The 56,626-nt window shown below is 65.1% G+C and carries 52 protein-coding genes (2 of these 52 only partly in view); 35 read left to right on the forward strand and 17 right to left on the reverse strand.

Features of this window, described 5'->3' with window-relative positions; translation table 11 throughout:
- Window positions 1–327, forward strand: partial view of an NAD-dependent epimerase/dehydratase family protein gene (locus ACQY78_RS00490; RefSeq protein WP_428686535.1) — the end only. Its footprint begins 894 nt before the window's first position; 327 of the gene's 1,221 nt are visible here — the last part of the coding sequence; its start codon lies off the left edge, out of view; its stop codon occupies window positions 325–327.
- A 42-nt stretch (window positions 328–369) separates the two neighbouring features.
- Window positions 370–1,299 carry an NAD-dependent epimerase/dehydratase family protein gene (locus tag ACQY78_RS00495; RefSeq protein ID WP_428681719.1) on the forward strand — a complete coding sequence of 310 codons (930 nt, stop codon included), beginning with the start codon at window positions 370–372 and terminating at the stop codon, window positions 1,297–1,299.
- Here the strand turns inward: ACQY78_RS00495 and ACQY78_RS00500 are convergent.
- The 3 genes from ACQY78_RS00500 to rfbC are packed head-to-tail and all read right to left on the reverse strand — an operon-like array spanning window position 1,293 to window position 3,782.
- Complete coding sequence (locus ACQY78_RS00500) at window positions 1,293–2,270, reverse strand: glycosyltransferase (RefSeq protein WP_428681721.1); 978 nt, start codon at window positions 2,268–2,270, stop codon at window positions 1,293–1,295. The genes ACQY78_RS00495 and ACQY78_RS00500 overlap by 7 nt on opposite strands.
- A gap of 60 nt (window positions 2,271–2,330) precedes the next feature.
- Entirely contained in the window at window positions 2,331–3,227 is an 897-nt protein-coding gene (gene rfbD / locus ACQY78_RS00505; RefSeq protein WP_428681723.1) for a dTDP-4-dehydrorhamnose reductase, read from the reverse strand.
- Between the two features lie 3 nt (window positions 3,228–3,230).
- Window positions 3,231–3,782, reverse strand: a complete 552-nt coding sequence (rfbC, locus tag ACQY78_RS00510) for a dTDP-4-dehydrorhamnose 3,5-epimerase (protein WP_428681725.1) — start codon at window positions 3,780–3,782, stop codon at window positions 3,231–3,233.
- 90 nt (window positions 3,783–3,872) lie between these two features.
- Between rfbC and rfbA the strand changes: the two genes are divergently transcribed.
- From rfbA to ACQY78_RS00570, 12 genes are all read left to right on the forward strand, one after another.
- Entirely contained in the window at window positions 3,873–4,772 is a 900-nt protein-coding gene (gene rfbA / locus ACQY78_RS00515) for a glucose-1-phosphate thymidylyltransferase RfbA (protein WP_428681727.1), read from the forward strand.
- 94 nt (window positions 4,773–4,866) lie between these two features.
- Window positions 4,867–7,848, forward strand: a complete 2,982-nt coding sequence (locus tag ACQY78_RS00520; protein ID WP_428681729.1) for a glycosyltransferase family 2 protein — start codon at window positions 4,867–4,869, stop codon at window positions 7,846–7,848.
- 59 nt (window positions 7,849–7,907) lie between these two features.
- Window positions 7,908–8,984, forward strand: a complete 1,077-nt coding sequence (locus ACQY78_RS00525; RefSeq protein ID WP_428686537.1) for a glycosyltransferase family 4 protein — start codon at window positions 7,908–7,910, stop codon at window positions 8,982–8,984.
- Window positions 8,985–9,094: 110 nt separating this feature from the next.
- Complete coding sequence (gene cysD, locus ACQY78_RS00530; protein ID WP_428686539.1) at window positions 9,095–10,000, forward strand: sulfate adenylyltransferase subunit CysD; 906 nt, start codon at window positions 9,095–9,097, stop codon at window positions 9,998–10,000.
- Window positions 10,000–11,898, forward strand: coding sequence for a sulfate adenylyltransferase subunit CysN (gene cysN / locus ACQY78_RS00535; protein ID WP_428681731.1), 1,899 nt, complete (start codon window positions 10,000–10,002; stop codon window positions 11,896–11,898). Before cysD ends, cysN begins: the two co-directional genes overlap by 1 nt.
- A 107-nt stretch (window positions 11,899–12,005) precedes the next feature.
- Complete coding sequence (locus ACQY78_RS00540; RefSeq protein WP_428681733.1) at window positions 12,006–12,479, forward strand: RrF2 family transcriptional regulator; 474 nt, start codon at window positions 12,006–12,008, stop codon at window positions 12,477–12,479.
- 131 nt (window positions 12,480–12,610) lie between these two features.
- A complete protein-coding gene (locus tag ACQY78_RS00545; RefSeq protein WP_428686541.1) occupies window positions 12,611–13,654 on the forward strand; it encodes a sulfate ABC transporter substrate-binding protein in 1,044 nt (347 codons plus the stop codon).
- Window positions 13,651–14,511, forward strand: a complete 861-nt coding sequence (gene cysT, locus ACQY78_RS00550) for a sulfate ABC transporter permease subunit CysT (protein WP_428681735.1) — start codon at window positions 13,651–13,653, stop codon at window positions 14,509–14,511. The genes ACQY78_RS00545 and cysT overlap by 4 nt, the downstream gene beginning before the upstream one ends.
- Complete coding sequence (cysW, locus tag ACQY78_RS00555; protein ID WP_428681737.1) at window positions 14,504–15,346, forward strand: sulfate ABC transporter permease subunit CysW; 843 nt, start codon at window positions 14,504–14,506, stop codon at window positions 15,344–15,346. The genes cysT and cysW overlap by 8 nt, the downstream gene beginning before the upstream one ends.
- Before the next feature lies 1 nt (window position 15,347).
- Window positions 15,348–16,427 carry a sulfate/molybdate ABC transporter ATP-binding protein gene (locus ACQY78_RS00560; RefSeq protein WP_428681739.1) on the forward strand — a complete coding sequence of 360 codons (1,080 nt, stop codon included), beginning with the start codon at window positions 15,348–15,350 and terminating at the stop codon, window positions 16,425–16,427.
- A 73-nt stretch (window positions 16,428–16,500) separates the two neighbouring features.
- A complete protein-coding gene (locus ACQY78_RS00565; protein WP_428681741.1) occupies window positions 16,501–17,871 on the forward strand; it encodes an FAD/NAD(P)-binding protein in 1,371 nt (456 codons plus the stop codon).
- A 26-nt stretch (window positions 17,872–17,897) separates the two neighbouring features.
- On the forward strand, window positions 17,898–18,488 hold the full coding sequence (locus tag ACQY78_RS00570; protein WP_428681743.1) for an NUDIX domain-containing protein: 591 nt from the start codon (window positions 17,898–17,900) through the stop codon (window positions 18,486–18,488).
- A gap of 13 nt (window positions 18,489–18,501) precedes the next feature.
- On the opposite strand, the gene rfbB is transcribed toward ACQY78_RS00570, so the two are convergent.
- On the reverse strand, window positions 18,502–19,560 hold the full coding sequence (gene rfbB / locus ACQY78_RS00575) for a dTDP-glucose 4,6-dehydratase (protein ID WP_428681745.1): 1,059 nt from the start codon (window positions 19,558–19,560) through the stop codon (window positions 18,502–18,504).
- A gap of 197 nt (window positions 19,561–19,757) precedes the next feature.
- Here rfbB and yghU point away from each other — a divergent pair, with 197 nt between their 5' ends.
- From yghU to ACQY78_RS00610, 7 genes are all read left to right on the forward strand, one after another.
- Complete coding sequence (yghU, locus tag ACQY78_RS00580) at window positions 19,758–20,633, forward strand: glutathione-dependent disulfide-bond oxidoreductase (protein ID WP_428681747.1); 876 nt, start codon at window positions 19,758–19,760, stop codon at window positions 20,631–20,633.
- Between the two features lie 102 nt (window positions 20,634–20,735).
- Entirely contained in the window at window positions 20,736–21,743 is a 1,008-nt protein-coding gene (locus ACQY78_RS00585; protein WP_428681749.1) for an asparaginase, read from the forward strand.
- Between the two features lie 34 nt (window positions 21,744–21,777).
- Window positions 21,778–22,680 carry a LysR family transcriptional regulator gene (locus ACQY78_RS00590; RefSeq protein WP_428681751.1) on the forward strand — a complete coding sequence of 301 codons (903 nt, stop codon included), beginning with the start codon at window positions 21,778–21,780 and terminating at the stop codon, window positions 22,678–22,680.
- A 118-nt stretch (window positions 22,681–22,798) separates the two neighbouring features.
- Window positions 22,799–23,806, forward strand: coding sequence for a Bug family tripartite tricarboxylate transporter substrate binding protein (locus tag ACQY78_RS00595; RefSeq protein ID WP_428681753.1), 1,008 nt, complete (start codon window positions 22,799–22,801; stop codon window positions 23,804–23,806).
- A 13-nt stretch (window positions 23,807–23,819) separates the two neighbouring features.
- Window positions 23,820–24,905, forward strand: a complete 1,086-nt coding sequence (locus ACQY78_RS00600) for a hypothetical protein (RefSeq protein ID WP_428681755.1) — start codon at window positions 23,820–23,822, stop codon at window positions 24,903–24,905.
- Between the two features lie 16 nt (window positions 24,906–24,921).
- Window positions 24,922–25,440, forward strand: a complete 519-nt coding sequence (locus tag ACQY78_RS00605; RefSeq protein ID WP_428681757.1) for a UGSC family (seleno)protein — start codon at window positions 24,922–24,924, stop codon at window positions 25,438–25,440.
- Between the two features lie 81 nt (window positions 25,441–25,521).
- Window positions 25,522–26,496 (forward strand): Bug family tripartite tricarboxylate transporter substrate binding protein, encoded by a 975-nt coding sequence (locus tag ACQY78_RS00610; protein WP_428681759.1) that lies wholly within the window; start codon window positions 25,522–25,524, stop codon window positions 26,494–26,496.
- A 31-nt stretch (window positions 26,497–26,527) separates the two neighbouring features.
- Here ACQY78_RS00610 and ogt read toward each other — a convergent pair whose 3' ends face one another.
- Both ogt and ACQY78_RS00620 read right to left on the reverse strand, forming a co-directional pair.
- Window positions 26,528–27,046 (reverse strand): methylated-DNA--[protein]-cysteine S-methyltransferase, encoded by a 519-nt coding sequence (gene ogt, locus ACQY78_RS00615; protein ID WP_428681761.1) that lies wholly within the window; start codon window positions 27,044–27,046, stop codon window positions 26,528–26,530.
- A complete protein-coding gene (locus tag ACQY78_RS00620; RefSeq protein ID WP_428681763.1) occupies window positions 27,039–28,088 on the reverse strand; it encodes a bifunctional transcriptional activator/DNA repair enzyme AdaA in 1,050 nt (349 codons plus the stop codon). The genes ogt and ACQY78_RS00620 overlap by 8 nt, the downstream gene beginning before the upstream one ends.
- A gap of 127 nt (window positions 28,089–28,215) precedes the next feature.
- On the opposite strand from ACQY78_RS00620, the gene ACQY78_RS00625 reads away from it, so the two are divergent.
- The 4 genes from ACQY78_RS00625 to ACQY78_RS00640 all read left to right on the forward strand — a co-directional run bounded on the left by ACQY78_RS00625 (window position 28,216) and on the right by ACQY78_RS00640 (window position 33,150).
- Complete coding sequence (locus tag ACQY78_RS00625) at window positions 28,216–29,643, forward strand: MFS transporter (protein ID WP_428681765.1); 1,428 nt, start codon at window positions 28,216–28,218, stop codon at window positions 29,641–29,643.
- A gap of 1 nt (window position 29,644) precedes the next feature.
- Window positions 29,645–31,180: a serine hydrolase gene (locus tag ACQY78_RS00630; RefSeq protein ID WP_428681767.1), complete on the forward strand. Its 1,536-nt coding sequence runs from the start codon at window positions 29,645–29,647 to the stop codon at window positions 31,178–31,180.
- 94 nt (window positions 31,181–31,274) lie between these two features.
- The gene (locus ACQY78_RS00635) at window positions 31,275–32,744 is read left to right on the forward strand and encodes a DUF2252 domain-containing protein (RefSeq protein WP_428681769.1); all 1,470 of its coding nucleotides are present in this window, start codon (window positions 31,275–31,277) and stop codon (window positions 32,742–32,744) included.
- A 79-nt stretch (window positions 32,745–32,823) separates the two neighbouring features.
- A complete protein-coding gene (locus tag ACQY78_RS00640) occupies window positions 32,824–33,150 on the forward strand; it encodes a putative quinol monooxygenase (protein ID WP_428681771.1) in 327 nt (108 codons plus the stop codon).
- A gap of 136 nt (window positions 33,151–33,286) precedes the next feature.
- Here the strand turns inward: ACQY78_RS00640 and ACQY78_RS00645 are convergent, their stop codons facing one another.
- On the reverse strand, window positions 33,287–35,329 hold the full coding sequence (locus ACQY78_RS00645; RefSeq protein WP_428681773.1) for a molybdopterin-containing oxidoreductase family protein: 2,043 nt from the start codon (window positions 35,327–35,329) through the stop codon (window positions 33,287–33,289).
- Window positions 35,330–35,393: 64 nt separating this feature from the next.
- Window positions 35,394–35,660: a 50S ribosomal protein L31 gene (rpmE, locus tag ACQY78_RS00650; protein ID WP_428681775.1), complete on the reverse strand. Its 267-nt coding sequence runs from the start codon at window positions 35,658–35,660 to the stop codon at window positions 35,394–35,396.
- Window positions 35,661–35,788: 128 nt separating this feature from the next.
- Here rpmE and cyaY point away from each other — a divergent pair, with 128 nt between their 5' ends.
- Together cyaY and ACQY78_RS00660 are read left to right on the forward strand one after the other, a co-directional pair.
- Window positions 35,789–36,094 (forward strand): iron donor protein CyaY, encoded by a 306-nt coding sequence (gene cyaY, locus ACQY78_RS00655; protein WP_428681777.1) that lies wholly within the window; start codon window positions 35,789–35,791, stop codon window positions 36,092–36,094.
- Window positions 36,091–37,845 (forward strand): ABC transporter transmembrane domain-containing protein, encoded by a 1,755-nt coding sequence (locus tag ACQY78_RS00660; protein WP_428681779.1) that lies wholly within the window; start codon window positions 36,091–36,093, stop codon window positions 37,843–37,845. Before cyaY ends, ACQY78_RS00660 begins: the two co-directional genes overlap by 4 nt.
- A gap of 208 nt (window positions 37,846–38,053) precedes the next feature.
- Here the strand turns inward: ACQY78_RS00660 and ACQY78_RS00665 are convergent, their stop codons facing one another.
- On the reverse strand, window positions 38,054–39,697 hold the full coding sequence (locus tag ACQY78_RS00665) for an AMP-binding protein (protein WP_428681781.1): 1,644 nt from the start codon (window positions 39,695–39,697) through the stop codon (window positions 38,054–38,056).
- Between the two features lie 15 nt (window positions 39,698–39,712).
- A complete protein-coding gene (locus tag ACQY78_RS00670) occupies window positions 39,713–40,957 on the reverse strand; it encodes a hypothetical protein (protein ID WP_428681783.1) in 1,245 nt (414 codons plus the stop codon).
- Window positions 40,958–41,061: 104 nt separating this feature from the next.
- Between ACQY78_RS00670 and ACQY78_RS00675 the strand changes: the two genes are divergently transcribed.
- Window positions 41,062–43,173: a molybdopterin-containing oxidoreductase family protein gene (locus ACQY78_RS00675; protein ID WP_428681785.1), complete on the forward strand. Its 2,112-nt coding sequence runs from the start codon at window positions 41,062–41,064 to the stop codon at window positions 43,171–43,173.
- Window positions 43,170–44,111 (forward strand): division plane positioning ATPase MipZ, encoded by a 942-nt coding sequence (locus ACQY78_RS00680; RefSeq protein ID WP_428681787.1) that lies wholly within the window; start codon window positions 43,170–43,172, stop codon window positions 44,109–44,111. Before ACQY78_RS00675 ends, ACQY78_RS00680 begins: the two co-directional genes overlap by 4 nt.
- Here the strand turns inward: ACQY78_RS00680 and ACQY78_RS00685 are convergent.
- The gene (locus ACQY78_RS00685; protein WP_428681789.1) at window positions 44,029–45,285 is read right to left on the reverse strand and encodes an MFS transporter; all 1,257 of its coding nucleotides are present in this window, start codon (window positions 45,283–45,285) and stop codon (window positions 44,029–44,031) included. The two genes, ACQY78_RS00680 and ACQY78_RS00685, sit on opposite strands and share 83 nt — an antisense overlap.
- A 133-nt stretch (window positions 45,286–45,418) precedes the next feature.
- On the opposite strand from ACQY78_RS00685, the gene ACQY78_RS00690 reads away from it, so the two are divergent.
- Genes ACQY78_RS00690 through ACQY78_RS00700 form a run of 3 tightly spaced genes read left to right on the forward strand, consistent with a single transcriptional unit; the run spans window position 45,419 to window position 48,544 of the window.
- Window positions 45,419–46,066, forward strand: coding sequence for a VWA domain-containing protein (locus ACQY78_RS00690; RefSeq protein WP_428681791.1), 648 nt, complete (start codon window positions 45,419–45,421; stop codon window positions 46,064–46,066).
- Window positions 46,063–47,262 (forward strand): acyl-CoA dehydrogenase family protein, encoded by a 1,200-nt coding sequence (locus tag ACQY78_RS00695; protein WP_428681793.1) that lies wholly within the window; start codon window positions 46,063–46,065, stop codon window positions 47,260–47,262. Before ACQY78_RS00690 ends, ACQY78_RS00695 begins: the two co-directional genes overlap by 4 nt.
- Window positions 47,255–48,544, forward strand: a complete 1,290-nt coding sequence (locus ACQY78_RS00700) for an alginate O-acetyltransferase AlgX-related protein (protein WP_428681795.1) — start codon at window positions 47,255–47,257, stop codon at window positions 48,542–48,544. Before ACQY78_RS00695 ends, ACQY78_RS00700 begins: the two co-directional genes overlap by 8 nt.
- Here the strand turns inward: ACQY78_RS00700 and ACQY78_RS00705 are convergent.
- Both ACQY78_RS00705 and ACQY78_RS00710 read right to left on the reverse strand, forming a co-directional pair.
- Window positions 48,541–49,293 carry an SDR family NAD(P)-dependent oxidoreductase gene (locus ACQY78_RS00705; protein ID WP_428681797.1) on the reverse strand — a complete coding sequence of 251 codons (753 nt, stop codon included), beginning with the start codon at window positions 49,291–49,293 and terminating at the stop codon, window positions 48,541–48,543. The genes ACQY78_RS00700 and ACQY78_RS00705 overlap by 4 nt on opposite strands.
- 11 nt (window positions 49,294–49,304) lie before the next feature.
- Window positions 49,305–50,564, reverse strand: coding sequence for a hypothetical protein (locus ACQY78_RS00710; RefSeq protein ID WP_428681799.1), 1,260 nt, complete (start codon window positions 50,562–50,564; stop codon window positions 49,305–49,307).
- Window positions 50,565–50,661: 97 nt separating this feature from the next.
- Between ACQY78_RS00710 and ACQY78_RS00715 the strand changes: the two genes are divergently transcribed.
- Both ACQY78_RS00715 and gmk read left to right on the forward strand, forming a co-directional pair.
- Window positions 50,662–51,546, forward strand: a complete 885-nt coding sequence (locus ACQY78_RS00715) for a YicC/YloC family endoribonuclease (protein WP_428681801.1) — start codon at window positions 50,662–50,664, stop codon at window positions 51,544–51,546.
- On the forward strand, window positions 51,536–52,186 hold the full coding sequence (gene gmk, locus ACQY78_RS00720) for a guanylate kinase (RefSeq protein ID WP_428681803.1): 651 nt from the start codon (window positions 51,536–51,538) through the stop codon (window positions 52,184–52,186). Before ACQY78_RS00715 ends, gmk begins: the two co-directional genes overlap by 11 nt.
- Here gmk and ACQY78_RS00725 read toward each other — a convergent pair.
- The 4 genes from ACQY78_RS00725 to ACQY78_RS00740 all read right to left on the reverse strand — a co-directional run bounded on the left by ACQY78_RS00725 (window position 52,161) and on the right by ACQY78_RS00740 (window position 56,197).
- A complete protein-coding gene (locus ACQY78_RS00725; RefSeq protein ID WP_428681805.1) occupies window positions 52,161–52,964 on the reverse strand; it encodes a lysophospholipid acyltransferase family protein in 804 nt (267 codons plus the stop codon). The two genes, gmk and ACQY78_RS00725, sit on opposite strands and share 26 nt — an antisense overlap.
- A 21-nt stretch (window positions 52,965–52,985) precedes the next feature.
- Entirely contained in the window at window positions 52,986–53,819 is an 834-nt protein-coding gene (gene rsmA / locus ACQY78_RS00730; protein WP_428681807.1) for a 16S rRNA (adenine(1518)-N(6)/adenine(1519)-N(6))-dimethyltransferase RsmA, read from the reverse strand.
- Between the two features lie 2 nt (window positions 53,820–53,821).
- Entirely contained in the window at window positions 53,822–54,820 is a 999-nt protein-coding gene (gene pdxA / locus ACQY78_RS00735; RefSeq protein ID WP_428686543.1) for a 4-hydroxythreonine-4-phosphate dehydrogenase PdxA, read from the reverse strand.
- Window positions 54,821–54,889: 69 nt separating this feature from the next.
- Window positions 54,890–56,197, reverse strand: a complete 1,308-nt coding sequence (locus tag ACQY78_RS00740) for a peptidylprolyl isomerase (protein ID WP_428681809.1) — start codon at window positions 56,195–56,197, stop codon at window positions 54,890–54,892.
- A 162-nt stretch (window positions 56,198–56,359) separates the two neighbouring features.
- On the opposite strand from ACQY78_RS00740, the gene ACQY78_RS00745 reads away from it, so the two are divergent.
- On the forward strand, window positions 56,360–56,626 hold the 5' end (the start) of the coding sequence (locus tag ACQY78_RS00745; RefSeq protein WP_428681811.1) for an FkbM family methyltransferase. Its footprint extends 777 nt past the window's final position; the window shows 267 of its 1,044 coding nt (coding positions 1–267); it begins with the start codon at window positions 56,360–56,362; its stop codon lies off the right edge, out of view.

Raw genomic sequence — 56,626 nt, forward strand, 5'->3', positions numbered from 1 at the left:
GTTCGTATCCTCAATCAGATGACGGAAACGCATCGGATCAGGGATCTGGCGAAGCTCGTGCAAAGCATGACGGGGAGCGAGATCGCGTACGTTGTAAATCCCCGGACGGAGCTTGAAGAGAACGACCTGCAGGTCGCTAATCCCCAGTTCAGAGCCTTGGGGGTCGCCTCCACGACCCTGGAGGTGGGCCTCCTCGAGGAAGTGAAGAATGTCGCGCAGCGTTATCGGCACCGCTGCGATTTCTCGAAGATTCCGTGCGTCTCGTACTGGTCGCGCGAGCGAGCGCAGAAAGCGCTTGCTCAGACAAACAAACTCGTCGCGGAGTAACGGAGCCATATCCATTCCTCTGAATCTCTTCGGCAAAGCGCCGTGACGACCCAAAAAATCCTCATCACGGGCGGCTGCGGGTTCGTCGGTTCGAATCTCATCCGGCGCGCCGCGGCGCTCGGGCTCTCCAGTCGTCTGACGGTTCTCGACAACGAGACGATGGGTTCACCGACTGAGTTGCCTTCGAACGTGTTTGCCTACGAACGCGGTGACGTCAGGGATCTTGCGACCATGGCTCGAATGGCGGCTGGTTGCGATGCCATTATCCACCTGGCAGGGCATACGCGGGTGCTGGAATCGATCGCGGATCCAGAGAGCGACTTCGAGATCAATGTCCGCGGGACGCTGAATGTACTTATGGCGGCACGCGACGCCGGCGTTCCTCATGTCATTCTGGCGTCGACGGGCGGCGCCCTGTTCGGGGCCGAGACGGCGCCCATTCACGAAGAGATGGTTCCCCAGCCGCTGTCGCCCTACGGCGCATCCAAGCTCGCGATGGAGGGATATGCCCACGCCTTTGCAAGCTCCTACGGATTGCGAACGACGTCGTTGCGCTTCACCAACGTTTACGGACCCTATTCTCGTCTCAAGGGCAGCGCGGTCGCCCATTTCTTCCGGCAGATATTGGCGCGGCAACCGATCACGGTTTATGGCGACGGCAGCCAGGTTCGCGACTTCGTCTATGTCGACGATCTCTGCGACGGCATTCTCCAGGCGTTGGCGGCGTCGGCGTCGGGCGTCTACCACTTGGGCTCCGGCAATCCCACGTCGATCGCGACCCTGTTGAAGAGCATGCGCGACGTGGTCGGCCCGGAATGGGCGTTTGAGGTTCGCTACGCGCCCTGGCGCACCGGGGAGGTCGTTCGGACCTACACCGCCATCGACAAGGCGGCCAAGGCTTTCGCCTATCAGCCCGGCGTTACGTTGGACATCGGACTGCCGCGGACCTGGCGGTGGTTTCTCGATCAGTAATTGTCGTTGCCCGGAAGGATTCTCTCGAAGAGGTCCAGGTAGGCCCGCCGCACGACCTCCGGAGAATGGCGCCGCCACATCTCAAGCTGAACTTCATGCACGTAGGTGTGTCGTTCTTCGGGGTCCAAGAGCCTTTCCATCGCTCTATCGAGGGCAAGTGGGCTCTCGACGGAGAAGAGCCCATGCCCCGCTGCGCGCAGGATTTCCGAGCAGGAAGGCGAATTGCTTACCAACGTGGGAACCCCGTGCATCATGGCGGCGACAAAGCGGTTGGGGCTCTTAGCAGGCTCCTCCACCGCGTGTGAAACGACGCACAGTTCTGCCATGGATAGCTCGCGTTGCAGGTTCTCGATCGACCAGGGGATGCAGAAGGAACTGTAGTCTGGATACCTATGGGAGAGGGTATCGGGAGTTGTCACGAGAACGGGACGATAGCCCCAATGTGTTCTCAAATGATCGATGATCCAGCGCGCGCTCTCGAAATTCCCACGTGTCACATGGCCGAACCAGACGAGCCGACGTGATCCAATTGCCGTCGCCGCCGTTGGGGATGCCTTGTAGTCGATGGATTCCGGAATGAAGAAGCAGGGCTTTCCGGGAAAGAGCCTTGTCAGTTCGGCTCGCAATTTCGTCGTGGGGGCGATCAGGGCGTCGGCGCGCTCTATCACCTCGAGGCAGCGGCGGCGCGCGTGAATAGCGCCTTCGTCGGTCTTGAAGATGTTGTCGGTTTCGAAGAAGCGATCGCAGACGTCATAGACGACGGTCTGGCGGCGGTTGTTGGATATGCTTTCGAACGTCTTATCGCTGCACAACTGGACGATGACGGCAATGTCGGCCGCCGGGTCATGGTTCAACTCGACGTCCCAAACGGGATCGCCGGCAAGCAGATCAACCACGTACTTGGCACGCAGGCGCGACGTCACGTATTGATCGATGGGATACCAAATCGGCGCGAAGGATACTTTGGGCACTTTCCTGACCAGCTTGTGCGCCGCTGGGGTAGGGCGCCGAGGCAACCGTCAATCGTCGGTCTACTGCTCGCTTGCATATACCTCGTCGATGGCGGCTTTGAGGCCATGTGACCAATGCGGCATCGAGATTCCGAAGGTTTGCGACAGTTTGGTTAGGTCGAGGCGCGAATTGAGCGGCCGCTGAGCTCTGACGGGATATTCGCTGGTTGCGATCGGAACGACCCGGGTCGTCTTCACCGCAGCACCTCTGGCCTGCAGCTCCCCGATGATCGCGGCCGCAAACCGGTGCCAGCTCGTGCTGTCCGATGCCGCCAGGTGAACGAGACCACTGCCACGGGCCACTACTTCCGCGATGCCGCGAGGATCGGCGAACATCTGCGCTATCGCACCTGCTATCATGGCTGCCGAAGTCGGGGCGCCAAACTGGTCGGCTACGATGCGCAGCTCCTCTCGTTCCTTTGCCAGACGCATGATGGTGCGCAAGAAATTGGTGCCGGTTGGCGCATAGACCCAGGACGTCCTGACAATGAGATGGGGGCCTCCCGCGTCGCGGATCGCCAGTTCACCGGCGAGTTTGCTGGCTCCATAGACCGACAGCGGCGACGGCGAATCAGTTTCCTTCCAAGGAGTCGTTCCACTGCCATCGAAAACGTAGTCGGTCGAAAAATGAATCAAGGGGACGCGCGTGGCCGCTGCCCAGCGCGCTAGGGCGCGTGGCGCCGCTTCGTTGACCTGAAAGGCGGTGTCTCGGTCGTCCTCAGCCTTGTCGACGGCGGTATAGGCCGCTGGATTGACGATCACGTCGGGCGCCAGTTCGTCCAGACGCGCGGCGATCCCGCCAAGCTTGGTCATGTCGATGAGCATTCGGTCGGCTGGAATCACCGTGCCGAACGCCGAGAGGCGGGGGACAAGCGCCGATCCGACCTGCCCCGAAACACCAGTTAAGAGAATTCGCAACGTTTAGCCTTCATATGCCGGGAGCCGCTGGATCTGCGAGAGCGGCAGGGCTGCGGCATCCTTCGCTGAGATCTTCGGATCCGACACTCGCCAGTCGATACCGAGATCGGGATCGCACCAGCGCACCGTTATTTCGTCCTTGGGGCTGTAGTGATTGTCGCACTTGTAGAAGAAATCCGCGGTTTCCGAGAGAACAACGAAACCGTGTGCAAAGCCTCGCGGCACGAACATCTGGCGTCCGTTCTCCTCGCTGAGTTCGACAGTCACGGACTTCCCAAAAGTCGGGCTTCCACGGCGCACGTCGACTGCAACATCAAGGACCGTGCCGCGCAGGACGCTGACGAGCTTCCCTTGCGGGTTGGGATACTGAAGGTGCAATCCACGCAGGACGCCGTGGCTTGAGCGCGAAAGATTGTCCTGAACGAAAGGGCCGGCGACACCAGCGGCGGCGTAACGTTCCGACTGGAACGTCTCGACGAAAAAACCACGCGGATCGCCATACCGCCGGGGTTCGAAAACGACCACTCCCGGAAGTGAAGTTTCGAACGTTTGCATACCCGCTTGCCCCGGAGTTAACGTAGTACTTTTTATAGAGGTTATTATGGGCTATTGGCAAGAACGTGAGGCCGGCGAGGTGGAGGCGTAATGAAGGGCATCATCTTGGCTGGCGGTTCCGGGACGCGGTTGTATCCGGTCACGAGCGTGGTTTCGAAGCAGCTGCTTCCTGTCTTCGACAAGCCCATGATCTACTATCCGCTGACGACACTCATGTTCGCCGGTATTCGCGACATCCTGATCATCTGTACGCCACCGGATGTTCCCCTGTTTCAGAAGTTGCTGGGTGACGGCAGTCAATGGGGACTCCGCTTTTCGTATGCAGCTCAGGAAACGCCTCGCGGTCTTGCCGACGCGTTTATAATCGGGCGGGACTTCGTCGGTTCGGATCGTGTTGCCCTGGTGCTGGGCGACAATATTTTCTATGGCAACGGGCTTTCAGAGGCCTTGGCGAATGCGGTTGCGCGAGAGAAGGGCGCAACGGTGTTCTCGTATGTGGTGGCCCGCCCCGACCAATATGGCGTAGTGGAACTGGATGCGAGCGGTCGTGCGATTTCGATCGAGGAAAAGCCGGTTAAGCCAAAGTCCAACTTTGCGGTCACCGGCCTGTATTTTTATGACAATCTCGTATTGGATATCGCGGCCTCTCTGAAGCCATCTCCGCGCGGGGAAATCGAGATCACTGACATCAATCGCGTGTACATGGAGCAGGCCCAACTGTTCGTCGAGATACTCGGCCGCGGTTTTGCCTGGCTGGATACCGGGACCCACGAATCGCTGACAGAGGCGAGCCAGTTCGTTCAGATCTTGGAGCAGCGCCAGGGATTGCGGGTCTCGTGCCCGGAAGAAATTGCCCTGCGACTGGGCTATATAACGCTGGATCAGTTTCATCAGCTTGCCATTAGGGCAAGTAAGAGCCGATACGGTCAGTATCTCTTGACGGTACACAAAGCATTCGAATCGGGTCGTGAACTGGTCGAAATGCGCTAAGTGCACCTTGTAAGAGGCGCCTGACATGGCTCTGGCATCGAGAAATGGCTACATTGGCATCGTTGTTGCTTAGATAGCATTGGGGCGGAGAACTATGTCTGGCACGACCAGCGGCAACCGGCGGCCCAACCCAGAGTTCTCGGAGTGGGCCTCGGCGAGTGTCGCAAACCCGAAGAACGGTTTTGTCTTCTGTCGCAACTGGTTTGTGACCAGCGTCAATCGCGGTCGGCCGATGGATATCGGCCTGGAACCATTGGACGCTCGGACCGAGGTCGGTGTTCGCATACTGCTGCGAGATCCTCCGGAGCAGGTGCGTTTGTGGCATCCGCTGCCAGATGGACTTGTCGAGGCCGGGACATCGATGGTCCGAGTGCGCTTGAGGGGGCTTGCGGGAGAGAAAGCCGTCCTGCAGCTTGACTCCATGGCATTGTTCCACGGCAGTGATAGCGAACGAAAGGTCAGCCGGCGACTCGTCGGCGCAATTCCGCTTAACGCGGCGTGGCATGAATTTTCAGTAGCCCTCAAAGCGGGCGAGGCTCCGCTCGAAGGACAACGGTATCTCTCGCTCCGGTTCTCGGGACGGGGCGTGGTCGAGATGGAGTTCTGCCGCATTCAGGAAGCGGCTGCCGCCGGACGAATGCTTTCCTCGGCCAAAGGGCTCGCGGCAAGGGTATTGTCCGGGTTTCGTCGGACAGGGCCCGAGGATGCGCACGTCGAGGGTGGCGAGCTCTTGATCGTTGAGCCACCGGTCACGTCCGGCAAGGACGAGGTTGAAGCTCTCAAGGACAACACTCAGACGGCGCCGGTTGTCGAAAGGACGGAAAATCCCAACCTCCTGGGCAACTCAAGGTTTCTTTCCTGGTCGGGGAACCGGCCGGAAAACTGGCAAGTCTCATTGCCGCGAGGCGTAACGCTGAATCGCGCCGTTCCCTCGGACGATCAGCCGTTCCAGACGGAGAGCGTACGCATCAGTTTCGACAAGCCTGCCACCGATCAGGCCGTTACTCTTTCCCAACGAGTCGCCGGATTGGAGTCCGAGCAGTTCGTCGACTTGATGATCATCGGAAAGGCCGAAAGCCGTACGGAAGTGGACATCGCCCTTACTGATTCTTCGGGTGCGGTCATTCCCGGGGCGAGGGCGTCCGTGACGCTCTGGCCATCCTGGCAGCTCCGAACGGCAGGAATCAGGATGTCAGCCAAGCTGTCCGAGGGGCCGCATGGAATCGTCCTGATGATCCGCAGCGGACAATGTCGAGCGGTGCTCCTTGGCTACGTTGCTGCATGTGTGGCGGGTCAAAAGATTCTGGCCGAGTTTCAATATCGCGAGACGCCGTCAGTTGTGAGCAACGCGCTCGTGAATGGACGGTTCGACCATTGGAGAGGCGCTCTTGTGCGACACTTCTCCAATCGCCGCAGTGAGATAAGCGACTCGTGGCAGCTGGTCGCCAAGGCGCCCAGTCCCAGCCTGGAGATTCGGCTCACGGAGATTTCTCCGCGTGGACTGCGTGACGGTCGCACTCACGCCAGCGTCCTGGGGATCGCCCTGCATGGGGAGATCGAAGGGCCGTACCTGCGCATGGAAGCGATGCTTGACCTGCTGCAGTTGCTTGCGGGTCCACCTCGGCAGCTCCGATTCTATGCCCGCCGCGCGGCCGCCTCGTCGGGCCCGCCACAGAACCGCGAGGCGCAAGTCATCCAGCAAGTCTTCATCGCCGAGCGTGCACGCATCTCGGCAGAGCGGAACGAGTATGACGTAAAGCGCCTTTTCACGATTCGCCGCAATATCCGCATCGGCAGGATTGGCGAATTGCATGTGCTACCGCTTCGCGCGGAGCAGCGCACCATTCTCGCCACTAAGGTGAGAGACGCGATCGGTGATCCGGGGTATTCCCTCTTGCTCATCTTCGAGTTTGTGGGAACGGTCGACTTCGCAATCGGCGACATTCGCCTCACAAACGATGGGGCTCCGTCAGACCTGGTCTCTCGTCCGGCACCCAACGAGCCGGCGATGGAGGACGAGAACATCACCAGCCAACTCACTCTGCTGAAGGGTGTCGATCACTGGAGATCCAGCCTGCCCTTGTTGGTTACGACCTATTGTCCGCAAGCGATGAATGTCGACCAGCCTCATTGGAGCTGGCTGCCAGATTCGAAAATGACGGTGGACATCGTGATTTGCGTTCACAATGCCGTCGATGAGACGCTGGGATGCCTCGAGTCGATCTTCCGCCACACGACGATCCCGCACACCGTAACCATCATCGATGACAGGTCCAATGATGTCACGAGGGAGCAGTTGCGTCGTTACGTTCAGGGGAAGCCTTGGATCCGCATGTTCGAGAACGAGGCAAATCTCGGGTACACTCGTTCCGCGAACATCGGGATCAGCTCCTCGACGGCGGAGTGGGTCGTACTTCTCAACAGTGACACGTTGGTTACACAAGGCTGGCTCGAGGGCATGTTTGAGGTCGTCAAGGCGCGCCCCAACGCGGCCATGATTGGTCCAGTGTCCAATGCGGCTTCCTGGCAGTCGGTCCCCAATCTGCATGACATAAAGGGGGGCTGGAGCAGCAATCCCCTGCCGGAAGGGTTTTCTCACGACGATGTCGGAAGGCTGGTTCGCGAGCTGTCGCCCCAGGAATTTCCCGAAGCGACGCTGCTGAATGGCTTCTGTACGTTGATGCGCCGGAACGTGATCGCAGAAGTGGGCTATCTCGATGAAGTCGCTTTCCCGATGGGGTATGGCGAAGAGAACGACCTTTGCCTGCGGGTCCGGAAGGCCGGGTACTCGTTGGCGCTCGCCGACCACGTCTATGTCTATCACGTCAAATCTGCGAGCTTCGGAAACATACGTCGCGCTGAACTTTCAAAGCGGGGAACAGCGCAGTTGCTGGCCAAACATCCAGACGTCGACATCAAGGCCGTCCAGCGGGAAATGGCCGAGCTTATTTCTTTGATCGAACTCCGCAAAAGGCTGCGCAAGAGATTGCATCCGGAGAATGATTGGCGGGAAGTGCAGCCGGCTGGACCTTCTGCCAAGGCTCTCGATGCCGGCGTACCTTCTCAGCTGCATTAGTCTAGTCGAAAACGTGAAAGGCGAGCCTAGTGGGCTGCAACGATGAATCGTTGAACGTGATGTTCGTGCTGCCGTCAGGCGGCGGTGGCGGCGGCTCAAACTCCGTCGCTCAGGAGGTCATGGGACTGGCCAGACTGGGTGTCGACGCGCGACTTGCCGTCAACGCGCCGAATTACGCCAAGTTCGTCACGGCCTATCCTGAACTTGAGGCGCTCAAGGTCCCAGTTCTGTCCTATGCAGATGCGGCTGAACTCGCGCCTCATATGGCGTCCTGCCGGGTCGTCGTCGCGACGACAAATCGCTCGGTTTTCGATGTGAACAACGCTCGGACGGAATTGCTGAAGGGCAGTCCTCAAGCCCCGGTGAAGTTTGCATACTATGTTCAGGACTATGAGCCTCTGTTCTATCCCGCCAACGGCGAAGCATGGCTGAAGGCTTACCAGTCCTATTCGGTTCTGAAAGACGCCATGTTGTTCGCGAAGACCAAGTGGCTCTGCGACATCGTCTATGCCAACCACGGCATTCGCGTGATGAAGGTCGCTCCTTCAATCGATCATGATGTGTACTTTCCTGACCTGAGGCGAAATAGTTCGCAACTCATGGTCGCCGCGATGCTGCGCCCTTCGACACCCCGTCGCGCACCATGGCGCACCGCGCGCGTCATGGAGGCGATCAGCAGAAACCATGCCAATGTGTCCATGCAGGTTTTCGGCGCTACGACCGAGGAACTGACGTCCGCAGGAATCGAGTTGCCCCCAGGCGTCAAGAATTGGGGTGTGCTCAGGCGGGCGGAGGTGCCGGAACTGCTAAGGGGCAGCGATCTGTTCCTCGACCTGTCGGACTATCAGGCCTTTGGGCGAACTGGCCTTGAAGGGATGGCCTGCGGATGCATTCCCGTCGTTCCGATCCTCGGCGGGACTGCCGAGTATGCGACACATGGGCGTAACGCCTTCGTGGTAGATACGCGCTCGGATCAGCAAATTCTAAGCGCGATAAATACCTTTCTGAAGATGGATTTAACAGCGCGCACGGAGATGCGGCAACAGGCGCTCGAAACGGCGGCCGACTTCACCATCACGAAGGCCGCGCTATCGGAACTGCGTATCTTCAGGCATCTCGCGTTCAGCGAAGGCTAAGGCAGCTTGGCCGTTCCCCTCCGCTGTTGTGGCGCTGAACTTATCGCGCTAGAAATTCAAAGCATACGGCAGGCGCTGGACTTACCAGCAGGAGTGATCATTTGCCCGACATCGCGGATCGGTTGACGCATCTCCAGCGGCTGGAAGCCGAGAGCATCTTTATCATGCGCGAGGTGGTCGCGGAGTGCGAAAAGCCGGTGATGCTCTATTCAATCGGCAAGGACTCTTCGGTCATGCTTCATCTCGCGATGAAGGCGTTTTATCCAGCCAAGCCGCCCTTTCCCGTTCTGCATGTGGATACGACCTGGAAGTTTCGGGAGATGATCGCCTTTCGCGAGGAGATCACGACCAAGCTCGGTCTCGATCTCATCGTGCACATCAATGCCGAGGGCGTCCGGCAGGGGATCAACCCGTTCAGTCATGGCTCGTCGATCCACACGAATATCATGAAGACGGAGGGCCTTCGCCAGGCGCTCGACCACCATGGTTTCGACGCAGCGCTCGGGGGCGCCCGCCGCGACGAGGAGAAGTCACGCGCAAAGGAGCGCATCTTCTCCTTCCGCTCGGAGCATCATCGCTGGGACCCCAAGAACCAACGCCCGGAACCCTGGAGTCTGTACAATACGCGCAAGAACAAGGGCGAAAGCATCAGGGTGTTCCCGCTGTCGAACTGGACCGAGCTCGACGTGTGGCAATACATCTATCTTGAGAAGATTCCCGTGGTGCCGCTGTATTTCGCCAAGGAGCGCCCCGTGGTCGAGCGGGACGGCATGCTGATCATGGTCGATGACGACCGCCTTCCGCTTGAGCCGGGGGAGCGCCCGCAGATGAAGAAGGTGCGGTTCCGCACGCTGGGCTGCTATCCGCTCACCGGAGCTATCGAAAGCGACGCCGACAACATGCCTGCAATTCTCGAGGAAATGCTAAGAGCGCGAAACTCCGAGCGTCAGGGTCGCATGATCGACCGTGACAGTTCGGGGTCGATGGAGAAGAAGAAGCAGGAAGGCTATTTCTAATGAACGGAGAAGCGTCCGCTCTGGACACCTACCTGCGCGCCCAGGAACAAAAGGACCTGCTGCGTTTCATAACATGCGGCAGCGTGGACGACGGCAAATCTACCCTGATCGGCAGGCTGCTCTACGAAGGCAAGATGCTGTTGGACGATCAGCTCGACAGCCTGAAGACGGAGAGTGCGCGCGTCGGAACCCAGGGCGGCGATCTCGACTTCGCCCTTCTGGTCGATGGGCTTGCGGCGGAGCGCGAGCAAGGCATCACGATCGATGTAGCCTACCGGTTCTTTGCGACGGACAAGCGGAAATTCATCGTCGCCGATACGCCCGGCCATGAACAGTATACGCGGAATATGGCGACCGGCGCCTCGACTGCGGATCTGGCCATCATCCTGGCGGATGTCCATCGCAGTAATGACCTGCTCACTCAGACGCGCCGGCATTCTTACATCTGTTCGATGCTTGGCATTCGGCAGATCGTGCTCGCGGTCAACAAGATGGACCTCGTCCAGTACGATCAGGCCGTCTTCGAGGCTTACGTTGCCAAGTACATGGCCTTCGCCAAGGAACTCGGGCCGGCGCATGTCGAGGCCATTCCGATATCGGCGCTGCGCGGAGACAATGTGGTGTCGCCGAGCAAGCACATGTCCTGGTATCGCGGGCCGGCTCTGCTTCCGTACCTCGAGACCGTCGAGTTCGGTCGCGAAGCAGCATTGCGTCCCTTGCGCATGCCCGTGCAGTGGGTCAACCGGCCCAATGCCGATTTCCGGGGATTCGCCGGCACGATCACCAGCGGAGCGGTAAAGCCATCCGATCGGATCAAAGTCCTGCCGTCCGCTCAGGAGGCATCGATCACGCGCATCGTGACGATGGATGGCGATCTCGAAACCGCCGTGCATGGCCAGGCCGTGACTTTGGTGCTGGACCGGGAAATTGATGTCAGCCGCGGGGATGTCATCTGCGCCGCTGACGCTCCTGTCGCCATTGCAGACCAGTTCGTCGCGCATCTGCTCTGGATGTCTCCGGAAGAGCTCCTGCCCGGGCGAAGCTACCTGATGAAGATGGGCACGAGCGCCGCGCAGGCGACGGTGACGTCGCTGAAGCACAAGGTCAGCATCAACACGCTGGAGCATTCCGCCGCCAAGACATTGCACCTCAATGAAATCGGATCGTGCAACCTGTCCTTGGACAAGGCGGTCGCCTTCGAACCCTATTCGGAGAGCCGTGAGGCGGGCAGCTTCATTCTGATCGACCGCATCACGAATCAGACCATTGGTATGGGGCTGATCGATTTCGCTCTCCGCCGGGCAAGCAACATTCACTGGCAGAGCCTGGAAGTGAGCCGCGCGGCGAGGTCCTCCCTCAAGAATCAGAAGGGCGCGGTCATCTGGTTCACCGGCCTTTCGGGGTCGGGCAAATCGACCATCGCGACGGCGCTCGAGAAGCGCCTCTACAGCCTCGGGCGGCATACATACGTTCTCGATGGGGACAATATCCGTCACGGCCTCAACCGGGACCTGGGATTTACCGATGCCGATCGCGTCGAGAACATCCGGCGCGTCGCGGAAGTGGCGAGGCTGATGGTCGATGCCGGACTGCTGGTGCTCGTGTCGTTCATTTCGCCGTTCCGCAGCGAACGCGACGCTGCGCGCGGCCTCATGGGCGAAGGAGAGTTCCTCGAGGTGTTCGTCGATACCCCACTGGAAGTGTGCGAGGTGCGCGATCCCAAGGGCCTCTACAAGAAGGCGCGCCGGCAGGAACTCGCGAATTTCACGGGCATCAGCTCGCCGTACGAGGCGCCGGAACATCCCGATGTGCATCTGGAAACAGCGCACCTCTCGGTGGAGGCGGCGGTCGAGGGATTGGTCCGCATCCTGGACGCGAAGGGCCTGACCCAAGGTTAGGGGGCGCCCCCAGGCCCCATTGGTTTGAACCCAAGTGGTGGCAGCTCGCCACTTGCGGCTCGATTGGACAACCCGTCTAATCGGGCGGATATGGGGTCGACCGAAGCATGATCTCGCAGAGAGCCAAATACGCGCTGCGCGCGCTCGTGGCGCTGGCGCACGCCGCGAACGATCGGACGATCATGATCTCCGAATTGTCGGCGTCCTGCTGCATTCCGAAGAAGTTCCTGGAACAGATATTGCTAGACCTCAAGCATCACGACCTGGTGCGAAGCAAGCGCGGCAAGCTCGGAGGGTATCAACTCAACAAGCAGCCGTCCGAGATCATGTTTGGTGAAGTGCTGCGGATCGTCGATGGGCCGATCGCTCTGCTGCCGTGTCTTTCGAAGATCTCCTATCGGCGCTGCTCGGATTGCTTGGACGAAGAAAGCTGTGAGATTCGGCGTGTGTTTGCTCAGGTCGCTGAATCGAGCCGGGAGATTTTGGACAATACGAGTCTTCTCGATGCGATGACGAGCGAAGATCCCGTCCTGGTGACGGAGTCGAGAAGGGGGCCGTCACGGAACCGTCTTTCGACTTGATCCTCGGCGTCCTGTGCGGTGGACACTTTCGAACAGCGAGTTGACAATCTCTACTGATCTGGTCGACAAATAACCATCGATTCTAGCTTTCCTTTGGTCCAGCCACCACACTGACTTCAGGGGACCCTATGATGAGCCTGCACCGTCGTTCGTTTCTCGTAGCAGGCGCCGCACTCGGCGCGTCGACTGGCTCCTGGTCCGCCCTCGGCCAGACATCACCAGCCGTTGTATTGACCAACGTATCCTACGATCCGACGCGCGAACTCTACCGCGCGGTGAATGATGCGTTCGCCGCTGAGTGGCAGCGCGGCGCGGGACAGAAGGTGACGATCCGGACATCGCATGGCGGATCCGGGCGGCAGGCTCGGTCGGTGATCGATGGACTGGAGGCCGACGTCGTGACCCTGGCGCTGGCCGGCGACATCGATGCCATCGCCCGCGAATCGAAGCGTCTGCCGGAGAACTGGCAGTCGCGTCTGCCCAACAATTCCTGCCCCTACACCTCGACGATCGTCTTTCTCATGCGCAAGGGCAATCCCAAGGGCATCAAAGAGTGGTTGGACCTCGCGAAGCCGGGCGTTTCGGTCATCACACCCAACCCCAAGACTTCGGGCGGCGCGCGCTGGAACTACCTCGCGGCATGGGCCGACGAGCTCGAACGGACGAAGGGCGATCAGGCTGCCGCCCGCAAGCTCGTCGAAGCCATCTTCAGGAACGTGCCGGTGCTCGACTCCGGCGCGCGGGGCTCGACGACGACGTTTGCCCAGCGTGCGGTCGGAGACGTGCTGATCTCGTGGGAGAACGAAGCCTTCCTCGTTCTGCAGGAGTTCGGCGCCGACAAGTTCGACATCGTCGTGCCGTCACTGTCGATCCTGGCGGAGCCGCCGGTCGCCCTCGTCGATTTCGTGGTCGAAAAGCGGGGCACGCGCAAAGCGGCGGAGGCCTACCTCGACTTCCTCTATTCGCCCGCCGGCCAGAAGATCATCGCCAGGAATTTCTACAGGCCCTTCAAGCCGCAGGATGCGGATCCCGCCGATCTGGCGCGGTTCCCCAAGATCAAGCTGGTCACGATCGATCAGGTCTTCGGCGGATGGAAGAAGGCGCAGGCCGAGCATTTTGCCGACGGCGGCATCTTCGATCAGATCTACAAGCCCTCGGGCAAGGCCGGTCGGTGACGGTCGCTCCCGTGACGGGGCAGAGATTCACCTTCCTGAGACCGAGCGCCTTGCCTGGCTTCGGTCTCACGCTGGGGTTCGCCACCACCTATCTATCGTTGATCGTGTTGCTGCCGCTGCTGGTGCTGATATGGCGGGCAAGTGGCCTTGGTCTTGACGGCATATGGCGCGTGGCGACGACCCCGCGCGTCATGGCGGCGCTGGAGGTCAGTTTTGTCACCTCGCTGCTGGCCGCGTTGCTCAATGCCGTCTTCGGTACGCTCGTCGCCTGGGTGCTTGTCCGGTATGAATTCCCGGGGCGGCGACTCCTCGATGCCGCCGTCGATCTGCCGTTTGCCCTTCCAACCGCCGTGGCAGGCATAGCCCTGGCAGCGCTCTATGCTCCCAATGGCTGGATTGGCGGGTTTTTTGCACCGTGGGGCATCAAGATCGCTTTCACTCCGTGGGGCATTTTCATCGCGCTGGTGTTCATCGGCTTGCCTTTCGTCGTCCGCACGGTGCAGCCGGTCCTGCAGGATTTCGAACGTGAGATCGAGGAGGCGTCCGCAACGCTGGGCGCAACGCGGGTGCAGACCGTCTTCCGTGTGATCCTGCCGGCTCTCCTGCCGGCCCTGGTAACCGGGGTGGCCCTTGCGTTCGCTCGCTCCGTTGGAGAGTACGGTTCTGTGATTTTCATCGCCGGCAACATTCCGTTCGTCTCGGAGATTGCGCCTTTGCTCATCGTGACCCGTCTCGAGGAGTTCGACTATGCCGGAGCGTCGGCGATTGCCGTCGTGATGCTGGCGATTTCGTTCGTCGCGCTGCTGATCATCAACTCGGTTCAGGCGTTGAGCCGCCGGAGATACGACGGTGCGTGAGACGGCGCTCAACGAAAGCCGGCCGCTGCAGTGGCTGCTGATCGGCGCGGCCGTGGCGTTCCTGGCCGTGTTCCTGGTCCTGCCGCTGGCGGCCGTCTTCGTCGAGGCATTCCGCAAGGGCATCGAGCCGCTGCTGGCCTCGTACACAGATGAAGACACCGTTGCCGCGGTTTATCTCACGCTCCTTGTCGCGGCCATCACGGTGCCGTTGAACCTAGTGTTCGGTGTCGCCGCTGCCTGGGCCATCGCCAAGTTCGAATTTCGCGGCAAGAGCCTCCTGATCAGTTTGATCGACCTGCCTTTCTCCGTGTCGCCCGTCGTCTCGGGATTGACCTTCGTCCTGCTGTTCGGCGCGAAAGGTGTCTTCGGTCCGCTGCTCGACGCCTGGGACATCAAGATCATCTTCGCCGTCCCGGGAATCGTGCTGGCGACGATCTTCGTCACCTTTCCCTTCATCGCCCGCGAGCTCATTCCCCTGATGCAGGAGCAGGGTACGGCGGAAGAGGAAGCCGCTCTCACGCTCGGCGCCTCGGGCTTTCAGACGTTCATGACCGTGACCCTGCCCAATGTCCGGTGGGCGCTGCTGTACGGCGTCCTCCTCTGTAACGCGCGCGCCATGGGCGAATTTGGCGCCGTCTCGGTCGTGTCGGGCCACATTCGAGGACTCACGAACACAATGCCGCTCCAGGTCGAAATCCTTTACAACGAGTACAATTTCGTCGGCGCGTTCGCAGTCGCGGCCCTTCTGGCCGCACTGGCTCTCGTCACCCTTGCTGCGAAGTCGCTTCTGGAATGGCGACACGCGGAAAGCCTCTCGACTGCGCGACGTCACTGACATGGCGAACAATACGGTCGATCTCGGCAAGGGCGTGCCGATTGCCATCACGGCGGAGGGGCTGTCTAAGTCGTTCCCGGGCGTTGCTGCCGTCAACGGCATCGACCTGCAGGTGAAACCGGGAGAGCTCATGGCACTTCTCGGCCCTTCGGGATCTGGCAAGACGACTTTGCTGCGTTTGTTTGCCGGACTGGAATCACCGACGGCCGGGCGCATCCTGTTCGGCGACGAGGATGCGACACATGTGCCCGTCCGTGAGCGGCGTGTGGGTTTCATGTTCCAGCACTACGCGCTGTTCAAGCATATGAGCGTCGCCGATAACGTGGGCTACGGGCTGCGCGTTCGTCCTCGCCGGTTGCGTCCGTCGAATGCGGAGATTCGAAAGCGGGCGGAGGATCTGCTGGAGCTTGTCCAGCTTCCGGGGCTGGGTAAACGGTATCCGGCCCAGCTTTCGGGCGGCCAGCGCCAGCGCGTGGCGCTCGCGCGGGCGCTGGCCGTGGAGCCGCGCGTTCTTCTGCTCGACGAGCCGTTCGGCGCGCTTGACGCGCAGGTGCGGCGCGACCTTCGCCGCTGGTTGCGCGAACTGCACGATCGGACGGGCCACACCACCCTGTTCGTGACACACGACCAGGAAGAGGCGCTCGAGCTGGCCGACCGCGTCGCCATCCTCAATCGCGGGCGCCTCGAGCAACTCGGCATCCCGGACGACATCCTCGATCGTCCCGCCACGCCGTTCGTTGCAGGCTTCGTCGGAGACGCGGTTCGACTGCCGGTCAACGTCGAGGCGGGGTGGATATCTCTGGGAGGAGGGAAGGTGCCGGCACCTTTTCAATTTCCGGTAGGCCCCGCAGAACTGTTCATTCGTCCGTCTGATCTCACATTGGCCCATGCGACGGGGCACGGCACCTTTTCGGGCAAGGTTGTCGGCACACGACGCGTGGGCTCGACGCGGCGGGCCGAGCTGGTGCTCGATGAGAGCCTTCCCTCGGTCGAGGTGACGCTTCCCCTCGAGCACGCCGTCGCCAGGGGCGAAGAACTCCGCCTGAACCTTCTCACAATGCGACTATTTCCAACACGCTGACGGAGGAACGCCATGCCGAACTCTGCATGCAAGCGCGCACGCCAGGCTTGTGAGGTGAATGGTGACTGAAGATATGCGTCCCACATTCGGCATCGTTGGCGGAGGCTTCAGCGGTACGATGCTGGCCGTTCACCTGATCGAACAGTCTGCGGTGCCGGTGCGCATCTTTCTTTTCGATCGTGCAGCGGCGTTCGGCAGCGGCGTGGCCTATTCAACGCCGAACGACAAGCATCTGCTGAATGTCCGCGTCGGCAACATGAGCGCCTACGACTCGCGGCCCGAGCATTTCATCAAGTGGCTGGAAGCCTGCCCGCAAGCCTCCGACGCGAAGGCCCGCGGTCCCTTCGTCTCGAGGGGCCTGTACGGCCAGTATCTCCGTTCGACCTTGTCGGCTTGTCTGGCCGCGCACCCCGCATCTTCGATGATCGGTGTCGACGCAGAGGTGACCAGCCTGCAGGCGGGCGAGAAATCGGTCCAGCTGCAGACGTCGGACGGCGCACGGCATACGGTCGATCGTGTCGCGTTGTGCGTCGGAAACTTTCCTCCGGCGCTACCGGTGAAGCCCCAGGCGACGGACGGTGGGGAGGATCACTACATCGCCAACCCTTGGAGTGGCGGCCTGTCGCGTATCCAGAAGGACGACAGCGTCATCCTGGTGGGGACGGGCCTGACGATGGTCGACGTGGTTCTCGATCTGCATTCGCGGGGCCACCAGGGAAAGATCACGGCGGTCTCCCGCCGGGGCTTCATGCCGCTGCCACACCGGGATGTCGGTCCCTACCAGGCTTTCCTGACAGCGGACTCCCTGCCGAAAACCATCAAGGCGCTGATGCGCGTGGTCCGTCGCGAAGTCGAGGCCGCCTCGGCCAGCGGAGTCGATTGGCGGGCCGTCCTCGATTCGATGCGGCCGCAGACACAGGCCTTGTGGCGCGGCCTGTCCATTGCCGAGCGCCGGCGGTTCCTGCGTCATGTGCGGCCCTACTGGGAAGTGCATCGCCACCGTGTGGCGCAGCCGGTGGCCGCCGAGATCGAGGAGCTTCGAAACGCGGGGAAGCTGGTCGTGATGGCCGGCAGGCTGCAGGACGTGGAGCTCGGGGCGGAGGGCGTGTCCATGACTGTGAAGGCACGCAGGGAAAAGACGGTGCAGCGGATCCAAGGGACCTGGCTGGTGAACTGCTCCGGTCCTCAGCTCGACTACGACCGGATCAGCGATCCCCTGATACGATCGCTGTTCGATGCCGGCTTGGCGCGACCGGACGCTCTGTCTCTCGGTCTCGACCTCGGCGACGATTATCGCCTGATCAGAAGGGACGGCGTCGCATCGGACGTCCTGTTCGCGCTCGGGCCGCCTATTCGAGGCAATCTGTGGGAGACGACGGCGGTGCCCGACATCCGCAAGCAATGCGAGGCGGTTGCCCGTTATCTGACCGGCACGACTGGGTAGGGCGCCGTTTCAGGAGGGGGACTGCGATGGAGCACGTGGACGAATCCAATCCTTGGAAAGTGTTGAGCGAAGAGACCGGTTACGACTGCCGGTACTTCTCGATCCGTCATGACACGGTGACATTGTCCGATGGAGAGTCGCGCAGCTACAACAGCGTGCGGATGAAGTACTACGGAGTGTGCATCGTACCGGTCGACAGCGACGGCAGCGTGACCCTGATCGGCCAGTATCGCTATGTCCTGGATCGGTTCTCCTGGGAGATCCCGGGTGGTGGCGCGCGGGTGGATGACGATCCGCTCACGGTCGCGCGTGCGGAGCTCAAGGAAGAAACAGGCTGCACCGCCGAGCACTGGCTCAAGATCGTGGAGGGCGCCGTGTCGCCAGGGATCTCCACCGAGGCCGTGCCCGCCTTCGTCGCGTGGGGGCTGGATCGCGGAGCGCCGCAGCCCGATGCCACCGAACTGCTGTCGCGCCGCCGTGTGCCGTTCGCTGATGCGGTCGGCATGGCCCTGAATGGCGAGATTTCGAATCTGCCGGGAATTGCCGCCCTGCTGGGCATCGAAGTCCGGCGTCAGCGCGGTGACCTGCCGGCCAGTCTTCTCGATCTCCTGAAATAGACCGTCGCGTCGATCACGCCGCGGTCAGGCCGAGCCGTTCGCCGCGATACGCGCCGCTCATCACGCGTTCCCACCAGCTGCGATTGTCCAGGAACCAGCGGACCGTGTCGCGCAGGCCGCTCTCGAAATCGTGCCGCGGACGCCAGCCGAGTTCGGTCGCGATCTTCGAGGCGTCGATGGCATACCGGGCGTCGTGGCCAGGACGATCGGTCACGAACTGGATCAGCGACTCGTGCGGGCGATGGGCGGCGTCGGGCTGCAACTCGTCGAGCAGGCGGCAGATGCCGCGCACGACGTCGATGTTCCGGCGCTCGCTGTTGCCGCCGATATTGTAGGTCTCGCCCGGCCGTCCCTTGCGCAGCACGAGGGTGAGGGCCTCGGCATGATCCTCGACGTGCAGCCAGTCGCGGACGTTATCGCCCTTGCCGTAGACCGGCAGGATCTCGCCCCGCAGGGCGCGGATGGTGACCAGCGGGATCAGTTTTTCGGGGAAGTGATAGGGGCCGTAATTGTTCGAGCAGTTGGTTGCCAGGGTCGGCAGCCCGTAAGTGTGATGCCAGGCTCGAACCAGATGGTCGGAGGCGGCCTTACTGGCGGAGTAGGGCGAGTTGGGCGCGTAAGGCGTGGTCTCGGTGAAGAGACCGGTGGCGCCCAGCGAGCCGAAGACCTCGTCCGTCGAGATATGCTGGAAGCGGAAGCGGCCACGCGCGGCTTCGTCGAGTGTCCGCCAATAGGCCAGCGTGGCCTCCAACAGGGTGAAGGTGCCGTTGACATTGGTTTCGATGAAGGGCGCCGCGCCGGTGATGGAGCGATCGACGTGGCTTTCCGCAGCGAGATGCAGGATCGCGTCAGGGCGGAATTCGGTCAGGACGGCGTCGATTCCCGCGCGGTCACAGATATCGGTCTTGTAATGGCGATGCCGGTTGCTGGTCTGCACCTCGGCCAGCGATTCGAGATTGCCCGCGTAGGTCAGCTTGTCGACGTTGGCGACCGTCCAGTCGGTGTCGCGGATGATGTGACGCACGACGGCCGAGCCGATGAACCCGGCGCCGCCGGTAACAAGAATTCTCATGGGGCCATTACGAAGCGAGCAGGCTCGCCCCTCCTTGCTTCAGGGAATGCCCGAAATCCGGGAACTTATCCCTACTTACCATATGTTTTGCTTCAGTTTCTAACCCCCTCCTGCCGGCGGCATGGGGGCGAGCAGGGCGGCTCAAAGGGGGCTAGGATGGCGCCATCAACGAAGCCACATCACAGGATACTCGAAGCATGAGCGACGCATCCGACTACACACCGCCCAAGGTCTGGACCTGGAACAAGGCCAGCGGGGGGCGTTTCGCCAACATCAACCGGCCGATCGCCGGCCCGACCAGCGAGAAGGAGCTGCCCGTCGGCAAGCACCCGCTCCAGCTCTATTCGCTGGGCACGCCGAACGGCCAGAAGGTCACCATCATGCTCGAGGAGCTGCTGGCGCTCGGCCACAAGGGCGCCGAATACGACGCCTGGCTGATCAAGATCGGCGAGGGCGACCAGTTCGGCAGCGGCTTCGTCGCCGCCAACCCGAACTCCAAGATCCCGGCCCTGGTGGACCGCAGCGGACCCAACCCGGTGCGCGTGTTCGAATCGGGCGCCATCCTGCTCTATCTCGCAGAGAAGTTCGGCGCGCTCGTGCCGACGGAGAGCGCCAAGCGGGCCGAATGCCTGTCGTGGCTGTTCTGGCAGATGGGCAGCGCGCCCTATCTCGGCGGCGGCTTCGGCCATTTCTATGCCTATGCGCCGACCAAGATCGAGTATGCGATCGACCGCTTCGCGATGGAGACCAAGCGGCAGCTCGACGTGCTCGACCGGCGGCTCGCCGAGAGCAAGTACTTGGCCGGCGACGACTACACGATCGCCGACATCGCGGTCTGGCCGTGGTACGGCGGCCTCGCCAAGGGCCTGCTCTATGGCGCCGGCGAGTTCCTTGCGGTGCATGAGTACAAGAACGTCAATCGCTGGGCCGACGAGATCGGCGCGCGCTCGGCGGTCAAGCGCGGCCGCATCGTGAACCGTCTGCAGGGCGATCCTGCGGCTCAGCTCCATGAGCGCCACGACGCCAGCGACTTCGACCTGAAGACGCAGGACAAGATCGGCGCCAAGGGCTAGGCGCACCGTCGTTCGCTGCGCGCAATGTCGCCGTTCGGCGACATTGCGGCGGCATCGATCTTGCGTGGCTCCCCGGATGGACGATCAGCGCAGGAGCATCGCGTGAGCAGCACGAACCGGCCCAAGGTGGCTTTCATCGGCACCGGCGGCACCATGGCCTCGCTGGGGGTCCACCCGCTCGAGCTGCAGGATTACGGCGTCCATGAGAACCGCATGCATGCCAGCGAGATCGTCGCCCGCTTCCCGGTGGTCGAGGAGGTCGCCGAGATCATTGCGGTCGATTTCCGCAACGTGCCGAGCCCGGAAATCTACTTCGCCGAATGGCAGGAACTCGCGGCGCTATGTCATCGCGTCGTGGCCGAGCATCCGGACCTGTCCGGTATCGTCATCGGTCACGGCACCGCGACGCTCGAGGAGACGGCCTGGGTCCTGAACCTGGTGCTCAAGCTAGACGTTCCTGTGGTGCTGATCGGTTCACAGCGGCCGGCCTCGGGTCTGTCGACCGATGCCGCGATCAATCTCGTGAACGGCGTGCGCACGGCCGCCAGCCCGCAGAGCCGCGGCCGGGGCGTGCTGGTGCTGCTGAACGACGAGATCCAGGCGGCGCGCGAGGTCACCAAGACCTCGAACTGGCGCATGCAGACCTTTCGCACGCCCGATTTCGGCGTCCTGGGGCATGCCGACGCCGATCGCATCGCCTATTACCGGCGGCCCGAGCGCCGCCACATGCCCGACACCGAATTCGACCTCGCGGGGCTCGATGCCCTCCCGAGGGTCGACATCGCCTATGCCTATGCGGGCTCCGACGGCAGCGCGATGCGGGCCTTCATCGCGGCGGGGGCGAAGGGTCTCGTCTCGGCCGGTTTCGCGCCGGGCATGCCGCCGGCGGCCGATCTCGCCGCGATGGAAGAGGCGGTGAAGCAGGGCATCGTCGTCGTGCAGTCCTCGCGGGCCGGTTCGGGCCGCATCTTCCGCGGCCAGAAGCTCGCCAAGGCCGGAATCCTGTCGGCCGACAATCTCAATCCGCAGAAGGCGCGATTGCTGCTCGCGCTGGCGCTGACCCGGACCTCGGACCCCGTGGAGATCGCGCGGATCTTCGCCACCTACTGATTGCCGCCCCCTCGCGGCCTGATACCCTGCCGCGATGGAGTTGAAGCAACTCGAGCATCTCGTCGCCGTCTGCAGTGCGGGCAGTTTCAGCGGCGCGGCCAAGCGGTTGCGAATTTCGCAGCCGACCTTGAGCAAGAGCATCGCTCGGCTCGAAAAGCATCTTGGGCTGAAGCTGTTCGACCGCGGGGGTGGCAGCGCCCGGCCGACCGTTTACGGCCACGCAGCGGCCGAGCACGCGGCGATGCTGCTGGCCGGCGTGGCGAGAATGGGTGAGCAACTGGAGGAACTCGCCCGGGGCGAGACAGGCAGCCTGCGCATCGGGGTCGGGCCGGCGACGCGCATCAAGCTGCTGCCGGAGGTCGTCCGGCAGGTCGGGAAGACCTTTCCCGAGCTGCAACTCCAGGCGCGCTACGACGATGTCCAGACGCTGATGCGCTCGCTCCGCATGGGCAGTCTCGACCTGGTCTTCTGCTATTTCGAGGCGCCCGACGAGCAGTCCGACTTTATCCGCGCAAAGATCTGCGACGACCTGCGGATCGCCGTGGTGCGACCGCACCATCCGGCCCTGCGCCAGGCGCCGCTCACGCCGGAAATTCTGCTCAGGTATCCTCTCGCCAGCGTCGGTGCCGTGCCGAGCTTTCGCAAATGGCTGGGGCCCATGAGCGCGAAGGCGGCGCGAAACATGAATGCCTTCGTCTCCGACGACTATGCCCTGGTGAAGAGCCGTCCCGTCGAGTCCGACTTTGTCGCCCTGGGCCCGCGCTTCGTTTTCGAACAGGAGCTGCGTGACGGCACGCTGGTCGAGCTGAAGCTTCGCGTGGAGATCGGCTACGAGTGCTGGATGCTCACCACCGAGGCCAAGTGGCGCCTGCCGGTGGTGAAGAAGGTCGCCGACTTCGCGCGGGCCGCCATGCGGCGCAAGACGCCCCGCCGTTAGCGACCCTGCAGGGGCCATGCCTGCAGGCTATGGCTCATTCGGAACGGGGTGGTTGTCATCCGGCCGGGATCGGGCGCCTTTACTGGCAGAACAAGAAGATGCTGCCGGTGGAGGAACCATGGCTTCGGCCGAGATGCGCCACGCGACAAAGAGGAGCCTCACGGGCCTGTGCGGAGCGTTGCTGCTGGCAGCGGCCTCCGTGGTCGGCTTCGCGGGCCAGGCGGCGGCGCAGTATCCCGACAAGCCGGTTCGCCTCGTCGTGCCGTTCACCGCGGGCGGCTCGCCCGACACGACGGCACGGCGCGTCGCGCAGCGCCTGACGCAGGAACTGAAGCAGCAGTTCGTGGTCGAGAACCGGCCCGGTGCCGCCGGCAACATCGGCGCGGAGACGGTCGCCCGTTCGGCACCCGACGGCTACACGCTGATGATCATGGCCAACAGCCACGTCATCAATCCGGCGCTCTACGCCAGGATCAACTACGACGTGGTGAAGGATTTCACGCCGATCTGCCTGCTGGTGCGCGGCGCCTCGATGATGGTGGTACCGGCCAACAGCCCGGCAAAGACGGTTAAAGAATTCGTCGACATGGCGAAGGCCAATCCCGGAAAGCTCAACTTCGGCTCGGGCGGTGCGGGCAGCCCCGCGCATCTCGCTGCGGAGGCATTCCGTCAGGCCACCGGCATCGACTATGTCCATGTGCCCTACAAGGGCGCGCCCGAGATCGTGCGCGCGCTCCTGTCCGACCAGGTGCAGGTCGGCTTCCCGACCTTCGAGACGGCCCTGGGGCAGGTGCAGCAGAAGACGCTGCGTGCGCTCGCGACGACCGGTTCGAAGCGCTCGCGACAGCTTCCCGATACGCCGACCCTGCTCGAGGCGCTGCCCGACGGGTTCAGCCTGGAAGGCTGGCTGGGCCTCGTCGCACCGGCGGGCACGCCGCCTGAAGTCACCCAAGCCATCGTGGGCGCCATGACCAATGCGTTGAAGGACCCGGCCTTCCGTGAGCAGCTCGAAAGCGGCGGCTCCGACGTCGATTTCCGCGCAGGCCCCGAGTTCGGGGCGATCCTGCCGGGCGAGCTCGTGAAATGGCGGAAGCTCGTCGAAGGCGTCGGCGCAAAGGTCGAATAGGGGAGAAGCGCACATGGCCCTCGCCGCCAAGCCACGTATCCACGAAGTCCCCGATGATCTTCTGGCTGCGATCGACTGGTGCTACGGGCAGGGATGGACCGACGGGCTTCCTGTCGTGCCACCGGTCGTCGCCCGCGTCGATGCGATGCTGGCGGCCGATGCGCGGTCGCGGGAGACGGTGATCGCCCATCATCCCGCGACCGGCCTCGACCTGTCGCTGCATGCCGCCGCGGTGAACGCCGTGATGGCGGGCTGCGTGCCTGAATACTTTCCGGTGATCGTCGCGGCCTTCGAGGCGATGAACCGGCAGGACTTCAATTTCCACGGCTCGACCGCCAGCACCGGCGGTTCGGCGCCGCTGCTGGTGGTGAGCGGGCCCTATGCCGAGGAAATCGGCATGAACGCCGATGTGAACCTCTTCGGCCCGGGCAACCGCGCCAACGGCACGATTGGCCGCGCGGTCCGGCTCATCCTGCGCAACGTGTTCCAGATGCTGCCGGGCATTTCCGACAAGTCCACGCAGGGCAATCCTGGCAAGTACAGCTTCTGCATCGCCGAGCGGTCGCGCGGCAATCCCTGGCCTCTGCTCTGCGAGGCGCAGGGCTACGAGACGGGGATGTCGAGCGTCACCTGCTTCGCCGGAGGCGGGTTCTTCAACGTCGAGAACCATGGCGGCAACACGCCGGAAGAGGTGCTGACCTCGGTGGCGGACTCGATGGCCAACTATGGCTGCATCAGCCTTGGCCAGAGCGTGGTGATCCTGGCACCTGAGCATATGAAGATCGTGGCCGATGCCGGCTGGTCGCGTGAGAAGGTGCAGGAGTTCCTGTTCGTCACGGCCAGGCGATCGGTCGCGGGCATGAAGGATGCCGGCAAGTATCGCGACCGGGAATACGACGCCCAGCACGGGGAGGGCGCGCACGCCCTGGCCATGGAGGGCTTCATGCATCGCGGCATGAGGCCGGACGACATTCTCGTGACCATGGGCGGGGGCGATGCCGGAGGCCATTCCTGCTTCATCCCGTCCTGGAGCCGAGGACGGGCCTCGATCATGCAGCACCAGGCCATCACGCCGCCGCCTGCCGGCGCTCGCCCGTAAACAGAGGGAGTTTCCGATGCAGCTCTATTCACCGATGTCCTCGACGCCCAAGCGCAAGGCCTACAGGGCACCGGCGCTCGCCAGCCTCGAGGGCTTGCGGATCGGCCTCCTGGAGAACGGCAAGCTCAACGCCGACGAGATGCTACGCGAGGTCGCCGCGCTGTTCGTGGAGCGCCACGGCTGCACCATCCGCACCGTCGCCTCCAAGAGGAACGCGAGCGCTCCCGCGCCGTCGGCGACCCTCACCCAGGTGGCGCAGGAGGTGGATTTCCTCATCACCGGCTTAGGCGATTGAGGGTCCTGTTCAACGTGCAGTCTGCACGACAGCATCAGCTTCGAACAACTCGGCAAGCGCGCCGTGGTGATCTGCACGACGCCCTTCGAGGTGACCGTGAAGAACATCGCGCGCGTCCTCGGCATTCCTGACTATCCGTTCGTGAAGGTCCAGCATCCGATCGGAAGCTGCACCCTGGCGGAACTCAAGGTTCGAGCCGAGGCGGCCTACGAACAGGCGGTGGCGATCCTCCAGGCTTGAGGATCGCCAGAGGATGGCGGGCGTTGACGGCGCTCGTCCAGGAGGAACTGGACTGGCACGAAGTGTGTATGATCTTCGGCCATGACAGCTACCTCACGACGCGCTTTCCTGACGATTGGCACCGCCGCCGGCCTGTTCGCGCCGGCTGTCCGCGCGCAGCCTGCCTATCCGTCGCAACCCATTCGTCTGGTGGTGCCCTATGCGCCGGGCGGCGGGTCCGATTTCACCGGGCGTCTGGTGGCGCAGAAGCTGCAGGAGACGGCGGGCTACAGCCTGATCGTCGACAACAGGGCCGGCGCCGCCGGCATGCTGGGCACGGAGATCGTCGCGCGCGCGCCGGCCGACGGTCATACGCTGCTCTATGCCGACGTCGCGCACGGCATCAATCCGGCGGTCTATTCCAAGGCGCGCTACGATCCGGTTAAGAGCTTCGTGCCGATCACCCTCGTCGGCGCGTCGCCGCAGGTCCTGGTCGCCAACCCGTCCTTTCCGGCGAATTCGCTGAAGGAGCTGCTCGCCCTGCCACGCGAGCAGCTGCAGAAGATCGCCGTCGGCACGCCGGGGCAGGGCAGTGGTCCGCATCTCACCTACGAGCTGCTGCGCGCGAAGGTCGGCTTCGACCTCGTCCATGTCCCGTATAAGGGCGGCGGACCGGCGCTCAACGATGCAATCAACGGCCAAATCCCGCTGGTGATGAACGCGATGGCGCCCGTGATGCCCCATCTGCAGTCAGGCAAGCTGAAGGCGCTGGCGATCGCCACGGCCCAGCGCCATCCGCGCCTGCCCGAGGTGCAGACCTATGCCGAGAGCGCGCCGGGCGTCGTCGTCTACAACTGGTACGGCTTCCTCGCCCCAGCGGGGACACCGCCCGAGGTGACGAACAAGCTGGCGGCGGACATCGCCCGTGTGCTGGTCCTGCCGGACGTGCAGGAGAAGTTCGACGCCGCCTTTCTCGATCCGATGCCGCAAGGCAGCGCCGAGATGGCGCGCTTCCTCGACGGCGAAGTGCGCCAATGGAAGACGGTGGCCGCGGAGACGGGCGTCTCGCTGGACTGACGGCGCCCGTCACCGTCGGGAAGCCGGGCGTCTACAGGGCGCCCTCGTGTTCGAGCAGCCACTTCTTGCGGGGCAGGCCACCGCCATAGCCGGTCAGCGTGCCGTTACTGCCGATCACCCGGTGGCAGGGCACCACGATGCCGATCGGATTCTGGCCGTTGGCGAGCCCGGCGGCGCGGACTGCGCGAGGCTTGTCGATCCGTGCAGCCAGCTCGGCGTAGGAGATCGTCGTGCCGCGGCGGATCTTGCGCAGCGCTTGCCACACGCTGCTCTGAAACGGCGTGCCGGTCGTCTCGATCGGAAGCGTATCGATGACCGCAATGTCGCCTTTGAAATACGAGCCCATCGCCTTGGTCAGCCCGCCCGGATCGCGCGCCGGTGAAAGCGTGTAGCGCGCCCGCCCGCAGTAGCGGTCGAGCAGGAGGCGCATGCGCGCCTCGTGGTCTGTCCAGTCGATGGCACGCAGCCGGCCCTGACCATCGGCGATGATCACCAGCTCGCCGACCGGCGTCGCGAGGCGATCGACCTTGAAGTCCAGAGGCTCAGCCATGTCGTGCCATCCGCAGATGTTGTGCGGCATAGGCGTGCCAGGGCCGCCAGGCCGGCGGCGCCGTGTCGTCGAGCGGCATCTCCCTGCTTTCACCGTCCCAGTCTCCCGGCGCGCGCAGCCCGGGTCGTCGGGCGATCAGTGGCGCAAGCTTGGGATCGCGGGCGAGATGGCTGTCGATCGTGGCGATGTCGGCGCCGAGGTCGAATACGCGCCGCACGCGTGCGACGATGGCGGGCAGGGCCTTGACCGATGGGAAGTGGATCGTGACGGCGACTGCATTGCGGTCCGCCAGGTGTGAGACGGCGACGCTGCCCTGCGCGCCGTCGGCATCGATGCGGCGATGCCAGACCCCGTCCTCGATCCATTCGGTGCCGGGTGTCGCGCGAGCCGCGAGCGCCGCCAGCATGCCGGGCCAGTCATAGGGGGGCCGATAGGCGAGCTTCAGCGTGACACCGTCACGCGCCGAGGTATCGGCACCACTCCTGCGGCGCAGCGCGCTCGGCGGCCGGTCGAACAGCTTGCGGAACGTCTCGTTGAACCGCCGGACGCTGCCGAAGCCCGATGCCAGGGCGACCTCGGCCATCGGCAGGCGCGTGTCGTGCAGGAGCTGCTTGGCGAACAGCACGCGTCTCGTTTGGGCAACCGCGAGGGGGGAGGCGCCGAGATGGCGCTGGAACAGGCGGCGCAGCTGCCGGCCGCCGACGCCCAGGCGCTCGGCCAGAGCTTCGACGCCGGTCTCGTCCTCGTCGAGCGCGCCGTCTGCGATCAGCGCGAGCGCGCGGCTCACGGTATTGGCGGTGCCGCGCCAGAAGGCGAGGTCGGGCGCGATCTCGGGGCGGCAGCGCAGGCAGGGCCGGAAGCCGGCCTCCTGGGCGGCGGCCGACGCAAAGAAACGGCAATTCTCGAACCTGGGAGTCCTGGCCGGGCAGACCGGGCGGCAATAGATGCCGGTCGAGGTCACGCCGACGAACACGCGACCGTCGAACCGGGCGTCGTGACTCTGGAAGGCGCGGTAGTAGCTGCTGCGGTCGAGCAATTCCATGGGCCCATATTTCCACGCAGGCGCGGGCGGCGCTCGCGGTTTTCGGACCCGACAGGCACCCTCATACTCACACCGCGTCTGGGGCTATCGTTTGACCGGACGCTGAGAAAATGATCAGTCGCCGGCCATGACTGCAACGGTCGGTTGGTCGGCGCTTCTGAGGCGCGAATGGCTGCCTCTTCTGGTGGCGCTGGTGGGCGGCGTCCTGCTGCACTCGATGAACGTGCTGATGCTGGCGACGGTGCTGCCGAGCATCGTCGAGGATGTCGGCGGCACGGCGATGATGAGCTGGCCGACCACGGCCTTTCTCGCGTCATCGATCGTCGCGGCGACCTGCACCGGCCATCTGACGGCGCGGCTCGGCGCGCGCACCGCCTTCTGCGCCGGCGCTCTGGTCTTCGGGATCGGTGCGCTGATCTGCGCGCTGGCGCCCTCGATGGGCGTCGTGGTCACCGGACGCTTCGTGCAGGGCTTCGGCGGCGGCGTGCTGTCGGCCATGGCCTATGTGCTGGTCGGCAATGCGTTTCCCGAGCCGATGTGGCCGAGGGTTGCGGCGCTGCTGTCCGGTGCGTGGAGCATGGCGGTGCTGGTCGGCCCCATGGTGGGCGGCGCGTTCGCAACCTGGGGAAACTGGCGCGGCGCCTTCTATGCCGTGACCGTGCTTGCGGCTTTGCTGGCGGTCGTCGCCGCACGGGCGCTGCCGCGGGCGCGGGTGGCGAAGGGCGGACCGGTGCGGGCCATACCCGGCGGGCGCGTCGTGCTGATCTGTCTGGCCATCGCGGTGATGTCGACGGCCAGCGTCGTTTCCCTGCCGCTCACCAAGGCGGGCCTCTTCCTCACGGCTGTAGCGTTGCTGGTCGGGATGATCCTGCTGGATCGTCGCTCGAAGGCGCCGCTGTTCCCGAGCGATGCCTTCTCTCTCAGTTCCATGACCGGCGTTGCGATGTGGTTCGCGTTGCTGGTGTCGATTGCCTACAGCCCTCTGTCGATCTTCGTGCCGATCTTCCTGCAGACCCTGCATGGCTTCGATCCGCTGGCCGCCGGCTACACGGTGGCGGGTGCATCGATGGGCTGGACGATTTCGTCGATTGTCGTCTCCGGCTGGTCGTTGCGGTCGGCGGGACGAATGCTGGTCGCGGGTCCGTTCGCGATGGCGGTGGGCCTGGCCGGCGTGGCGCTGCTGATGACGACTCAGCCGGTGCTGGTCCTGCCGGTCTTGATCGCCCTGGTCGGTCTCGGGATCGGCGCCTGCTGGGGGTTCGGCGTCCAACGGCTGATGGGCGGGGCGAAAGCGGGGGAGGGCGATCTGGCCGCCTCCGCGGTGGCGACGGTGCAGCAGACCGGCTTTGCGCTGGGGGCCGCCGCGGCGGGGATCGTGGCCACGTTGGCAGGGCTCTCACGCGGGCTCACGACGCCTGGCGTGGCCAGCGCAGCCTTCTGGGTGCCGGCGGCTTTCGTTCCCGTGGCCTTCGTTGCGGCCATCGTGGGCGGACGTCTGGCGCTGCTGGCCGGCCGCGCCGGTGATAAGAAGCCGGGCACTTCCAGGGGAACATGAAATGATGCGGCTGCTCGCGGCACTGATCCTGACCTGCCTCGCGCCCTTCGCGGTCCAGGCCCAGACGGTCACCAAGGAAAAACTGACGGCCGCCCTTCCCAAGCTTCGCGAGCTGGCGCGGCAGGTCGTGGCGAAGGGCGAAGTCCCCGGTCTTTCGATCGGCGTCGTCTATCGCGACGAGGTCGTCTTCCTCGAGGGCTTCGGTGTTCGCGAAGCCGGGCAAGCCGAGACAGTCGGGGCGGACACGGTCTTTCAGGTGGCCTCTGTTTCCAAGCCGCTGGCCGCTACCGTCGTGGCGGCCCTGGTCAGCGACGGCGTCGTGACATGGGACACGCGCATTCGCGATCTCGATCCGAGTTTCGCGCTCCTCGAAGCCTATCCGACGGCCGAGGTCACGATCCGCGACCTGCTCTCGCATCGCAGCGGCCTGGCGGCGAGTGCCGGCAACGATATCGAGGATCTGGGCTTCAGCCGCGAGGAGATCCTGAAGCGAATCCGCTACACGCGGCCTGGCGGCAGCTTCCGGGCAAAGTACGCGTACAGCAATTTCGGGTTCACCGCCGGCGCGATCGCCGCCACCCGGCCGACGGGCAAGGGCTGGGAGGAGCTGGCGGAAGAGAAGGTCTATCGGCCGCTCGGCATGCAATCGACCAGCTCGCGCGCCCGGGATTTCATTCTCCAGCCCAATCGGTCGTCGCTTCATGTGCGGATCGACGGCAAGTGGACGCCGCTGGTGAAGCGCAACGCCGACGCGCAGGCCCCGGCGGGCGGCGTGAGTTCGAGCGCCAAGGATATGGTCCAGTGGCTGCGGCTCGAACTCGGCAATGGCCGCTATGCTGGCCGGCCGCTGATCAAGGAAGCCGCGCTCGAACAGACGCGCCTGCCCAACATCATCCGCGGGGTCGATCCGAAGACCGGCGTGGTCGGCTTCTATGGGATGGGCTGGAACGTCGATTTCCGTGAGCGCGGCGTCGAGTGGAGCCATGCCGGGGCCTTCAGTGCCGGCGCCCGCACGCTCGTGCACCTTTTGCCGGCGGAAAAGCTCGGCATCGTGATCCTCAGCAACGCGTTCCCCACCGGCGTTCCGGAAGGGCTCGCCGCGACATTCTTGGACGACGTGTTCGCCGGGAAGTCGTCACGCGACTGGATCGCGCACTGGAACGATATTTACGATGCTCAGTTTGGTGCCGTGGCCCAGAAGACCGCGATGGCGCCCTATGCCTCGCCGCCGGTTCCGCCGGCGCCATCGATGCCGCTCGACGCCTATACCGGCTACTACAACAACGACTATGTCGGCGACGTCCGTGTCGCCGAGGCCGGCGGCGTGCTCTCAGTTGCGCTGGGACCGGCCGGCAAGCGCTTTCCCTTGAAGCATTTCAATCGCGACCTCTTCCTCTATGCACCCTTCGCGGAAAGCCCCGGCTGGATGGTCGCCGTGACTTTTCTGGTCGGTCCCGACGGAAAGGCTTCCCAGGTCACTCTGGAGAATCTCAACGAGGACGGGATGGGCACTTTGAAGAGATCGAAGGGCCGGTAAACGCAGACAGACTGAACACGGTGCCGTCGCGTTCAAATGCTTTGACCGCCGCGAAAGTGCGACGTTGAATGGCGACGGGGAGCGGGGTGGTCCAATGACAGTGGTAAAGATCAACACGAATACCGATCGCACGTTCGAGCGCATGAACATGGCGATCGACAACATGTCGTTGCTCGAAAGCTTCGTGGCGCCCCGGGCGACGGTGGCCGAGCGCCTGCAGGCGGGCAAGGCAGTACGGGCGCAGGTGCCGCGCAGCTCACATGCCAGCTTCGTAAAGGCGGCCAACCGGCCCGATCCGGTCGCCATCCTCGAGGCGCAGAATGTGGACCGGGTGCAGAAGCTGGTGCCGGTGCGCTTCGCCCGCATGCTGGCCTCGCCCTTCGCCTTCCTCCGCGGCTCGGCGGCGGTGATGGCGGCAGACCTCTCGACCACGCCCGTCACCGGCATGGCCGTCGGGGCCTGCGGCGACATGCATGTCTCGAATTTCGGCGTCTTCGCTTCGGCGGAGCGAAATCTGATCTTCGCCATCAACGACTTCGACGAAGTCCATCCCGGTCCGTGGGAATGGGACCTCAAGCGCCTCGCCGCCAGCGCCGCCGTCGCTGTGCGCTTCATGGGCGGCGACCGCGTGGCGGCGGAGGGGGCGGCGCGGTCCATCGTCCGGTCCTACCGCAAGCGCATGCGCCGCTACGCCGAGATGGGCTACCTCGAGATCTGGTACGACCGCATCGATGAGCGTGCCGTCCTGGACACGCTGTCACCGCGGGCGCGGCGCGGTGCCGAGCGGCTGATGGACAAGGCCCGGACCAAGAGCCATGTCGCCGTGCTGGAGAAGCTGACCGAGGAGGTCGGCGGCGAGCATCGCATCATCGAGGAAGTGCCGCTGATCGTGCGCGAGACGGAAACGGCGGCGGGTACGCCGACCAATGTCGCTCTCGACAACATGTTGCAGGACTATATCCAGTCCCTGCCGATCGACCGGCGCGTGCTGCTGTCACGCTATCGGATTGTCGATTCTGCGCGAAAGGTCGTGGGCGTCGGCAGTGTCGGTACCGGCTGCTGGGTCATCCTGCTGCAGGGGATCGATTCGGACGATCCGCTGTTCCTGCAGGTGAAGCAGGCGCAGACATCGGTCATCGCGCCCTATGTCGACCAGCAGCTCAGGTTCGAGAATCAGGGAAGACGGGTCGTCGTCGGGCAGCGCCTCGCGCAAGGGTCGCCCGACATCTTCCTCGGTTGGGGACAGGTCGACGGAAAGGACTTCTACGTTCGCCAGCTCGCGGACATGAAGGGCAGCCTGAAATTCAGCGAGAGCGACACGAGCAACCTCGATGGATTCGTCGAGTATTGCGGCCTGTGCGGCTGGGCGCTTGCGCTGGCCCATGCGAAGTCGGGCAATCCGGCGATGATCGCCGGCTATTGCGGCAACAGCGACACGCTCGATGAAGCGATCGGCAAGTTCGCCATGGCCTATTCCAAGCAGACGGACGAGGACTACGACGCGCTCGACAAGGCGCGCCGCACGGGGCGCATCAAGGTCGCGGCGCCGGAGATGGTGAAGTAGTCGCTTCGACCCCGGCCGAAGCGACGGGATTGCCCTGAGGTCTAGAACGCTCTCCCACCAACCGCACGGGAGAATTCACATGGTCGATCTTCATGCCCTGAAAGACGGGCTCATCGTCACGGCGTTCTGGGAGGCCAAGCCGTCCGAGGCCGATGCCGTCGCGGCAATTGTCCGCGAGTACCTGCCACAGGCTCAGCGCGAGCCCTGGGTACAGGCCTTCCAGATCCACCGCTCGATCGCGGAACCCGAGAAGTTCTTCTTCTACGAAGTGTTCCGCGACGAGGCGGGTTTCGCCTCCCACCAGGAGACGCAGCACTTCAAGGCGCTGATCGTGGGGCAGGCATTGCCGAAGCTCGCCCGGCGCGAGCGCACGCAGCACCGTTTCATCCAGGCCGAGACGGCCTGAGGAAACGGAAAGTCCCTCACTTCGCTCGGGATGACAGTGGCGTTGGAGATGCGCAGTGCGCCGATCCAGCGAATGCTGTCATCGCGGGCGGGGTAACCCCCGCCCTGGAGCGTAGCGAGGGACCTTTAGTCCTTCTTCAGGCCGCGACCGCATCCTTCCAGGGAGCAACCTCGAGCCAGGTGCTCTGGTAGGTCGCGCCTTCGCCCATGTCGGTATAGCGGTCCGAGCAGAGCATGTTGATCGTGCCCGACACGGCCTCGCCCACGGGGCGTTGGCCCGGCACGAGAAGGACGCCCGGCTGGACCTCGTCGGCAACCTTGAGGACCAGGCCGATCTCGCCGCGATCGTTGAACAGGCGCACCCGTTCACCGTCCTTGAGGCCGCGCTTGGCCGCGTCGTCGGGGTGCAGGATGCAGAACGGCTTGCCCTCGCGTTCGCGCAGGAAGCCGACACCGGAGAAGGCCGTGTGGGCCTGGAAGTAGCCCGGCGCGGTCAGCAGGCGCAGCGGCCAGCGTGCGGCTTCCTCGGCCTCGATGGGATCTGCTTCCCAATTGGGCATCGGCGGCAGGCCCTGTTTGGCCAACTGCTCGGAGAAAAACTCGAGCTTGCCCGACGGCGTCTTGAAGGGTTGGCCGTCCCAGTCGTGCTTGATGTTGAGCGGCACGCCGGCGAACAACTCGTTGCGGTCGACCTTCGAGGCCGGGCCGGTCGAGCCCTTGAAGAACTCCTCGGCGGCCTCTCGCGGCGACAGGCTGAAGATCGCGTCGGTGACGCCCATGCGCTGCGCCAGCGCCTGCGCGACATGGAAGTTCGAACGCGCCTCGCCCGCCGGCTCGACCGCCTTCTGGCCCCACTGCATCCAATAGGCGCCATAGGCCCGGTAGAGATCGTCGGTCTCGAGATAGTTGGCGGCGGGCAGCACGATGTCGGCGTAGCGGGCGGTGTCGGTCATGAACGGGTCGTGCACGACGGTGAACAGGTCCTCGCGCATCAGGCCCTTCTGCACCTTGTGGACCTCGGGGCAGGTGACGACCGGATTGTTGGCGGCCACGAACAGCGCACGGAGCGGCGGGTCCTGCATGTTGAGGAGCTCTTCGCCGATGCGCAGGTGATTGATCATGCGCGCCGTCGCGGGCCCGGAGGGCTTGCGCACCGCCGCGTAGTTGAGGTCGCACGAGGCGGCCGTCAGCAGCAGCGCGCCGCCACCCTTGACGCCGTAATGGCCGGTGACGCCCGGCAGCAGCGCCACGGTGCGCAAAGCCTGGCCGCCATGGGTGAGGCGGGTCATGCCTTCGCCGAGCCGGATCAGCGCGGCCTTGGCGTTGCCGTACATCGCCGCGAGCTTCTCGATGTCGGAGACCGGGAGGCCGGTGATCTCCGCCGTGCGCGCCGGCGTGAACTTCGGCAGCACCTCGCGTTCCACCTTGTCGAAGCCCAGCGTGTGAACGTCGATGTAGTCGAGGTTGGCGAGACTGTCGCGCACCAGGATGTGCATGACGCCGAGCGCCAGGGCGGCGTCGGTGCCGATCCGGATGGGAAGGTAGAGGTCGGCGGCCCGGGCGCTGCGCGTACGGCGCGGGTCGATCACGACGATCGGCATGCCGGTCTTCTTGCGCTGGCTCTCGGCCAGGGCCCAGAAATGCACGTTGGTGGCGGCCAAGTCGGCGCCCCAGGAGATCATCAGGTCGGAATAGATGACCGACTCTGGATCGGCACCGCCCACCGGGCCGACCGTCATTTCCCAGGCGGTCTCGCAGCACGTGTCGCAGACCGTACCGGCCTGGAGCCGCGACGTGCCGAGCGCATGGAACAGGCCGTTCACGAGGCCGCGGTTCATCAGCCCCTGATGGGCGGAGTAGGCGTAGCCCAGGATGGCGAGCGGACCGCTCTCCTTGATGATCGACTTCCAGCGGTCGGCGATCTCGTCGAGCGCCTCGTCCCAGGTGATGGGCGCGAACTGGCCCGAGCCCTTGGGCCCGGTGCGGCGCAGCGGCGTGGCGATGCGCTCGGAAGAGTTCACCAGGTCGCTGTCGCGGTTGACCTTGCCGCAGGCAAATCCGGCCGTGTACGGCTGGTCGGGGTCACCCTGGATGCGCACGACCTTACCGTTGTCGACATGTGCGATGAGCGAGCACATGTCGGGACAATCGTGAGCACAAACAACTCTAACAGATTTCACTACGCCGCCTCCCGAAGGGTATCGCGGCCGTAATGTAGCAGAAGCGCCGAAAGAAGAAGCGAGCTTACTTCTCGGTTTCGGGCTTGGCAGCTTCCTTGGGCGTGTCGGTCTTGTCGCTGCCGATCATGCCGAAGCGATTGCGGAAGCGCTGCACGCGGCCGCCGCGATCGATGCTCTGGCGCACGCCGGTCCAAGCCGGATGCGTCTTCGGATCGATGTCGAGGCGCAGGCTGGCGCCTTCCTTGCCCCAGGTCGACTTCGTCTCGAAGGACGTGCCGTCGGTCATCACCACGGTGATCGTGTGATAGTCGGGGTGAATCTTCTCTTGCATGATCTCTCTCCAGCGCTTCAGGGCCGATTCCGACCGGCCGGCGCAACAGGGGCGGGGGTATACAGTCCCCGGGGCGCGGCGACAAGCTGGTTGTACGACCCTGTCATGGCTTGTAGACCGGCCAGGCCATGACCCATTCAGCCTTCGAAACCCTCGCCGACAGCCTGCTCGCGACTCTCGAGGAGGCGCTGGCAGACCATGTCGACGCCGAACTCCAGGGCGGAATCCTGACGGTCGAGGGTGATGCGGGCACCTGGATCGTCAACAAACATGCTCCCACCCAGCAGATATGGCTGAGTTCGCCGGTGAGCGGCGCCCGGCATTACGCGTACGATGCGGGCGTCGGCCAGTGGCAAGATACGCGCGGCGTAGGCGATTTGTTGACCGTTCTGGGCGCCGAATTGGGCGTCTCGCTGAATTGGCAGGCCCCATGAACCGGTTTGGCGGCCTGGCCCTGCTGGGCCCTTATCTCAGGCCCTATCGCGGGCGCACGATCATGGCCCTCCTGTCGCTGCTGGTGGCGGCGGGGACCGTGCTGGCGTTCGGCGCCTGCCTGCGCGCCCTGATCGACCGCGGCTTCGCCCAGGGCCGGCCGGACATCCTCAACTATGCCCTGGCCTCGCTGCTGGCCGTGGCTGTCGTCCTGGCCATCGCCTCGGGCGCGCGCTTCTATCTTGTCTCCTGGCTGGGCGAGCGGGTGGTGGGCGACCTTCGCCGCGATCTCTTCGACCATGTGGTGCGGCTGGGGCCGGCCTGGTTCGAGATCAAGCGCTCGGGTGACGTCATGAGCCGCATTTCGGCCGACGCGCAGCTCATCGAACAGGTGATCGGCTCCTCGGCCTCGGTGGCGCTGCGCAACACGCTGATGTGCATCGGCGGCGTGGTCATGCTGGTTGTCACCAATCCCAAGCTCGCCTTGTGGACGCTGGCGGTCGTGCCGCTGACCGTCGTGCCGATCATCGTGTTCGGCCGCCAGGTGAAGGCGCTGTCGCGCGAGTCCCAGGCGCGCATGGGCGAGATGGTGTCGGAAGGGGCCGAGACCCTGGACGGCGTGCGCACGGTTCAGGCCTTCGCCCAGGAGGATCGCGCGGCGCAGCGCTTCGGCGAGGCGACGGAGCGGGCCTTCGTGGCCGCGACCCGGCGGGTTTCGCGCCGCGCCATCATGACCACCCTGGTCATCTTCATCGTGTTCTCGGCCGTCGGCTTCCTCCTCTGGATGGGCGGCCATGACGTGCTGACCGGCCGCATCACCGCCGGCGATCTCTCGGCCTTCGTCTTCTACGCGGTCCTGGTCGCCAGCTCGGGCGGCGCGATCAGCGAGACGATCGGCGACCTGCAGCGTGCCTCGGGCGCCGCCGAGCGCTTGGCCGAACTGCGCGCGGAAGCGCCGTCGATTGCCGAGCCGGCCCATCCTAAGCCCCTGCCCAAGCCGGTGCGGGGAGCGGTGTCGTTCGAGGAGGTCTCGTTCCGCTATCCGACGCGGACCGACGCGCTCGCCCTCGATCGCTTCGACCTGGCGATCGTGCCCGGCGAGACGGTGGCGATCGTCGGCCCCTCGGGCGCCGGCAAGACGACCGCCTTCAACCTGCTACTGCGCTTCTACGATCCGGAGAAGGGCACGATCCGCCTCGACGGCGTCGACATACGGGATCTGGCGTTGGGCGACCTGCGGCGGTCGCTGGCCGTGGTCCCGCAGGATCCGACCCTGTTCAGCACGTCGGTCACGGAGAACATCCGCTACGGACGCCCGGATGCCAGCGATGCCGAGGTGCGGGCGGCGGCCGATGCGGCCTCGGCGCTGGGGTTCATCGAGGCCCTGCCGCACGATTTCGCGACCGACCTCGGCGCGCGCGGCGTGCGGCTCTCGGGCGGCCAGCGCCAGCGCATCGCCATTGCGCGGGCGCTGCTCTGCGACCCCGCCGTGCTGCTGCTGGACGAGGCGACGAGTGCCCTCGATGCCGAGAGCGAGCTGGCGGTCCAGCAGGCGCTGGACCGGGTGATGCGCAACCGCACGACTCTGGTGATCGCCCATCGCCTCGCCACGGTGCAGAAGGCCGATCGCATCGTCGTCCTCGATCACGGGCGGGTGGTCGATATCGGCCCACATGCCGAGCTGGTGCGCCGCGGCGGCCTCTACGCCCGTCTGGCGGAGCTGCAGTTCAACATATCGACAGCCGCAAGCTGATATCGCACATTAAGTAGCGTCGTAAAATCTTTGAAATTCAATGAGATGAAGGATATAGTTAATCTATATTCCGAACTTCATTTGGATATTTAGAGACCATGTTTTCCACCCACCCTGCGACCCGCCTCTTTTCATGGTGGCCGGCAGCCCTGATCGGCCTCGCCACGCTCCTCAACAGCCTTGCTGAAAGCGTCCAGACGCTCCTGACCTAACGAAGTCGTACGACGTCGCCGCGCTCGGCGTCGCGGCGCCTGAGTTCGCGGCGCAGGATCTTGCCAGTCGTCGTTAGCGGCAGTTCCGGCACGAACTCGACCTCGCGCGGATATTCGTGCGCGGCCAGCCGGGTCTTCACGAAGTTCGCCAGGTCGGTCTTGAGCGAGTCCGTGGGCGCAATCTCAGGCCTGAGCTGGACGAACGCCTTCACGATCTCGGTCCGCACTCGGTCGGGCACGCCCACGACGCCGACCATCGCCACAGCGGGATGCTTCATCAGGCATTCCTCGATCTCGCCGGGCCCGATGCGGTAGCCCCCCGAGGTGATGACGTCGTCGTCGCGGCTCTTGAAGAAGACGTAGCCGTTCTCGTCGATGGTGCCTAGGTCGCCCGTCAGCAGCCAGTCGCCGGCATACTTGCGTTCGGTAGCCTCCGGATTGCGCCAGTATTCCAGCATGACGATCGGATCGTGCCGCCAGCCGGCGATCTGGCCTTCCTGGCCGGGTGGCAGGACATTGCCGTCGCCATCGACGACCGCGACCTTGCGGCCGGGGCAGGCGCGGCCGCAGGAGCCGGGGCGGACCTCGAACCAGTCGGGCGAGTTCAGCAACATCAGGTTCATTTCGGTCTGGCCGTAGCCCTCCGAGATGGTCGTGCCGAACGTGTCGCGGCCCCAGCTCAGCAGCTCCTCGCCCATGGCCTCGCCGCCGGTCGAGATCGCGCGGATGTCGTAGGTCCAGCGGTCCTGCGGCCTGTGGACCTGGCGCATCATCTTGAGCGCGGTCGGCGGAATGAAGCTCACGCCGACGCGGTGCTTGGCCAGCATGGCAAAGGCGCGTTCCGGGTCGAACTTGGCGAAGCGGTGGGCCAGCACCGGCGTGCCGTAATACCAGGCCGGGAACAGCGCGTCGTAGAGGCCGGCGATCCAGGCCCATTCGGCCGGCGTCCACATCACCTCGTTGCCGCGCGGCCAGTGACCCAGCCACTGTTCCACGGCGGGGATGCAGCCCAGCATCATGCGATGCGCGTGCAGCGCGCCCTTGGGCTGGCCGGTCGTGCCCGACGTGTAGATCAGCAGCGCGGGATCCTCGGCCGCCGTGTCGACCGTGGCGAAGCGGTCGGAGGCGGCACCGAGCAGCCGCTCCCAGTCCAGGAAGGCGCTGCCATGCGCGCCGGCGCCGATCACGATGATCGTTTTCAGATGGGGCAGGCGGTCGCGCACGGCCAGCAGCTTCGGGAGCTGGCTCATGTCGGTGATGACGGCTGAGGCGTCGGCGTTGGCCAGGCGGTATTCGATCGCCTCTTCGCCGAACAGGGTGAAGAGCGGCAGCACGACGGCGCCCATGCGATAGCCGGCGAGATGGCAGATCGTGAGCTCGGCACCCTGGCTGAGGAACACCGCGACCCGGTCGCCCTTTGAAATGCCGCGCCCGACCAACGCGTTGGCCAGCCGCGAACTCGCGGCGAGGAGCTGACCGAAGGTCCAGTTGCGCACCGAGCCGTCGGCGTTCTCGACGATCATCGCCAGCGTGTCGGGCGCATGGCGTTCGCAGACGGCGCGACCGATGTTGAAGCGCTGAGGCGTGGGCCAGCGGAACTGCCGCATGGCGTCGTCATAGCCGAGACCGCGAGGGATCATGCCCGGTGACCTTCGTTAGCGAGTGATGCGTTGCACGACGCGGCCGGCCAGCAGTTCCTGCGGCGTCGGCGTCCAGATCTCGTTCGGCGGCGTGTCGATCACGCGCTGCGCGAACTCGGGCGTGACCCCGCTCGATACCAGGAAGCGCCGCATGTCGCGGTTGCTCTCGTAGAGGTCGTTGGGGCCAAGGCCGGGAAAGCTGCCCTGGTGAAAGCCCAGGCGCCCGCCGGCTGAGATCGAGCGGTCGTTGCCGCCGAGGAAGGCGATGGTGCAGGCCGATGCACAGCCGCTCTCGACGCGCGTCGCCAGCCGGCGATTGCGGATCATGCGGTTGATCTCGAAGGCGGTGCCGATGCGCCCGCCGGGACCGGCCAGGACGACCCGGCGGACCCCGGGATGCTTGTCGAGCGCGCGCCGCACGGTATCGGCGCTGCCGGTGCCGTAGGCGCCCTCGACGCTGAGGGCGGTGCCGTCGGCACTCACCGAGACGGCGAGCGTGTCGAGCGCCGCGTCGCCGGAATAGATCGCCCACAACTCGCCGATCGAGGGTACGGCCCGCTCGTAAAACAGACCGCCGATGCCGGCGATCGACAGCGCGGCGGCCACGAAGATGCCGACGGCGATCGCGACGGGGGCTCGCCGCCGGGCCGCGATCGCGATGAGACAGACCTGCACGAAGGCGAAGGCGGAGGCGGCCAGGCAGAGCAGGGCGGGGCCGAGCACATGTACCAGGGTCACGTCGCCGGGACCGAAGACGGCCAGCGTGATGCTGCCGAACCCGAGAAGCAAAGCCATCGCCGCCCAGACGCCGCGATAGTAGAGCGTGAGATCGAACGGGGCCGCCCCGTCGCGCCACAGCGGTACGCCCAGCGCCTCGAGATAATCGGTCATCGCGGCGAGCTTGCCGGTGCGGATGCGCTTCACGCCGTCGCGGTAGCCGAGCGACGCGGCGAGGTCGGCAGGGACGCTGGCGCGGGAGAGCCGCACCTCGCGCAGGCCGATCGAGCGGGCGGCCATCTCGGCAAAGGCGATCAGCGCCCGCGCGACCTCGTGGCGTTCGCCATCGGACGCCGTTGAGAGGGGACCGACGGCAAGATGGTCCGCGGCCTGCTCCAGCAGCATGGCGCCGAGCGGCGCGGTTTCGCCGTCGATCACGAAGATCGCGCGCGTATCGCTCGTCGAGGCGAGAGGCGGCAGGCTGGGGAAAAGTCGGGCGATGCCCTCAGCATCGGCAGCGATGGCGCGCCGAACGGCGCCCACGGAGACCCGATCCTGAGAAAACACGCTGACTTTCCACTCCCTGAGGCCGCTTTCACGGGCGGTGACCGGTCTGTATGCTGCGGCACTTCTCGTGGAGCGTCCAGATGTCCCCCGACGATCATGCCTACCCGCCGATCGCCCGTGCCAGGAGCGGGGAGTCGGGCACGACCACCGTACCTTCGGTCTGTCCGCATGACTGCACGAGCACCTGCGCGCTCGACGTCGAGCGGCTCGACAACGCCAGGATCGGCCGCGTCCGCGGCTCGATGCGCAACGACTATACCGCGGGCGTGATCTGCGAGAAGGTCGCGCGCTACGCGGAACGCATCCACCATCCCGACCGGCTGATGAAGCCGCTGCGCCGGGTCGGTCCGAAGGGCTCCAAGCAATTCGCCGAAATCTCGTGGTCCGACGCGCTCGACATCGTGGCCGAGCAGTTCATCGCAAAGGCGCGCCAGCACGGCAGCGAGACCATCTGGCCCTATTACTATGCCGGCACGATGGGCCTGGTGCAGCGCGACGGCATCAACCGCCTGCGCAACGCGATGAAGTACTCGCGCTATTTTTCGACCATCTGCGTGACCCTGTCGGATACCGGCTGGATCGCCGGCGTGGGTGCCAAGCGCGGTGCCGACGTGCGCGAGATCGACGAGCATGCCGAGCTGGTGGTGATCTGGGGCGGCAATCCCGTGAATACCCAGGTCAACGTGATGACCCACGCGATGAAGGCGAAGAAGCGCGGCGCCAAGCTCGTCGTGGTCGATCCCTATCGCACCGGAACCGCCGACCAGGCCGACATTCATCTCGCGGTCCGTCCCGGCACCGATGGCGCACTGGCGGTCGGCGTGATGCACGTCCTCTTCAAGGAGGGCTATGCCGACTGGGATTACCTTCGCAAGTATACCGACGCGCCGGACGAGCTGGCCGCGCATGTGGCGACACGCACGCCGGAATGGGCATCGAAGATCACTGGCCTCTCCGTCGAAGAGATCGTGTCCTTCGCGCGCCTCTACGGGCAGAGCAAGGCGTCGTTCATCCGCTGCCATCACGGTTTCAGCCGCAGCCGCAACGGCGCGGCCAACATGCATGCCGTGACCTGCCTGCCGGCGGTGACCGGCGCCTGGCAGTACAAGGGTGGCGGCGCCCTCTACGGCCACACCGGCATGTACCCGATCAACAAGACACTGATCGAAGGGCTCGACATGGTCGATACCTCGATCCGCGATCTCGACCAGTCGCGCCTGGGCCCAGTGCTTACCAACGATCCGGCGGCGCTGAAGAACGGCCCGCCGGTCACCGGCTTGCTGATCCAGAACACCAACCCGGCGATGGTCTGTCCGGAACTCGAGCTGGTCCACAAGGGCTTCAAGCGCGACGACCTGTTCACCTGCGTGCACGAGCAGTTCATGACCGAGACGGCGGCCTTCGCCGACATCGTGCTGCCGGCCACCATGTTCCTCGAGCACGACGACTTCTACACAGCCAGCGGCCACACTTTCTTCCAGGTGGCCAAAGCGGTGATTGACGCGCCGGGCGAGTGCCGCGAGAACCACTTCGTGATTTCTGAACTCGCAAAGCGCCTGGGTGCCACGCATCGCGGCTTCGACATGACACCGTGGGAGATCATGGACGAGACGCTCAAGGTCTCGGGCATGTGGGATGCCGAGACCAACTGGCAGAAGGGCGGCCAGGATTTCCATCTGGGCTTCGAGACGTCGCACTTCCTCGACGGCTTCGCCTGGCCTGACAAGAAGTTCCGCTTCAAGCCCGACTGGGCGGCCTATGGGCCGCGCGGCAAGGAAATGCCGGTCCTGCCCGACCATTTCGACGTGATCGAGAATGCCACCGACGACAAGCCGTTCCGGCTGGTCGCTGCGCCGGCCCGTACCTTCCTCAACTCGACCTTCACCGAGACGCCGAGCTCGCAGAAGCGGGAGGTCCGGCCGACCGCGCTGATGAATCCCGACGACTGCATCGCCATGGGCATCGTCGAGGGCGAGCGGCTGGAGATCGGCAACGAGCGCGGCAAGACCGTCGTCAATGCCAAGCCCCGCGCGGGCCAGCAGAAGGGTGTCGTCGTCGTCGAGGGCATCTGGCCCAACCGCAACTTCGAGACCGGCATCGGCATCAATGCTCTGACCTCGGCCGATCCCGGCTGGCCCAATGGTGGTGCGGTGTTCCACGACACCGCCGTCTGGATCCGCAAGGTCGCGTGAGCGAGGCCTTCCAACCAGCGCCCAATCCGAGCATCGCCCAGACGCAGGCCCCTCGGATCGAGGGCCGCGGCCACGTCCTCGTCATCGGCAACGAGAAGGGCGGCTCGGGCAAGTCGACGACGGCGCTGCACATCGCCGTGTCGCTGATGAGGGACGGCGCGCGCGTCGCGACGCTCGACCTCGATGCCCGGCAGGGAACGCTCAGCCGCTATATCGAGAACCGTGCGGCCTATGTGAAGAAGAACGGCGTCGAGCTGCCGATGCCGTTGCACACGCCGGTGATGATCTCGTCGCTGAACGATCGCCGCGAGGCCGAAGCCGACGAGCGCGCGCGGCTGGCGGCGGCGCTGGAGCCCGCCGTCGGATCGGCCGACTTCGTGATCGTCGACACGCCGGGCAGCGACACCCATCTCAGCCGGCTGGCCCATACCTGGGCCGACACGCTGCTGACGCCGCTGAACGACAGCTTCATCGATCTCGATCTGCTGGCGCGCGTCGATCCCGACACGCTGAAGATCGTGCGTCCGTCGATCTATGCCGAAGCGGTGTGGAAGCAACGTCAGATTCGCGCCATCGAGGGGGGCCGGCCGGTCGACTGGATCGTGATGCGCAATCGCCTGTCGTCGCTGGCGGCGCGCAACAAGCGCGACATGGGCAACGTGATCGAGGCGCTGGCCAAGCGGATCGGCTTCCGGGTCGCGGCGGGCCTGAGCGAGCGCGTGATCTACAAGGAGCTCTTCCTGAGTGGTCTCACGCTGCTCGACCTGAAGCGCGGCGGCGGCGGTAGTGGTGGGCCGTCCCTAACCCTGAGCCATGTCGCGGCGCGTCAGGAAGTGCGCGACCTGGTGGCGTCGCTCAACCTGCCGGGGGTCGCTCCTGCAGAAGTGGACGTGCCCGCGATAGAAGAAGCCATAGAAGCCCCGCCGCCTGCAGAATGAACAGCAGGCCGAACGACCAGGCGTAGCCGTCCGGCGAGTAGCCCGTGGCGGTGCGCGGCCACAGGTCGACGACTTTGCCGATCGCCCATTGGCCGCCGAAGATCACGGTGAACACCACGAGATTGGAGCTGGTGCTGACCCGTCCGGCATATTGCGGCGGGAACGACCGCGCCAGCAGCGGCATGTACTGGATCGGATAGGCGCCAAGGAAGCCGAACAGCAGCCAGGCCACGACGGGATAGAACGACGGCAGGAAGGCCAGCCAGGCGCAGACCAGCGCGAACAGGGTGCTGATGAGATTGGCCGAGGCGAAGTCGCTGACGCCGATGCGGCGGAAGGCGCCGGCCAGCACGCCGCTCAGGGCAAAGCCGGCGGTCATCACCGCCGTCGTGTAGAGCTGAATGTCGGCGCGGGTCTCGTTACTGGCAAAGCCGCCGACATCGCGCAGCCACGGGCCGATCCACAGGGTGATCGAGGCGATGAACGCCATCTGCTGGAAGGTCAGCAGCGGCTGGATGCGCCAGAAGAAGCCGTTGGTCAGCACGATGCCGGTGATGCGGAACTGGTCGCGCAGCGTTCCTGGTGCCGCCGGCGTGCCGCGCTCCGGCACGACAGTGAACAGGATCGCGGAGACGACGAGGCAGACCCCGGCCAGCCAGAAGAACAGGCCCTGCCAGCTGATGACGGAGAGCGACCACTGGATCGGTAGCGTTGCGGCCATCGCGCCCAGTCCGCCCGCCATCATGTGGAAGCCGGTGATCAGGCCCCAGCGCTCGGGCGGATACCACAGCGTGATCGCCTTGATGGCAGCCATGAGTCCGCCGGCGAATCCCAACCCGATCAGCACGCGCGCCACGATCAGCTCGCCGAGTGAGAGGCTCAGCCCGAAGAGCGCCGAGCCGATCGCCGCCATCGCCAGCAGCAGCGCCTGGACGCGGCGCGGCCCATAGCGGTCGAGCATGACGCCGAGGATCGGCTGGCATCCGGCGAAGAACAGGAAGAAGGCCGAGGTGAGGAGGCCGAGGTCGCCCGCACTGATGCCGACATCCCGTTCGAGGTACGGGAAGATCACCGCGTTCACGCCGCGGAAGATGTACGAAAGGAAATAGGCGAGCGCGAACGGAACGAAGACGCGCAGCAGCAGCGTGGCGAAGGTGGGGGCGTTTCCGGTCATGCTTCAATGTTGGCGCGAACGCGCGGCTGCACCATATTGAACACACCGCAGAGGGTCAAAGGACATGGCCGAGGATCGCGCCAGAGATCGCAACGTTCCGTCTACCGCAGGTGCGAATGCCGTGGATGCGTTCGTGCGCGAAGTCGGCAAGCTGCCGGTCGATCACCGCCCGGGCGGACGGGGCCGGCTGCTGTTCGCCATGGATGCGACGGCGAGCCGCGAACCGACCTGGGATCATGCCTGCGCCATCCAGGGCGAGATGTTCGTTGCGGCCGATGCGCTGGGCGGCCTCGACGTCCGGCTCGCTTTTTATCGCGGCTTCGAGGAATTCAAGGTCAGCAAGTGGACGTCGGACGGACGCGAACTCGCACGTCTGATGAGCAGTGTGCGGTGCGCGGCCGGCCGAACCCAGATCGCGCGGCTGCTGCGCTACGCCGGCGAGCAGCGCCGCGAGAGCCGTCTCGATGCCGTGGTCTTCGTCGGCGACTGCTGCGAGGAGGACGTCGATGCGGTCGGCCATGAAGCCGGCCAGCTCGGGCTGCTCGGCCTGCCGGTGTTCGTGTTCCAGGAAGGCCAGGACCGCACGGCGTCGCGCCTGTTCCCGCAGATCGCCAAGCTGACGCGCGGGGCCTACTGCAAGTTCGACCGGTCGAGCCCGGACCAGCTCAAGCGCCTGCTCGGCGCCGTCGCCGCCTATGCCGCCGGCGGACGATCTGCCTTGCTCAAATACGGCAAGGACCAGGGCGGCGTCGCAGCCCTTCTCACCAACCAGATGAAATGACCAACGACCTGCGGGCTGCCGTCGAGCGCTTCTTCGACAGCGAGATCCTGCCGCGCCATCGCGAATGGGCGGCTCATGTCTCGGCGGGGAAGGGCACACCAGCGTTCATGGCCGAACTGCAGGCCAAGGCGCGCTCCGCCGGGCTATGGAACCTCGGCCTGCCGGAACGGATGAGCAATCGCGCCTTTGCGCCGATCGCGGAGATCATGGGCCGGCTGCCTTGGGCGCCCGAGGTGTTCAACGCCCAGGCGCCGGACGTGCCCAACATGATCATGCTGCAGCACGCGGCCAACGCAGAGCAGAAGAAGCGGTGGCTCCAGCCTTTGCTGGACGGTCGCATCCGCTCGGCGTTCGGCATGACGGAGCCCGACGTCGCTTCGTCCGATGCGACCAACATCGCCACGACCCTGCGGCGCGACGGCGGCGACTGGGTCGTCAACGGCCGCAAGTGGTACATCACGGGCGGTGCCCACCCCGACTGCGCCTTCGTGATCGTGATGGGCGTCTCGCGGCCGGAGGCGCCACGCACCGGCCGGCATTCCTGTGTGATCGTGCCGATGCCGACGCCCGGTCTCAGGGTCGTGCGCGAGCTGCGCTTCCTCGGCTGGGAGGACAGTATCGCGCCCATCGCCGAACTGGACTTCAAGGACGTGCGCGTGCCGGCGGAGAATCTGCTGGGCGAGGAAGGCGAGGGCTTTGCTGCGGCCCAGGTGCGTCTGGGACCGGCGCGGCTTCATCACTGCATGCGCGCCATCGGCTCCTGCGAGGTTCTGGTCGAGCTCATGATGGCACGTGCCGCCGAGCGCCGGACGTTCGGTCGGGCGGTGATCGACTACGATTCCACTCAGCAGGCGATTGCCCGCTCCCGCATCGAGATCGAGCAGGCCCGCCTGCTGGTGTTGCGCACGGCCGAGCGGCTGGACACCGACGGGCACCAGGCCGTCTGGCGCGACGTCTCGATGGTGAAGGTCGCGGTGCCGGAAATGGCGCAGCGCATTGCCGATCGCGCGATGCAGCTGTTCGGCGCGATGGGCGGCAGCGACGATGCGCCGATCCATCGTGCCTTTGCCGTTGCGCGCATTCTGCGCATTGCCGACGGGCCGGACGAAGTCCATCTCCGGCAGATCTTCCGGCAGGAACGGCCGGCCCGCTGGACCGTATCGGAATCGCCCTATATTACGCCGGGCGATGACTGAGAACGGCCGCAAGCGAATCTACGCGATCGTATTTGGCCTGATCCTGACAGGGGTCACGCTGGCCGGCCTCGAGGTGCTGGCCTCGTTCGAGGCGCCGTCGTGGCCCGCGCGGGCGCTGCGCTCGACGCCGCCGGGCACCGTGCAGTCGAGCGAGTTCGCCGGTCTGGCCGACAAACCCTGGGTTTTCGAGCCGACCAATTCATGGGGCATGCGCGACAAGGAACGCAGCATCGCCAAGCCCGCGGGTGGCGGCTTCCGCAGCGTCTTCATCGGCGACAGCTATCTCGAGTTCCAGCTCACGCGTCTCACCGTGCCAGGGGAGGTCGAGCGGCGCTTCATCGAGGCCGGCCAGCCGAAGGCCGAGATGATCAATCTCGGCATCTCCGCGACGGGCCCGCGCAGCTACTACTACCGCCTGCGCGACGTGGCCTTCGCCCTGTCGCCCGACGCGCTCGCGGTGTTCTTCTTCTCGGGCAACGACTTCGTCTTCGACGGGCAAGGCTATGGTCAGGGTATCCTGCCCGATCTGGTCAGCGAGGCGCCGGGCGGTTCGATCCTCGGCAACATCATGCCGAACGCCAACTGGGTCCTGGTCAACCGCCTGCGCCTGTCGGAGATGCTGACGACCAACAAGCCGGTGCCGGACGAGTTCGACACGCTGACGAAGATCGCCCGCCTGCCGCCGGCGGAGCGCACACCGGCGCTCGCCCGTCACATCAAGCGCTACTATCACCCCGACCTCAGCGAGCAGCAGATCGCTGCCATCTTCGGGCGAAATGATGAGGCCTTCTGGAAGGCCTTCTCGTCCGGCAAGCCAGACGACGAGTCGGTGCAGGGTTGGCTCGTGGACCTCATGACCAAGTCCGAGGTCGAGTCGTCTCCCTATTTCGAGGCCACGACCCCGCAGCACGCCGCACGCCTGGTGAGGGACGCCGACATCCAGGCCACCCTGTCATGGCTGACGGCGATGGATCGTGCGGCCCGCGAGCGCGGCGTGCCGCTGGTCCTGTTCATCGTGCCGCCGGGCACCGTCGATCCCGACTATGTCGCCTTCTGGAAGCCCTGGCCGCGCTTCTATGCCTTCAACGTGATCGCCGATTACCGGCAGGACCGGCTTCTGGAAGCCCTGAGCAAGACGTCGATCCGCTACATCGATCTGCGAAAGGACTTCGAGGGCGTGCGCGGCGCCTATCGCCGCAGCGATGCGCACTGGACGGACAAGGGCGTGGAGATCGCCGCGGAGCGGGTCTTTCAGGAACTGCGCAAGCTCGAAAAGCGCTAGCCGGCGCCCAGCAGCCTGGCCGTCCAGCGGCCGGGCAGGGTCGCCCCCAGCCAGACGGCGGCCTTGGTCCCGATCGGGAAGGCGATGCGCGGCCGGTTGGCGGCGAGGCCGCGGCGGATGATCGCCGACGCCTTGGCCGAGGTCATCAGGAACGGCATGGGGAACGGGGCTTCGGCGGTGAGGCGGCTGACGACGAAGCCGGGGCAGATGACGCTGACGCCGATACCGTCCTTCTTCAGCACGTACCGGATGCTTTCGCCCCAGACGCGCACCGCGGCCTTGCTGGCATTGTAGGACGCCGAGTAGGGCAGGCCGATGAAGCCGGCGAGCGACGACACGACGGCGATCTGGCCGCGCTTGCGCGCGATCATCGGGGCGAGCAGTGGCTCGACGGTGTTCAGCACGCCGTTGATGTTGACGTCGAGCGTCTTGCGGATGATCGAGAAATCGTCGAGCGAAGAATTGTCCTTGTCGATCGAGATGCCGGCATTGGCGATCACCAGGTCGACGGGATGCGCCTGATCGAAGGCGGTCAGCCAGGGCAGGAAACGATCACGATCGGTGACGTCGATCGTGTCCGCGACAACGGTGGCGCCCTTGGCGCGACAGGCGCCGGCGACCGCTTCGAGCCGCTCGGCGTCCCGCCCGGTCAGGGCCAGCGCCACGCCGGGAGCGGCGTAGTCGAGGGCAAGCGCTTCGCCGATGCCGCTCGAGGCGCCGGTGAGCACGATGCTGGAGAAGGTCTTCATGTGCGGCGCGCCTATTGTTGGGGTTTCGTGCGCCAGCCCCAGGTGCCGGCCATTTCCTGCGCCATGCGGGCCGCCATCAGCGAATAGCCGCGGCTGTCCATCAGATCCCGCTTGGGATGGATATCGTCGCTGTAGATCGTCTCCTTCTCGTCCCTGAAGACGTCGAGAAGGCTGCGAACCTCGATGTTGCGCTCGCGCAGCGCGAGGAGTCGCCGGACGATCTCGGTGTAACGCTCGCCATATCTGAGATCGGGGGTGCCGCGGCTCTCCTCCGGCGTCAGCGTCTTGTCCACGGCAGGGACGGGCTGGAGAAAGAACATCGACTTGATGCCGAAGTCGCGGGCCGTCACGTCCATGACGCGGATGTACTTGGCGTACTGCGCGATCTGCCAGTCCATGTAGGTCGACGCGGAGTTCGTGATGTTGCTGGGAAGGCTCATCATCTCCGAGTAGGTCTTCGCACCGAATCCGGAACCGTCGTCGGCCGGCTTCGACGCCAGGGCCGAAGCCAGCAGATAAGCGGCGTGCGAATGGCTGGTGAGCCCGGTCCCCAGCCAGCCGGAGATGCGGCCCAGGAACCAGCTCATGGCGAGGCTGCCGAAGCCGTCCTTGGCGATGATCGGATTCACACCGAGGTAATTCGCGCCGGGCATCTCGAAGCGGACCTTGAGGCCCGGCTGGATCAGGTGCTGCTCGTTGTAGCCGTCGAGCGTGACCACGGCGTCGATGAAGTCGCCGTAGATGGCCAGCAGGATCAGCTGCTGGGGCTGTTTCCAGGCGCCGAGTCCGCCATTCAGCACGAGGAAGGGCTTTCCGGTCGGGCTGACATAATGCCGGTTGAGTTCTTCCTCGATGAAGCTCCGGCGACCCGGTTGGACGAGTTGGCTGATCTGCGAGGCGACCGATCCGCCGGCGAGGAGGATGACGTAGCGGTCGGGATTTCGGGCGACCGGATAGTTGTCGCCCAGCATGCCGATGTCGTTGGCGCTGGGAACGCCGCAGGGATCGTCGCGATGATGGACGAAGGCCAGGTAGGGGTGGGGAAACATCGTATCGACGTACCGGCAATTGCTGCCGCCGCTGCCGGTAATGTCCTGGATGTAGGTATTCCGGGACGTAGCGAACAGCTCCCTGGCAGGGGTGTAGCGACCGTCCCGTATCGTCAGCCACGCCGTGGAGAGGATCTCGAGGCCCGCCAGCGCCACGACAAGCCCAATGCACAGGGCCGCCACCTTGAGGCCCGTCTGCCGTGTCGCGGTCTTCTTCGCCATGATAACGCTCGCTCAATAGCCGATTGAATCGAAATGCCGATCCACTTAAGGGTTAACGGTGCCCACAAACAGGGTAGAGGGCAAATTGATTGCAAGTATGACGGGATACGCCCGCGCCCAGGGATCGGATGATCGGCGGCGCTGGGTCTGGGAAGCGCGCAGCGTCAACGGCCGGAATCTCGAGATCAGGTGTCGCGTGCCGCCGGGCTTCGACCGCCTTGAGAACCCGTCCCGCGCCGCGGTTGGCGGCAAGATGAAGCGCGGCAACGTCTCGCTCACCCTCACCATCACCAGCGAACGCCAGTCCAAGCCGCTCAGCATCAATCGCACTTTGCTGGCGGAGCTGGCGGCCCTGGTCGAGGAGGTGCGCAGGACGACCGGTGCGGCCGCCCCGTCGGCCGACGGGTTATTGCGTGTGCGCGGCGTCATCGAGGAGGAGGAGGCCGGCGAGGACTCCGAGGAGACGCTCGCTCTTCTCGACAAGGGGCTGCAGGCGACGCTGGACGAGGCGCTGAAGGCACTCGTCACGTCGCGTGCCGCCGAGGGCAAGGCACTGGCCAAGGTCATCGAAGGCCATGTCGCGGAGATCGAAAGCCTGTGCGGCCGCGCGACCGAGCGGGCGCTGGAGCAGATCGGCACCGTGCGGGCGCGCTTCGAGGCGCAGATTGCCGAGCTTCTGGGCCGGGTGCCGGCACTCTCGGAGGAGCGCTTCGCGCAGGAAGTGGCGCTGCAGGTCGGCAAGGCCGACGTGCGCGAGGAACTCGATCGTCTCGCCGCCCATATCGCGCAGGCGCGGACGCTGCTGGCCGACGCACGGTCGGACAATCCGGTGGGCCGGAAGTTCGATTTCCTGTGCCAGGAGTTCAATCGCGAAGCCAACACGCTCTGCTCGAAGTCCGCGGACATCGAGCTGACGCGCATCGGCATCGATCTCAAGGGCGCCGTCGAGCGCATGCGGGAGCAGGTCCAGAATGTCGAATGAGGTTGATTCCGGCCAGATCCAGCGGCGCGGCCTGATGCTCGTCCTGTCTTCGCCGTCGGGCGCGGGCAAGACGACCCTGTCGCGGCAGCTGCTCGACAACGACAAGCAGATCCAGCTCAGCGTGTCGGCGACCACGCGCGCCCGCCGATCCGGCGAGAAGGATGGCGTCGACTACCAGTTCGTCGACACCGCCACCTTCAGCGGCATGGTGGAGCGCGGCGAGTTCCTTGAGCATGCGCGGGTGTTCGACCATTTCTACGGCACGCCCCGCGCGCCGGTCGAGGCCGCCTTGATGGATGGTCGGGACGTGCTGTTCGACATCGACTGGCAGGGCACGCAGCAGCTGAAGGAGAAGGCGGGCAGCGACCTGGTGACGGTGTTCATCCTGCCGCCCTCGACCCGCGACCTCGAGCGCCGGCTGATCACCCGCGCTCAGGATTCGATGGACGTGGTGCAGAAGCGGATGGCCAAGGCCGCCGACGAGATGAGCCACTGGGCCGAGTATGACTACCAGATCATCAATCGCGACATCGCCACCAGCCTGATGGAACTGAAGTCGATCCTGACGGCCGAGCGGCTGAAGCGCGAGCGGCAGGTCGGCCTGTCGAACTTCGTCAAGGCGCTGCGCGAGGGGCGGTGACTGGCGCGCCGATGCCCGTCTGACCTTGCGAGCGCAGGACGAGCTGGCTCGACCGATAGGGACGACCCGAGAACTCGGCGATCAGCCGGTCGCTCGCGCTCTCGATCGTGTCCTCGAGGCGGCGCATGAAGCTCTCCTTGTCGAGGCCCGTTTCGATCGCCGGCAGGAACTCGATGGCGGCGCGGCCAGGCTTCTTGCGCCAGTCGCGGCGATTCCACAGCAGCCCCACCGATGTGGCGACCGGTGTCACGGGAAGGCCGAGGTCGCGATAGAGATAATAGATGCCCGAGCGATAGCGCTCGCGTTCCCCCGGCGCCATCAGGTTGCCCTCGGGATAGATCGCAATGTGGCGGCCGCTGTCGCAGGCGCGCCGGGCGAACTGGGCGAGGTTCTCGCGTTCGCGACCGCCGCCGCAGGTGTCCACACGGATCATCTGAAGCCGGTACAGGATCGCGCCGATCAACGGGTAGCGGAAGAGCTCCTGCATGGCGACGAAGGCAATGCCGCGGATGCGGGCCGCCAGCAGGATGCCGTCGCTCTCGCTGTGATGCTTGTTGGCCAGCAGGGCGGGCCCGTTGGCCGGCAGGTGCTCGAGGCCCCTGTACTCGATCTTCATGCCGCCGATCCAGCGCATGCCCCAGACGACGGCTCGCGCCCAGTGGAAGAGCAGTCCGCGCAGCAGGACCGGCGTGGGGATGGGCACCAGAACAATGCCGACGATCGCGACCAGCAGGGTGCCGACGTAAAAATAGGCGTTGAAGGCGAGTGAGCGGATCATGTGATTAATATTAGTGAGTGCTCACTCACTGTCAAGGACGCCTGCCAGCCTGACGAAGTCATCGACCGAAAGTTCCTCAGCCCGCGCTGTCGGCCTCAGTCCAAGTCCTTCCAGCGTCGCCACTGGATCGGGAAAGACGCTCGCCAGAGACCCCCGAAGCATCTTGCGGCGCTGTCCAAAGGCGGCAGCGGTGATGCGCTCCAGCGGCCGCAGATCCGCCAGACGGACGGTCTGGGGCCGGGGCGTGAGCCGCGCCACGGCCGACGTGACCTTCGGCGGCGGTACGAAGGCTGTAGGTGCCACGTCGAACAGCCTGCGAACCTCGCAGACATGCTGGGCAAGCACCGAGAGGCGGCCATATTCCTTGGTGCGCGGCTCTGCCACCAGGCGATCGACGACCTCCTTCTGGAACATCAGCACCATGTCGGCGATGTCGTTCGCGGCGTGAAGCCAGCGCACCAGCAGTGCGGTCGAGACGTTGTAGGGCAGGTTGGCCACGATCCGGCGCGGGGCCGCTCCGAGGTTCCGGGGCTCGATCTTCAGGGCATCCGCCTCGATCAGGTCGAGGCGCCCGCCGGCCGCCGCCTGCAGCTCGAGCAGGGGGCCGAAGGCCCTGGCATCCACCTCGACGGCGACGACGTGGCCTGCCCCTTCGAGCAGCAGCGCGCGCGTCAGCCCGCCGGGTCCCGGACCGACCTCGATGACGGTCCCTTCGCCCAGCGGCGCCGCGGCGCGCGCGATGCGCCGGGTGAGGTTGAGGTCGAGCAGGAAGTGCTGGCCGAAGCGCTTCTTCGCATCAAGCCCGTGCGCGGCAATCGTCTCGCGCAGGGGCGGCAGGGCCTCGACGCCGTCCATGGTCAGGCGGCGCGCCGGCGCGCCATGTCGTCAGCCATGTCGATGGCCGCCAGAAGGCTCGCCGGGTCGGCGCGACCCGTGCCGGCGATGTCGAGCGCCGTGCCGTGGTCGGGCGACGTGCGCACGAAGGGCAGGCCGAGCGTCACGTTGACGCCTCCGGAGAAGTCGATCGTCTTGATCGGGATCAGCGCCTGGTCGTGATACATGCAGAGCGCGACGTCATAGGCGGTGCGCGCCGCCGCATGAAACAGCGTGTCGGCCGGCGCCGGTCCGCGCGCCGCGATTCCCTCGCGCTGCAGCGTTTCTATGGCGGGCACGATGATGCGGCGCTCTTCATCACCCATGGCGCCCTGTTCGCCAGCATGCGGATTGAGGGCGGCCACGGCCAGCCGGGGATGCTCGATGCCGAACAGGTCACGCAACCCCCGGGCGGCGATCCGGCCGGCGCGCACAATGGCGTCGCCGTCGAGCGCGCGCACGGCGTCGCCCAGCGACAGGTGAATGGTCACTGGCACGACCCGGAGCTGGGGGCAGGCGAGCATCATCGCCACCTCGACCCCGCCCGCGAGTTCGGCGAGGAACTCGGTGTGCCCGGGATGACGAAACCCCGCATCCTGCAGCGTCTTCTTCTGGATCGGATTGGTGACGATCCCGGCGACCGTCCCGGCCATCGCAAATGCGGTTGCCCGCTCGATTGCCTCGATGGTGGCGCCCGCATTGGCAACGTCCGGATGACCGGGCGTGGGCGGCAGGGCGAGACGTACCGGGAGAACCGGAAGGGCGGCGCGGAACTGCGAGGCGGCGTCCTCGGGCCGCGAAATCTCCGCGATCGGAACGTTCAGCCCGAGCTGGCGGGCGAGAGCCGACAGCCGGGCTGGATCGTCCAGGACGAAGAACGGACGCGCGGCGCCGCGTCGGGACAGCCAGGCCTTGAGACTGAGTTCGGCGCCAACGCCGGCCGGCTCGCCCATCGTCACGGCGAGCGGCGCGGCCGCCGTCATGGCCGGCTCGCCCATCGTCACGGCGAGCGGCGCGGCCGCCGTCATGGCCGGCACGTCATGACAGCGCCATCACGACTTGATGTCGACCGTGGCTTGCCGGCGCAGATCACGCATGTATCGCCGTCCTGCAGCGTCCAGCTTCTGGATGAGCAGCTGCTGCTGGATGGCCTCGCGCGTCGGCATGCCGTCGCCGCCCACCTTGCTGCAGAGCGCGACGACCTGCAGGCCTTCGGCAACGCGGAAGGGGCCCGCCGTGCCGCCGATCGGGAGCCGCGGAATTTGTTCGTACATTTGTGGATTCGCGGCGAGGTCGCCGGCCCGCAAGCCGTTCAGATCGCCTGACGTGCTGCCCTTGATCTGGCGGGCCTGGACGTGCAGATCGCTGCATTGCCTGACACCGCTCATCGCCTTCTGGGCATCCGCGGTCGCACGGTTGATCTCTTCCGGTGAGGCGTTCGCCGGCAGCGATAGAGTCAACTGCACCAGATTGAGCTTCACGTCATCGGGCCGGGCGGCAGCGAATGGCCTGCGATCGACGACGTAGAGAATGTGCCAGCCGGCACCCGAGCGGACGGGCTCGGAATAGGTGCGCGGCTGGGTCTTCTCTATGGCGGCATCCAGCGACGGGTCGAGCGCGCCCGGCAGAACCCAGCCCAGGTCTCCGCCCGAGGCAGCCGAGGCGCCCTGGGAGAACTGCTGCGCAACGGCGCCGAAGGGCGCACCCCGCCGGAGCTGCTCCGTGATGCGGTCGGCGCTGCGCTTGCCCTCGTCGACGCCATCGGCGCGGTCGACCGGCACGAAAATCTCCGCGACGCGCGTTTCCGTCTTGCCGACGTTGGAGCGCATGCGGCTCAGAGTATCGTCGACTTCCGCCTCGGAGACGTCGACCTGGGATCGAACCTTGCGACGGATGATCTTGCCCCAGGCGATCTGGGCCTCGATCTGCTGCGTCGCAATATCAGGAGCGACACCGACGCTCTGGAGGTACTGCTTGAACTGGCCCTGCCCCAGGCCGGCGGCGCGTTCGATCTCGGCATAGCGGCCGGCAATCTCGGAGTCCGACGGCTTGACGCCCAGCTTCTTGGCATCCTGGACCTGCAGACGCTCGTCGATCATTTGTCGCAGCATCTGCGGCGCCATGCGCTGGCGCAGGTCCGGGCTATCCGTCAAGCCGGAGGTGCGGATGGCGAAGAGGACCCGCTGTGACAGGTCGAAATCGGTGATGGCGTCGTCGTTGACGCGAGCCACGACGCGCAAGCCCTGGCTGGGCGCGGTCTGGGCTGCGGAGCCTTGCCCCGTCGGCCTCTGGGCAGACGCAGCGGCGGGCAGCAGCATGATCGTGAGAACGACGAGGGCGCGGGGGAGAGGCGCGAACATTTCACCGACGAAGTGTGAGAGGGACAATCATTATATTTCCGCAGCAGGGAAGCTGCAACGTAAGGCACTAAAGCCAGAAAGTGGCAACACACAGGCACGCTTGACGCTAGACGGTGGGTACGTTAGCCGAACTCGGCATAGTTGGGGGCAAACAGTTCAGGCATGACGACGGCCCGCCGTCCGATCAGCGTCGCCAGCACCTGGGAGCGTGTTTGCTCAGGCGTTGGCTACCATCTCGATAATATGGGGCGCTGGCTGATCGTGCGGGCTCCCGCGATCGGCGCTGCCTATGCCGCAATCCTGGCTCCCGGTGCGCCGCGCCTCGAGCCGCGGCCCGGTTGGCGGTTCGCCGAAGAATATTACGACCAGCGGCGGTGGCTCGCCTGCCGGCGGGGCGCGCTGTGGGAAGCCGCCCGCGAGAAGGATCTG

It is taken from the genome of Reyranella sp. (genome assembly GCF_965279625.1).
GTDB lineage: Bacteria > Pseudomonadota > Alphaproteobacteria > Reyranellales > Reyranellaceae > Reyranella.

What these genes read in the sequence shown, in the direction of transcription:
- rfbC (WP_428681725.1), bottom strand. Translation starts at nt 3,782, where the DNA reads ATGCAAACGTTCGAAACTTCACTTCCGGGAGTGGTCGTTTTCGAACCC.
- rfbA (WP_428681727.1), top strand. Translation starts at nt 3,873, where the DNA reads ATGAAGGGCATCATCTTGGCTGGCGGTTCCGGGACGCGGTTGTATCCG.
- ACQY78_RS00520 (WP_428681729.1), top strand. Translation starts at nt 4,867, where the DNA reads ATGTCTGGCACGACCAGCGGCAACCGGCGGCCCAACCCAGAGTTCTCG.
- ACQY78_RS00525 (WP_428686537.1), top strand. Translation starts at nt 7,908, where the DNA reads ATGTTCGTGCTGCCGTCAGGCGGCGGTGGCGGCGGCTCAAACTCCGTC.
- cysN (WP_428681731.1), top strand. Translation starts at nt 10,000, where the DNA reads ATGAACGGAGAAGCGTCCGCTCTGGACACCTACCTGCGCGCCCAGGAA.
- ACQY78_RS00540 (WP_428681733.1), top strand. Translation starts at nt 12,006, where the DNA reads ATGATCTCGCAGAGAGCCAAATACGCGCTGCGCGCGCTCGTGGCGCTG.
- ACQY78_RS00545 (WP_428686541.1), top strand. Translation starts at nt 12,611, where the DNA reads ATGAGCCTGCACCGTCGTTCGTTTCTCGTAGCAGGCGCCGCACTCGGC.
- ACQY78_RS00560 (WP_428681739.1), top strand. Translation starts at nt 15,348, where the DNA reads ATGGCGAACAATACGGTCGATCTCGGCAAGGGCGTGCCGATTGCCATC.
- ACQY78_RS00565 (WP_428681741.1), top strand. Translation starts at nt 16,501, where the DNA reads ATGCGTCCCACATTCGGCATCGTTGGCGGAGGCTTCAGCGGTACGATG.
- ACQY78_RS00570 (WP_428681743.1), top strand. Translation starts at nt 17,898, where the DNA reads ATGGAGCACGTGGACGAATCCAATCCTTGGAAAGTGTTGAGCGAAGAG.
- rfbB (WP_428681745.1), bottom strand. Translation starts at nt 19,560, where the DNA reads ATGAGAATTCTTGTTACCGGCGGCGCCGGGTTCATCGGCTCGGCCGTC.
- yghU (WP_428681747.1), top strand. Translation starts at nt 19,758, where the DNA reads ATGAGCGACGCATCCGACTACACACCGCCCAAGGTCTGGACCTGGAAC.
- ACQY78_RS00590 (WP_428681751.1), top strand. Translation starts at nt 21,778, where the DNA reads ATGGAGTTGAAGCAACTCGAGCATCTCGTCGCCGTCTGCAGTGCGGGC.
- ACQY78_RS00595 (WP_428681753.1), top strand. Translation starts at nt 22,799, where the DNA reads ATGGCTTCGGCCGAGATGCGCCACGCGACAAAGAGGAGCCTCACGGGC.
- ACQY78_RS00600 (WP_428681755.1), top strand. Translation starts at nt 23,820, where the DNA reads ATGGCCCTCGCCGCCAAGCCACGTATCCACGAAGTCCCCGATGATCTT.
- ACQY78_RS00610 (WP_428681759.1), top strand. Translation starts at nt 25,522, where the DNA reads ATGACAGCTACCTCACGACGCGCTTTCCTGACGATTGGCACCGCCGCC.
- ogt (WP_428681761.1), bottom strand. Translation starts at nt 27,046, where the DNA reads ATGGCTGAGCCTCTGGACTTCAAGGTCGATCGCCTCGCGACGCCGGTC.
- ACQY78_RS00620 (WP_428681763.1), bottom strand. Translation starts at nt 28,088, where the DNA reads ATGGAATTGCTCGACCGCAGCAGCTACTACCGCGCCTTCCAGAGTCAC.
- ACQY78_RS00625 (WP_428681765.1), top strand. Translation starts at nt 28,216, where the DNA reads ATGACTGCAACGGTCGGTTGGTCGGCGCTTCTGAGGCGCGAATGGCTG.
- ACQY78_RS00630 (WP_428681767.1), top strand. Translation starts at nt 29,645, where the DNA reads ATGATGCGGCTGCTCGCGGCACTGATCCTGACCTGCCTCGCGCCCTTC.
- ACQY78_RS00635 (WP_428681769.1), top strand. Translation starts at nt 31,275, where the DNA reads ATGACAGTGGTAAAGATCAACACGAATACCGATCGCACGTTCGAGCGC.
- ACQY78_RS00640 (WP_428681771.1), top strand. Translation starts at nt 32,824, where the DNA reads ATGGTCGATCTTCATGCCCTGAAAGACGGGCTCATCGTCACGGCGTTC.
- rpmE (WP_428681775.1), bottom strand. Translation starts at nt 35,660, where the DNA reads ATGCAAGAGAAGATTCACCCCGACTATCACACGATCACCGTGGTGATG.
- cyaY (WP_428681777.1), top strand. Translation starts at nt 35,789, where the DNA reads ATGACCCATTCAGCCTTCGAAACCCTCGCCGACAGCCTGCTCGCGACT.
- ACQY78_RS00660 (WP_428681779.1), top strand. Translation starts at nt 36,091, where the DNA reads ATGAACCGGTTTGGCGGCCTGGCCCTGCTGGGCCCTTATCTCAGGCCC.
- ACQY78_RS00665 (WP_428681781.1), bottom strand. Translation starts at nt 39,697, where the DNA reads ATGATCCCTCGCGGTCTCGGCTATGACGACGCCATGCGGCAGTTCCGC.
- ACQY78_RS00675 (WP_428681785.1), top strand. Translation starts at nt 41,062, where the DNA reads ATGTCCCCCGACGATCATGCCTACCCGCCGATCGCCCGTGCCAGGAGC.
- ACQY78_RS00685 (WP_428681789.1), bottom strand. Translation starts at nt 45,285, where the DNA reads ATGACCGGAAACGCCCCCACCTTCGCCACGCTGCTGCTGCGCGTCTTC.
- ACQY78_RS00695 (WP_428681793.1), top strand. Translation starts at nt 46,063, where the DNA reads ATGACCAACGACCTGCGGGCTGCCGTCGAGCGCTTCTTCGACAGCGAG.
- ACQY78_RS00700 (WP_428681795.1), top strand. Translation starts at nt 47,255, where the DNA reads ATGACTGAGAACGGCCGCAAGCGAATCTACGCGATCGTATTTGGCCTG.
- ACQY78_RS00705 (WP_428681797.1), bottom strand. Translation starts at nt 49,293, where the DNA reads ATGAAGACCTTCTCCAGCATCGTGCTCACCGGCGCCTCGAGCGGCATC.
- ACQY78_RS00710 (WP_428681799.1), bottom strand. Translation starts at nt 50,564, where the DNA reads ATGGCGAAGAAGACCGCGACACGGCAGACGGGCCTCAAGGTGGCGGCC.
- ACQY78_RS00715 (WP_428681801.1), top strand. Translation starts at nt 50,662, where the DNA reads ATGACGGGATACGCCCGCGCCCAGGGATCGGATGATCGGCGGCGCTGG.
- gmk (WP_428681803.1), top strand. Translation starts at nt 51,536, where the DNA reads ATGTCGAATGAGGTTGATTCCGGCCAGATCCAGCGGCGCGGCCTGATG.
- ACQY78_RS00725 (WP_428681805.1), bottom strand. Translation starts at nt 52,964, where the DNA reads ATGATCCGCTCACTCGCCTTCAACGCCTATTTTTACGTCGGCACCCTG.
- rsmA (WP_428681807.1), bottom strand. Translation starts at nt 53,819, where the DNA reads ATGGACGGCGTCGAGGCCCTGCCGCCCCTGCGCGAGACGATTGCCGCG.
- pdxA (WP_428686543.1), bottom strand. Translation starts at nt 54,820, where the DNA reads ATGACGGCGGCCGCGCCGCTCGCCGTGACGATGGGCGAGCCGGCCGGC.
- ACQY78_RS00740 (WP_428681809.1), bottom strand. Translation starts at nt 56,197, where the DNA reads ATGTTCGCGCCTCTCCCCCGCGCCCTCGTCGTTCTCACGATCATGCTG.